We start from the raw sequence: 57,671 nt of genomic DNA, 5'->3' as shown, positions 1-57,671 counted from the left end.
CTACCTTAGACTCTTCACCTGCAGCCTTTGCATCAGCGTTGTACGTATTAAGAATTTCAACAATCTTCTCTTTGCTTGCAAAGTCTTTAGGATAAATATTGATTGACGTGGGCTTATTAAGATCCGCATATCCCATCTTAGTAAGATTTGATTCATACGTTGCTGGCGTTGCCCTTAGCATTGACGCGGCAATAGCTGCGAGCTGCGATGGGTCAGCATTGAGCTTAAAGGCACTTGCGAGCGTTGCTTGATCTATGTGCATAGCATTGGACATATTTGCCGCAACGCCCTGCATAGCTGTATTGAGAGCGCCTGCAATCTGATTTTGCATCCTGGAAGCAACCTGCGTCATCACGCTGGTTAACGCAGACTGCACGTAAGCACTCATAGCGCGCGTAATAGCTGCAGAAAGAGCACTTGCAATCTGTGATTGATAAGCACTCATAAGCCTCTGAGAAACCTCAGCCTGGACACTTGGAAGATCTGGATTGGTTCCCAGCTTATTTGCCAGAGCAGTAACCAGCTGTTGCTGCAGGTCATCAGTATCAACCGCAGAAGAAACCGTAGTCACAATCTGCGTGCGCACTTGATCTGTTGCAAGGTAGTCTGCCATGGTTTTGCCGGGATTAGCAGCACTCCAAGAGTTCCATCCCAGAGCAATATTGCCCATAAGCGAAGAAATAGCAGCTTGTCCTCCCGGTTTGAAATTAACGGTAATGCCAGAAAGAATCTGCTGAATGTCTGCTGCAGAGAGTTCTGGGAAAGCCGCCGCCAGCGCAGCTGGATCAAGCGAAGACGTAACAGAAGACAGTACATTGCTGTCAGACAGATTAAGCTGTGAGGGATCAAAAGCTGGTAGCTGCACGTCAGAAAGGTCAAGCGAGGACATATCCAAGCCAGACAGATTAATTGACGAGAAGTTCAGCGCCTGTGAATTAAAGTTAAACGCCGAAGACAGCACGTTAGAATCAACGGAAATGAGAGAGCCGATAGAAAGTCCCTCAGAAGTCTGACCGTTCTTCTCGTCCTCAAAGGTTTTACCAGTGAAAACGTCAACATCTGGACGATTCATCTGATCCTGGACAATAGGAGATGTCTCTGCATCAGAAATCATCTTCTGAGTCAGTTGTGGTGTGTAGTAAATGCCCTCAGAAAGCGCTCCCGTAGTAGTTGGGTCTTTTGCCTGAACAACACCAACAATATGCAGGTCAGGGGCATTGGCAATGAGGTTATTCATGTATGACTGATCATCGGATTTGTCTGTCCAGACACCAAGATTACTATCCCAAACATAACGTTGATTAGGCATAACCAGCTTAAACGTTGGAGACATCAACTGCTCGTAGGTGTATGTACTATGAGACTCTTCGATAGTGCTGGATTCTCCACTTGCAATTTTATCAACGGTAGAGCGCAGGCCAGCGTAATCACGCAGGCCAAGCGTATACTCCAAAAAATCATCCATGGTGCCGTTTGGACGCAACACCAAAACAGCCTCGTTCCAAGCAGTAGGCCATCTACCAGCTCGAACAGTATAGCGATCCTCGTAAATAGAAGGATTGCCAGGAAGCTCACCAAAAAGCGATGTACTTGCAAAAGAAGCCAGTGGACTATATGACGGAATCTTAGGCGATACCTTAGAGAAAGTAACGTCTGGCTGCACCTGAACAGGATTAGAAGAGCCAGAGTCCGCGCCTGCCGGCAGGTAGATGAAGGGGCTTACAGAATAGCCATACGTAATAGCGCTGGCATACGTGTTAATGCCGCCGCCATTATTGTCGAGAAAAGCCTTCAAGCTGGTCAGGTCATTAGAGCCAATACTTTCAGCCTGCATACCTAGCCTATTGTTAGTAGGAATAGCACCTTCAGCAGGTTGATTTTCTAGCTTTGCAGCTTCTGCATTTTTCTGATTTTGCGTCATCTCGCTTTGTGCATCTTGCGTTTGAGAATCAGCCGAGTCAGAGCTGCTTCCACTTCCAGAAATAAAGGAAGAAATATTAACGGACTGTTCAGAGATGGTGAGTGGATACATTGAAAGCGTATCCTCCTCAACCTTTTTGATGTAACCGTTTGCACCATTTGCCAGCGCCAGAATTGCTGCAATACCAATAATGCCAATTGAGCCCGCAAATGCGGTCATAAGCGTGCGACCCTTTTTGGTCATGAGGTTATTAAACGAGAGACCCAGTGCAGTCAAAAGCGACATAGAGGTCTTGCGAGAAGGCTTGGCTTCTCGACGAGTAACGCTTGCAACATCAAATGGATCTGAATCAGCAGTTACCTGACCATCTGCCAGCTCAACAATACGTGTTGCATATTGGTGTGCAAGCTCTGGGTTATGCGTAACCATAATGACCAAACGGTCCTTGGCCACCTCTTTGAGCAAATCCATAACTTGTACGGATGTTGAAGAGTCAAGTGCACCTGTTGGCTCATCTGCCAGTAGAATCTCTGGATCGTTTACCAGCGCACGAGCAATAGCCACGCGCTGCATCTGTCCGCCAGAAAGCTGATTTGGGCGCTTATTTGCGTGTGCTTTAAGGCCAACCTTATCAAGGGCTTCAAGCGCACGTTCATGACGTTCTGTCTTGGAGACACCAGAAAGCGTCAGCGCAAGCTCAACGTTACTCACCACGCTTTGATGAGGAATAAGGTTATAGGCCTGGAATACAAAACCAATACGATTGTTTCTGTACGTATCCCAATCTCGCTCTTTGAACTTCTTAGTAGAAATACCATCTACCAGCAAGTCTCCAGAATCAAAGCGATCAAGACCACCAATGACATTGAGCATAGTAGTCTTACCCGAGCCCGAAGGACCAAGGATTGCTACAAACTCGTTATCTCTAAACGCAACGGAAATGTGGTCCATTGCAGTCTGTTCAAATCCACCAGTGTTGTAACGCTTTGAAATACCTTTAAGCTCAAGCACAGGTTACTTCTTTCTTGTTGGGCTATCTGGAACGCGGAGTTATACCGTTAGTTGATTGCATCTCCGTCAGCTGCATCTGTATCAACTGCATCGGTCTTCTCGACAGCAGCTTTCTGAGCAGCTGCATCTTCTGCAAATGGGTCAGTAGTAATGTCTTCAATAACCTTCTGCTGAGCCCAGCTCAAGCCGTAAAGCAAGCCAAAGAGCGCCCAGAACCAAGGTGCATAGAGCATGACAACCATAAGGATTGCAAAAAGTCCTCGGAGAAGAACCCAAGGAAGCACCACAATCAGAAAGAAAAAGAATGGCAGTACAAAAAGGATTGCAGCAAGCGTACGCAGCACAACTGCCAATGTCTTAGTTACCGAGAAGCCGGTATTGCGTGCAATAAGCAGGCCTACCAGGCCAGCAATGCCAAAATACAGCATGATTGGCGCAACAATGTAGGAATAGAACAGTGGCGTGGAAGTGTCTTGAGGCAGCGTTTGCCTCAGAACCATCAAAACAATTCCCAAAACCGTTAAAACGCCAAGAAATGATGCGTTTCCAATAAAAGTCTTTTTCGTCATAGTTAACTCCTTTGATAAGGGGTATTAAGTATAGTGTAACTAGTACCTTGTTCCCGACCTTGTCTATTTCATACGCGGGATGTGGCTAAAACCGCTGCTCTCCATATGTTTCAAGGTCAAACGTTTGAATTAGAGGAGTTTTCATGACTGATGCAGAACTCAAAGCAAGCGCCGAGGCGTTTGTTAACGAGCACTGGGAAGAGATTATTGAGGATATCCGCTACCTTGTGCAGGTAGAGTCCGTTGAGGATCTGTCTCTAGCAGAGCCTGGCAAGCCTTGGGGTCCAAAGTCTTATGAGGCACTTCGCCGCGGCCTTGAGATTGCAGAGCGCCTGGGTCTTGAGACTACAGATGTAGACGGCTACCTGGGCTTTGGCGACCTTCCTGGTGAGTCCGAGAAGTACCTTGCCACCATCGCTCACTCCGATATTGTCCCTCTGGGCAAGGGTTGGACGGTAGACCCACTTGATGTTACCCGTCGTGAGGGCTTCATCCTGGGCCGTGGCGTTCTTGACGATAAGGGCCCTCTTGCGCTCTCGCTCTGGGCAGCACACTACTTTGTTGAGCAGGTAAAAAAGACTGGCAAGAAGCTTCCTTACACCCTGCGTGCCATCGTTGGTAACAACGAGGAGACTGGCATGGGTGATGTTCCTTACTACCTCTCCAAGTATCCAGAGCCAGCATTCTGCTTTACTCCTGATGCTGAGTTCCCTCTTATTTGCGGCGAGAAGGGCGTGTACCACGCTCAGTTCACTTCTCCAAAGATTGCTGGAGCAAACAGCGAGAAGATTGTTGAGCTTGACGGTGGCACCGTACCTAACGCAATTCCAGGACTTGCAAGCGCACTTGTTCGCGCTGACGCTTCTACCTTGGCTGATACTGATTCCATCAAGGTTGAGGACGCAGGTGTTGAAGATGATGGCACCAAGCTTGCCCGCATTAACGCAACAGGTAAGGGTGGACACGCTTCCATGCCTGAGGGAACTGTCAACGCAATTGGCCTGCTTGTAACCTATCTGCTTGACAACAACCTCTGCGGTGAAGCTGAGCGCGACTTCCTGACCTTCTCGCAGCAGCTTTGCTCAACTACTGACGGTACTGGTACTGGTATCCAGAGTTCTGATGACAAGTTTGGTCCTCTGACCTGCATCTCTGGTACTATCCGTACCAAGGGTGACGTGTACGTACAGACTGTTGACTCTCGCTATCCTACTTCAACCACTGGCGAGGCAATCACTAAGCGCATGACTGAGCTTGGTGAGGCTCATGGCTGCACCTTTGAGGTTCTCTCCGATGCTGTGCCTTTCTACATTGACCCAAGCTCCCCTGAGAATACTACCCTGCTTGATACCTTCCATGAGTACACTGGCAGCGATGAGCAGGCGTTTGTTATTGGTGGCGGCACCTATGCACGTCACTTTAAGCGCGCCGTTGCCTTTGGTCCTTATGACAGTAAGGCCGCAAAAGACCTGCCAGAGTGGGTTGGTATGGAGCATGGTCCTGACGAGGGAGTCTCTGAGGAATGGCTCAAGCGTGCTCTTAAGATCTACATTGTCAGCATTGCTCGCCTGATGCAGCTTGACCTGTAAATTAATTAAACAGCAGAAACGCTAAAACAAAGCCTCTGTATTCCATTTGATTTGACTGCCTCCCATTTCTTGGACATAAGAAATGGGAGGCAGTTCATATGCGGGGGATTTGATTCTGCAGCGTGTTAGCGTCGGCTTTTAGGCCTGGCGCACAAAATAGCGCAGCTTTGGTAGGTCTCGCTGAAGAATCGACATGTTCCCAATCAAGATAGCCAGGCAGCTAGGCGGCCGCACTACCCGATATGCATCTCTATGCATAAACTTAATCTAATATGCTGGAAAATGAATAGACTTATATAAGAAATTTAACTATCGATAAATTCTGTATCTACGGAACACACCTAAGTCGGATAATCTGCTCAGATGAGGGCATTTTACACATCTAATGACGATAATCTGCATGATTGAGGTATTTTCTGCGTCATGTATACGTCTTTTTAACAGATTATCCGACTTAGGTGTGTTTTGAATTGCCTCCTATTTTTTGTGTCTAAGAAATGGGAGGCAGTTCAGATACAGAGGCTTTTTGCAAGCAATTGCTTTTTACATGCTACGCATTGGAACAAATCTTCTTCCACAAGCGTAGACCATAGCTATTAGGAAGTCCTGCTTCAATACGAATAGCCAAGTACCATCCCGTGGCGTTATAAACCAACTCAAAGATATCTTGGCTGTTTACGGCAGGGATGCCCTGTGTTAATGCTGTAAAGACAATTCTTACTATGTCAAACAGAACGATAACGGTAACCGCAAGAATATACGGTCTAATAAATCGGGCATCATTTGAACCCTTTAGAGCTAAAAGACCTGCAATAAGAGAAAATACTGCACCAACTGTTACTAAGAAAATGGTAAGGATTCCCTGTTGTTCAAGGAATTGATTAACCGTATCTAAAACTGGTTGATTTACAACTCTAGAAAAATCATGCAGTCCAAGCAGAATCAGAACTAGAAAAAGTGCAATTCCGCTCAATGCAATAGAGACCAGCGAAAAGAAATGAAGAACTCGCTGATGACGAGAGCGCCAATATGTAGTTCCCACAATATCCTGGTCATGCTCCTTCTTTACTTTATCCGCAAGATTTGAACAAATTACCACGTAAACTATAGTATTAAGTTGAACAAAGGGATCAAGAATAATCAACTCTCCTCTACCCCAGGCCCATAAAATTCCTACCAGAATAATCAAGCCAATCAGATAGCAAAGAAATCTGTATGGTTCAACTTTTGATGAGTCTTTGGCGGCACGTAATCCAAATATTGAGGTAATAACTTGCAACATACCAATAAGAAGTACAAATACATAACCCAGAAGTACGTTATTGCTAAACGTAAAATACACGCCACTAAACTCAAGCCTCTCCAAAGGAATAGCAGGCTGTAAGCCCATAACAGTTGCAAAAAGAGATCCAGTTGTAGTTAAAACATCTGCTACGCCTAAGATAATCAATACAATTGAAACGATACGTAAGATATGTTGTGCTGGCGTTCTAGGAACAGTAGCCTTAACTCGGTCAGATGTAGGACGGTTCAGCGGTTCCTCCTCGTCAACTACAAGGATTTTCTCGGCACGCTCTGCTACTTCAGAAACGTTTTCTGCCAGCTCAGAGGATGCCGCAGTGATCTTTTTAGAGAACTCTCCTACCTTTGAATTTTCAGCCAGCTTGGCAATCTCGGCACCGATTTCTTTTTTCTGTTCCACTGACACAAAAATCCTCACACTTGTCCTAAATGTTCAAATAAATCATAGCATTAGCTACTTTGCTGTGTTAGTATTTGCAACTGTCCGTGTACCTGCAAGTATGTAAGGAGGCTTGTTCGATGCTTTTTTAATCTTCTCGTGAGCGTGTCACATGTCCACACCACGAGTTTGTCTGACATGTTCCACCATTAATCGAGGAGAAATATGGAATCGAATAAGCTTTTTGCGGAAACACCACCATTTAAATTATTTTTACGAGCAGCCCTCCCGGGTGCTATTGCCATGCTTGCGTCGATGCTCTACGACACTGCAGATGGAATCCTTGTTGGACGATATCTGGGTCAGGAGTCCTTTGGCGCGGTTACCATTGCCATTCCACTAGTTATTCTCTGCTTTGCGGTTGCCGACCTTATTGGCGTTGGAGCCTCTGCAGTTATTGCCGTTGAGCACGGCAAGAAGAACCACCAGACTGCTAATAACATCTTTACCATTGCATTTATCATGCTTATTACCACAGGCGTTATCAGCGGCATTTTCTTCTTCTTTTGTGCGCCAAACGTTTTAGCACTGATGGGTGCTCAAGGAAAGATTGCCGAACAAGGAACTATCTACCTGCGCGTATGGACCCTTTTCTTGCCAGTTATGTGCATCTCATACGCCGTTGATAACTTCCTTAAAATTTGTGGAAAAATTAGGCGCTCTACCAGCATTGCCTTTATTTCTGCAATTCTAGGAACCGTACTTGAATACTACTTCCTGGGAGTTTTGGGATTATCCGTTGAGTATGCGGCACTGGGTTACTGCATCTCAATTACCTTCTCGTCCCTTTATGGCATCTGGCCCTTTATTGGCAACAAGCAAATCCTTAAGTTTGTAAAGCCACACTTTAATTGGACGCATATCAAAGAAATCTTTGTAAACGGCTTCCCTATCTTTATGCAGAACATCTCGAGCAGGATTTATTCGCTACTAATGAACGCTGCCCTACTGAGCCTTGGCGGAGATATTGCCATTGCTTCTTATGGCGTGCTTCTCTACTCTGGTGGCCTCATCCAGCCGCTCATTTATGGACAGGCCGATGCCATGCAGCCGGCCATTGGCTACAACTGGGGCGCAAAGAAAAAAGATCGAGTGCTTGCTATCGAGAAGTACATCTTCTCCACAGGCATCATTATTGGCATCTTTGCCTTCTGCGTCTCGTTCTTCTTCTCGGAGTTCTTGGTTAAGCTCTACCTGCCTGAAGGAACGCAAGAGCTGCTCAATATGGCCATCCCAGCTATGCGCATTCACGCTTTTATCTTCATTTTTAGCTGGATTACCATGTGCACAGAAAGTCTTGCCATTGCCCTGAAGCAGACAAAGATTTCCAATCTCTTGAGCATCTTTATGGCACTTATCTTCCCTATCAGCTCACTGCTGATACTGAAGCCATTTGGTCTGGACGCACTTTGGTACGTGTCAGTTGTGTCCAATATACTCTCAGCACTGCTCTCTATTGGCTGCCTCGTCCACATCTATCGCAAGCACTTCAAAGGTGTGAATTCAGACGGTGTTGATGGTGCTGATGCTGTATCCGATGGTACACAGGAAGAGAACTTTGAACTCACCGAGGCAGAGCTTTCCGCTCCCGAGCTCTCCAGCCCAGAAGAGCATGTGGACCCAGAGTCTATCTCCCGAGCTCAATAGCCCGCGCTCTCACAGCTCCGCGCAACAACGTACTCCTCACAAAAACATGGCGAGAAGATCTTCTGATTCCAAGATCTTCTCGCCATAAACATGAGCGGTTATAGAGCGTCTACCTACAGCGCAGCAAGTGCCTGCTCGACGTCGTTGATAAGGTCTTCGGTGCCCTCAATACCGCAGCTCAAGCGTACAGTACCTGGGGTAATACCTGCTGCTACAAGCTCCTCGTCAGTAAGCTGACGGTGCGTTGAAGAAGCTGGATGCAAGCAGCAAGAACGAGCATCTGCAACGTGTGTTGCAATGGAGAAGACCTTGAGATTGCCCAGGAACTTCTCGGCAGCCTCGCGACCGCCAGCAACGTCAACGGCGATAACACCGCAAGAACCGTTTGGCAGGTACTTCTGAGCCAGCTCGTAGTACTTGTCTCCTGGAAGACCAGGGTAGCTTACGTGCGCAACCTTAGGATTGTTTACAAGTGCCTCGGCAACTGCCTGACCATTCTTGCAATGCTGAGCCATACGAACGTGCAGGGACTCAAGGCCAAGGTTAAGATAGAAAGCGTTCTGTGGCGACTGAATAGAACCAAAATCACGCATAAGCTGAACGGTTGCCTTGGTAATAAAAGCGCCACCGTTACCAAAGGTATCTGCATAGACAAGGTTGTGATACGAAGGATCAGGCTGGGTCATGCCTGGGAACTTGTCTGCGTGAGCAGCCCAGTCGAATTTGCCACCGTCAACAATTGCGCCGCCAACAGCAGAGCCGTGACCGTCCATATACTTAGTCGTGGAATGGGTCACAATGTCTGCTCCCCACTCAAGAGGACGGCAGTTCACAGGCGTGGCAAACGTATTGTCAACAATCAGTGGCACGCCATGGTCATGAGCAGCCTTTGCCCAGCGCTCAATATCAAGGACAACCAGTGCGGGATTTGCAACAGTCTCACCAAAGACGCACTTGGTATTTGGCCTGAATGCTGCATTAATCTCCTCGTCAGTTGCATCTGGCGAGATAAACGTGCACTCCACGCCCATCTTCTTAAGGGTGATAGCAAACAGGTTAAAAGTGCCGCCATAAATGGTGGAAAGCGCAATAAAGTGATCTCCGGCCTCAGTAATGTTAAAGACGGCAAAGAAGTTTGCTGCCTGACCAGAAGAAGTCAGCATTGCAGCAGTACCGCCTTCAAGAGCGCAAATCTTTGAAGCTACATTATCCAGCGTTGGGTTCTGAACGCGAGAATAGAAATAGCCCGCAGCTTTGAGGTCGAACAACTCTCCAAGCTGCATCGACTCGTCATATTTGAACGTGGTTGATTGAATGATAGGCACTTGCCTAGGCTCACCGCAACCAGGCTGATAACCGCCCTGCACGCAGCGAGTCTCGATGCTCTCAGACATAGCATCCTCCCTCATAATCATCATCCACGCCGCGCAAACGTCAATGCGCTCCAAACGTGGACTATGTGATTATCTAAGGATACTAGTCTCCCTACCCTCAATAACACGCTCAATCAAAACTTTTTCATGTTCTGAAACAATTGCGAGGTCTGAGGTAACATCTCTGAAGTCCATGGAGTCTTTCCACTCTTTGACCAGAGAAATGTTGCGCTGAGCTGTGCAAACAGTGCTGAGCTCAGAGTCAATATCCTGCATAATCTGGGTGTAATTTGCGCGTTTCTCGCCCAACATGTCACTGAGGTGGAAAAGAATGTGCTCAACTTCACGAACTTCTCGCCTTGCATGGTGTACCTCAGAGAAGCTAGTCATATCCAGACCAAACAGGCGTGCATCAATAGTCTCAAGCATGTAATCAAAGCGGCTGCTGACATCCTCAAACGAGATGCCATCTTTTAGTACCGCGTCTGACCAAGCGGGCTCAAAGAGCTCATCCAACGCGCAGCGCAGACTACGACGAACTGCCTTCTTGCGCAGAGCCTCACAGACGCGATCACGCTCATTCTCGCGAGCTGCCTCGACAGCGCTGACCAGCTTGGAGCCCTGAGAAAGCTCTCCGGACTCCATCAGATCTGCAACGGTATCAGAGAAGCCATCAATCTCACGAAGGCGCGTAGTTGCACCAAGCATCAGTCTATAAACAGGCTCAGCAATCTCAACTGCTTCCTCATTAAGAAGTGGCGAGAAGAACTTGGTAAGCAGCTGAGTTCCCCTAAGAGCAAACCTAAATGCTGCGATAACTGCAGGGTCTTCTGGATGAGCGCGGAACTCTACATATGCGTCTTCCAGATTGGTTGCTGCGTGAGCGCATGCCTCATCAAGGGCGTCAAGTGTCTCCCAGGGCTGAGTGGAAGGGCCACTGACCAGCCAAAGAAGCTTTCCGTGAGGCTCGCGAACATCTCCAAGCTGCTTCCAGACGCACTCATGCTGATGACCAAGTGAACCGCGTACGTCAATTGCACATACGGCACCCTTTGTCAGCGGAAGTTCAAATCCCAGCAAAGTCTCTGCAACATAGCCCAAAAATGGAGCATGACCAACAAGAATCAGCGTTTCTGCATCAGCGTGCTCAAGCTCTGCCTGAAGTGCAGGAAGATCTTGATCGTAAAGGGAGTCATGAATCTCTAGGCCCTCAGAATCCAGCGCCTCTGCCACAATCTCTGCAGTTTCAAGTGCACGAAGGGCAGGACTTGTCCAAATCTCAGCCTCTTCACCCTCTGGTCCCAACAAGCCAAAGATATGAGGATAATTGGCAGATAAAGCCCTCTGACCAGCACGTGTGAGCTCTCGACTCATGTCTTCAGAGCCACGTTCAGATACACCATGTCGTACAAGAACCAAAGTCTTTACCATGTTTACCTCCGCTGGTCATCTGCAGAAAGCTGCTCCTTATAGCGTAATAGGACGCCCGCGCAATTTTGCACGAACGTCCTATTTTTACTGCCAACGGGCAAATATATCGGTATATGGCGAGAAAAACTTTTATCTCGCATCTCTGCTATGCAGTTCTTGCATAACGGCTATGCATAATCTGCACGCAAAAATCCAACTTGAAAGACTTGGCAACTGTGGCGGTAAAGCTAGTGCTCTATCCACGCGTCCCTATACCGCCTGTGACCGGCAATCTTAGAAGTCAGCGTTGCCAACGGTACGAGGGTGAGGAATAACGTCGCGGATGTTATCCACACCGGTGAGGTACATAACAAGGCGCTCAAAGCCAAGACCAAAGCCAGAGTGTGTGCAAGAGCCGTAACGACGAAGATCCAAGTAATACTTATAATCGTCGGGGTTCATGCCAAGCTCAACAATGCGCTTCTCCAGAAGCTCAAGACGATCTTCTCGCTGTGAGCCACCAATAATCTCACCAATACCTGGGACAAGGCAGTCAGCTGCGGCAACAGTCTTGCCGTCATCGTTAAGGCGCATGTAGAAGGCCTTAATTTCTGCTGGATAATCAGTGACAAAGATTGGCTTTCCAAAGTGCTGCTCGGTGAGGTAGCGCTCGTGCTCAGTCTGAAGGTCAATACCCCACTCAACAGGGTACTCAAACTTCTGACCAGCCTTTACTGCCTCCTGCAGAATCTCAATGGCCTCCGTATAAGAAACACGAGAGAACTGAGAAGTTGCAACATGGTTCAGACGCTCAAGCAGACCCTTATCCACAAACTTGTTAAGCATCTCAAGCTCATCTGGGCAGTGCTCAAGAACATACGCAATAACGTAGCGGAGCATCTCTTCTGCAACATCCATGTCCTGTGCAAGATCACAGAAAGCCATCTCTGGCTCAATCATCCAGAACTCTGCAGCGTGGCGGCGTGTGTTGGAATTCTCTGCGCGAAACGTTGGACCAAAGGTGTACACATCACCAAAGGCCATAGCAAAGTTCTCTGCCTGAAGCTGTCCAGAAACGGTAAGGTGAGAAGACTGACCAAAGAAGTCCTTTGAGTAGTCAACATCGCCCTTCTCGGTACGTGGAACGTTGTTTAGATCAAGCGTGGTAACGCGGAACATCTCGCCTGCACCCTCAGCATCGGATGCAGTGATGATTGGAGTGTTCACATAGACAAAGCCACGATCCTGGAAGAACTGGTGGATGGCGAAGGCAGCCACAGAACGGATGCGGAAAACCGCACGGAACATGTTGGTGCGAGGACGAAGATGCTGCTGCGTACGAAGGTACTCGAGAGACTGACGCTTCTTCTGCATTGGATAATCTGGGCTGGATGGTCCCTCAATCACAATGGTCTGCGCCTGTAGCTCAATAGGCTGTGGGCGATCAGGAGTAAGCTCAAGGACACCCTGAATAATCAGAGCAGCGCCAACGCCACAAGAAGCAACCTCCTCGTAATTGCCAAGGTTCTCACGATTCATAACAACCTGTAGGTCTTTGAAGCAGCTACCGTCATTAAGTGTGACGAAGCCAAAATTCTTCATATCCCTTACTGAACGTACCCAGCCGGCCACCGTAACTTTTTGGCCACCAAGTTGCTCTGCATCTGCGTACAATGCAGAAATCGTGATGCGCTCCACGGGCATACCCTCCTTGTAACTCACTCTGCAGGCTTTTCCTGCGCTCTGCAGGACTATCCTGCGAGACGAACAAATATCTATTTAGAATACCGCATAACCACATGGCAAACGTTCACTTTTATATATCTGGCGGTAATTACGCTAATCTCACACAGCGAGGTCGAAGCGCGCCATAAAACACCGCGCCATAAAACACATATCTGCAATTCGGCTAAACTAGTGCAGTGGAATATGCCTGTAAATTACTACCACGTTAAAAGGCCTGCTAAAGGAGAAACCATGGAAGACTACAAGCGCGAGTTTATTGAGTTTATGGTCCAGAGCAACGTACTCAAATTTGGCGATTTTACGCTCAAGAGTGGTCGCAAATCTCCTTTCTTCATGAACGCAGGCGCCTATGTCACTGGCGAGCAGCTCCACAAGCTGGGACTTTATTATGCTCGCGCCATTCATGACAACTTTGGCCTGGATTTTGACGTGGTTTTTGGTCCCGCGTACAAGGGCATTCCTCTTTCCGTTATCACTGCAATGGGAATCAATGAGCTCTATGGCAAACAGGTTCAGTACTGCTCCAACAGAAAAGAAGCAAAAGATCACGGCGCTGATGCGGGCATGCTTTTAGGAGCAGAGCTCAAAGACGGCCAGAGAGTGGTCATGGTTGAAGACGTCACCACTTCTGGTAAGTCAATTGAAGAGACCTATCCGCTGATTACCTCTATTGCAAACATCGAGGTAGTTGGCCTTATTGTCTCACTCAATCGCATGGAAGTTGGCAAGGGCGGAAAAGTTGCAGCTCTCCAGGAAGTCTCCGAGCGCTGGGGCATGCCAACCGCAGCCATTGTCTCCATGGATGAGGTTACCGAGGCCCTCTACAACAAAGAGGTTGACGGCAAAGTTATTATCGACGACACCTTGAAGAGCGCCATTGACGTCTACTACCAGCAGTACGGCGTTAAATAAGGCGAGAAAAACCTTTGCGTAGAAACCTGACTTATGACTCTGACTCAACTTAAATACGTTCTTGCTATTGCTAAGGCAGGCACTATTAACGCCGCAGCTAAACAGCTCTTTATCTCGCAACCTACCCTGAGTAGTGCAGTCAAAGAACTTGAAGCCGAGCTGGGAATCTCCCTTTTTAACAGGACCAGCAAGGGTGTTGAACCTACCGCAGATGGCGAGGAGTTTTTGAGTTACGCCAGGCAAGTTGTCATGCAGACTGACCTTATTGAAGAGCGCTATCTGGGCACCGCCCCTTCTAAGCAGCGCTTCTGCGTTTCTTGCCAGCACTATTCCTTTGCAGTTGAAGCCTTTGTCAACCTGATTAAAGAGCACGGCGGCTCAAAGTATGATTTCCGTATCAGAGAAACGCAAACGTACGAGATTATTGAAGATGTCTCAAAGCTAAGAAGTGAAGTAGGCGTTCTCTACCTCAACTCGTTCAACGAGCGCGTTATTAGAAAAACGCTGCAGGATCAGGGCTTGGTTTTCTCGCCGTTGTTTAAGTGCAAACCAAGCGTCTTTGTGGGAAAAGATAATCCGCTGGCAAAGCGCCCGTCAGTAACGCTCAACGATCTTGCCCCCTACCCTCGCCTTTCTTACGAGCAGGGTGAGCACAACGCGTTTTATTTCTCCGAGGAGCTTCTGGCAACACTTGATCGCGATAAGGACATCATGGTCCGAGACCGCGCCACTATCTTCAACCTGATTATTGGCTTGAACGGTTACACCATCAGCACCGGTCTTATTAACGAAGAGCTCAATGGCCCCAACATTGTTGCAATTCCTCTAGCTGTTGATGATTACATGGAAGTTGGCTACGTTACCCACGACGAGAAGAGCCTCTCGCCCTTTGGTGAGCTCTACATCGATGCGCTTAAGCGCTGCTGCCAGGCAGTTACGTGGGTGTAAGGTTCTACACCTCCTTGTTTGCGCTAAAATAATACCTTACGTTTTTGAAGCGCAATGGGAGGCATCATGGGTCTTAAGTATGAAACCGCACAATATGAGGCATCATACGGGGCAATTTCACAACTTCCTTCTCCAGAGACCCCAGAGGTGGCCTTTGTGGGCCGCTCAAACGTGGGTAAGTCTTCCCTCTTAAATAAACTTATTGGCAGAAAACAGCTTGCACGAGTTTCAAGCGTTCCAGGTAAAACCGCTAATATCAACTTCTTTGACGTTGATGGCGTCAAATTTGTAGACTTGCCCGGCTACGGATTTGCACGAGTTTCTCACCAAGAAAAACAACGCTGGGCAGACCTCATCGGTGGTTACTTTGAGCAAGAACGCAGCTTTAACCTGGTCATTAGCCTTGTTGACATCAGGCATGAAGCTCAAAAGCTTGACCTGCAGATGATCAGCTTTCTCCAAGAGGCTGAGCTGCCCTTTGTAGTTGCGTTTACCAAGGCTGATAAGATTGCACGCGGCAAGCAAAATCAAGCCGCGGCCGCCCTTCGCAAAGCATTCCACATCACCCCTGAACAGGCCATTATTACCTCATCCGAGACCGGCCTGGGCATTGACGAGTTGCGTCGCCGCATCGAAGACGCAACTATCTAGGAGCATCATGGATCCAATCCACCAGCAAGAGCAAGAGCACCTCTCCCACGTATACCAAAAACTTGTTGAGATTCGTGAGGATTTGGACACAACGCTCAATACTACGCAAAAAGATGCAGCTAGAGACCTTCGTCAGATGAGTGAAGAAATCCGCCCAGACTTTGGCGGAGCGGACGAAACCATCGAGACCCTTGCGGCCATTGAGACGCTCAACAGCGTTATTGATACCTACAACCAGTATCACGATTTCACTGTCGAGAAACTCGGTCGAGTCGAAATCCTCTTGAGGCAGCCTTACTTTGCTAAGGTCACGCTCAAGATGCGACCTGGACGTCCTTCTCGCGATGTATACATTGGTGCGGCGGGCATTACGGACAAAGACCGTACGCCGCTTATTGTGGATTGGCGCAGCCCCGTTGCCGAGACGTATTACAACCAAGAGATGGGAACTACGTCGTACCAGGTAGACGGCAAGAAAAGAACGGTTGAGCTGGAACTTCGACGACAGTTTGACATCACACGAGACAAGCTGAACCTCTACTTTGACACAACGGTTGCCATTGAAGACTCTCTGCTGCTTGCCGCTCTGAAACGTCAGCACACCGAGAAGCTGCAGGCCATCACCGCAACTATCCAGCGCGAACAAAACGTTGTTGTCAGGCACGAGGATGTGCCCGTTCTACTGGTCAACGGCATTGCAGGCTCGGGCAAAACATCCGTTTTGCTGCAGCGTATTGCGTACCTTCTCTACCAGCAGCGCACCACACTTACCGCAGATCAGGTGTACCTGTTCACTCCTAACGAGATGTTTGGTCGCTACATCAACACTGTTTTGCCTAGCATGGGCGAGCACAATCCGCAGGTATTTACCTGGGATTCTTTCCTCAAGGCTTTAGGTCTGGCCGACCACGCTTCGGGCGCCCACAACAACCCCGAGTCTCTGAAGAAACTTGAAGAGCAACTTGCCACACTTGAGCTCTATGAAGACGACTTCAAGGCCATTTCTGTTGAAGGAACCACGCTTATTAAGCCAGCTCAGGTGGCTAGTTCTGTGGCAAAGTTCTCACAATTCCCTGTGGGACCGCGCCTCATTGCACTTGCCAAAGACGAGCTCCACACCCGCCTGGAGCGCAGACTTGGCCAGATGGCTCACAACGACGAAATCCAGGAAGAGATGCTCTCCCTTGACGTTGAGCAGCAGCTTGAGGTCTTTGGTCGCACCATCAGCCCTTCCGACGAGGAAGAAGTTCTGGCGCGCACCCGCGAGTTCCTCAACTGGCGTTTTGCCTCTGCGCACGAGGTCATCGAGTCCGCTTCCTGGCTGCGCATCGACCGCATTGGCATGCGTATGCTCAACGCCTCCGCGCTAAGCGGCGCCGAATGTGTTTACCTGCGTCTTCTTATCACAGGCGCTGGCGAGAAAAACATCAAGTTTGTCATGATTGACGAGGTCCAAGACTACACCGAAACGCAGCTTATGGTGCTTGGAAAGTACTTCTCGCGTGCGCACTTTCTGCTTTTGGGCGACTCTAACCAGGCAATTTGGGAAGATACCGCAACGTTTGAGCAGATTGAGAAGATCTTTAGTGCAACACACGGCGAGGGCGCTGTTTCTACCTGTAAGCTTCTGACCAGCTACCGCTCCTCTCCCGAGATTACCGCACTGTTTACCTCGCTTTTGAGCGAAGAAGAGCGTGGCCAGACAAGCTCCGTTCAACGCGGCGGCAAAAAACCTGAGTTCTTTGAGGTGGTCGCTGACAACAAAGATACTGAGCGCGCCGAGTACCTGCAAACTATGAAGTCCCTTATTGAGCAGGCACAAGAGTTTGACGGGCTGACCGCCATTGTGTGTACCGAGAAGTCTCGTGTTCGCTGGCTTGCCAAACAGCTAGAAGGGTCTGCGGTCAAGGTGCTCACCAGCCACGATTCCCTCCCCGCGAAGGGCGTTGTTCTTCTCGACCTTGCACTAGCAAAGGGCCTTGAGTTTGATCAGGTCATTGTTGCCGACGCACAAGAGGAAGTGTATAAAGCAGACGGAATTTCTCGCCGTAGGCTCTACACCGCCCTGTCACGTGCGATGCATCATGTGATGGTGGTCTCTCAGGGAAAGATGACTCCGCTGCTCAGCAAATTGCTTTAAAAAAAGCAATTTCTACCTGCGATTTTTTTGAAATTTACTGATTGAAGACGGCTAGTTCGGGTAAATGCTAGTCATCGATAACATTTACCGTTGGAGGTTAGTATGTCCGAAGAATTGATTCCTGGTGTCATGAAGAACATCGATGCAAAGACTGTGGTAACCCTTAAAGACCAGGTTGCATGCCTTTCTGGCCAGGTCATCAGCAAGACTCTTGCGCAAAACGATGCCGTCAGCGTTACCCTTTTTGGTTTTGGCGCAGGTGAAGAGATCGCAAGCCATCGCGCGGGCGGCGACGCATTTGTCACCATTCTTGAGGGACGCGCAAGCATTACCATCGATGACGATGTCTACACCCTTGAAGCTGGTCAGTCTATTGTGATGCCACTTGGTCACCCACATGCGCTTCAGGCTCCAGAAGAGTTCAAGATGCTGCTGGTTGTTGTGTATCCTCAAAAATAATTTATATATTTACCTAACAATTCCGCAGAATTCTACATAATTCTGCAGGCATTTTCTCTTTGACCAGGTGGACAGCGCGTCTGCCTGGTCAAATACTATCTCTCTAGCCTAATACTCTGTGTAATTACAATACACACCTCATAACAGAATGGGTATAATAGCTATGTCTGTGCAATCAGCAAATTGTTAAACCTAAAGAAAGGTGAGCTATGAGCCAGATTTTTGATGTTCACGCACGTGAGGTCCTCGATTCCCGTGGCAATCCAACCGTTGAGGTTGAGGTTGTTCTTGACGACGGCTCCTTTGGTCGTGCAATCGTTCCTTCCGGCGCTTCCACTGGTGAGTTCGAGGCTGTAGAGCTTCGCGACGGCGACAAGAGCCGTTACCTGGGCAAGGGCGTTCTGAAGGCAGTCGAGCACGTCAACACTGAGATCCGCGACCTCGTCATTGGTTGGGACGCAGAGGATCAGCGCGGCCTTGACCTCGCTATGATCAAGCTTGACGGCACTCCAAACAAGGGTCGCCTCGGCGCAAACGCTATTCTCGGCGTTTCTCTTGCTGTTGCTCATGCTGCAGCTGCTTCTGCTGAGCTTCCACTTTACGCTTACCTCGGTGGCGCAAACGCTCACACTCTTCCTGTTCCTATGATGAACGTCCTCAACGGTGGCGTCCACGCTGACAACAACGTTGACTTCCAGGAGTTCATGATTATGCCTGTTGGTGCTCCTGACTTCACCACCGCTCTTCGCTGGTGCGCACAGGTTTACCACACCCTCAAGGACACCCTGAAGTCCCAGGGCCTCAACACCGGTGTTGGCGACGAGGGCGGCTTTGCTCCAGACCTTAAGTCCAACGAGGAGCCACTTGAGCTTCTTTCCGAGGCTGTTACGGCTGCTGGCTTTGAGCTTGGCAAGGACTTCCGCTTTGCTATGGACCCAGCTTCTTCTGAGTTCTATAACAAGGAGACCGGCAAGTATGACCTCAAGGGCGAGGGTCGCTCCCTTACCTCCGAGGAAATGGTTGCTTACTATGAGGAGATGGTCGAGAAGTTCCCAATCGTCTCCATCGAGGACGGCCTTGCAGAGGAGGACTGGGACGGTTGGAAGATCCTTACCCAGCGTCTGGGCAAGAAGATCCAGCTCGTCGGCGACGACCTCTTTGTTACCAACACTCAGCGCCTGAAGAAGGGCATTGAGGTTCACGCTGGTAACTCCATCCTCATCAAGGTCAACCAGATTGGTACCCTGACCGAGTCCCTCGAGGCTATCGAGATGGCTAAGCGCGCAGGTTACACCGCAGTTGTCTCCCACCGTTCCGGCGAGACCGAGGACACCACCATTGCTGACATTGCTGTTGCAACCAACGCTGGTCAGATCAAGACTGGTGCACCTGCTCGTACCGAGCGTGTTGCTAAGTACAACCAGCTTCTCCGCATCGAGGATGACCTCGCTGAGGGTGCTGAGTACCTGGGCATGGACGCTTTCTACAACCTTCGCTAAACCCGCAGGTTGTACGCTAAGAGCTACGAAGCCGCATCTCATTTGAGGTGCGGCTTTTTTGTGTGCGCGGGTGCTGCGCGGGTGCTGCGCGGGCGGTGCGGGGCGGACGTCGGGTGCGAGTGAGGCGCGGGTCCGAGTGCGGATGTGGATCTGGGTGCGGCGCGGGTCCGGGTGCGAGTGTGGGCCTGGGAACGACTGCGTGACCTGCAGGTTTCTCGCCACGTCCGATGTTTCTAGCAGGTACAAGGATCCCGTAGGCGCACCCGCGTCTAGTTTGAAACGCCCGAACACACCTATGTCAGATAATCTGCTGAAAACTCGTATACATTTCGTGCAAAACGCTTATCTCATGCAGAATATCGTTATTAGATGTGTTTTTTTATCCCTGATTTTGCAGATTATCTGACATAGATGTGTTTGCTTAACTCTGAAATTTAGGGTAATTAAATCTTTGATATATCTTCATTCATAATTATGTATATCAGATAGAAATTATGCATATTAATGAATTGAGCGTACGTGATTAAATTCAAATCCTATAACCAAAGCTGCTCCACGATGTATTTGGGCTATTGAGTCTGGTTTTATCTGCAGTTTTTTAAGGATTTTCCGTCAGTCGATATAACAGCACCGCAGCTGCCTGCCGCGGTTATACTTGATGTGTCAACTCTCAAGAATCCGAGGCGCCATGAACACTACATCAGAGCACGTAATTCGCACAATCCTGGTTGGACAGTCGGGCGGGCCGACTGCAGCCATCAATGCATCGCTTGCGGGTGTTGTTCGCGAAGCTCACGCCCAGGGTCTGCGCGTACTTGGCATGCGCAACGGAGTCCAGGGATTTCTTGACGGCAACGTCGTTGACCTGGTGGAAACACTTGAACTCGAAGAATCTAAACATGAAACATCCGAACAATCCAGCACAAATCCTGGCGAGAAAAACCTTCAACTCCTAAGAAAAACTCCATCGAGCTGGCTGGGTAGCTGCCGCTTTAAACTGCCGGAGCTTGCTGCTAATTCTGCCGCTTGCTCGAACTCCGGATCTACCTCTATCTCCCCTATCTACCAGCAAATTGATACGCAGCTTAAGAAATACCAGGTAGACGCCGTGCTCTATATCGGCGGCAACGATTCCATGGACACCACGGACAAGCTGTCTCGATACTTTGCCCAGGTGAAAAGCCATGTTCGCGTTGTAGGCGTACCAAAAACCATCGACAACGACCTCGAGGGCACCGATCACACCCCTGGCTTTGGCAGCGCGGCGCGATTCGTTGCGTCCGTAACCGCCGAGCTCACCCGCGACGGCGGCGTCTACAACAGCAAAAACGTCACGTTTATCGAGGCCATGGGTCGTGACGCTGGCTGGCTCACGGCAGCCGGAGCGCTGGCGCAAGATATTTGCGGAACCGCCCCAGATTTTGTCCTTCTGCCCGAGATTTCGCTTGATGAACACGCGCTACTTTCCGCCATTGAACAGAGACTTCGCGAGAAAAACAACGTGATTGTAGTTGTCAGCGAGGGCGTCCATCACGCGGATGGTAGTTTCCTTTTTGATTCAAAGTCCGTTGCGATTGACACGTTTGGTCACCTCGCGGCACAGTCCGGAACGGCTCAATACTTGTCGCAGCTAACCAAGGATCAGCTAGGCGTAAAGTCTCGCGGCATTGAGCTCAATACGCTGCAGCGCTGCGCTTCGCATGCTGCTAGCAAGGTTGACTTGGACGAGGCTGAGGCGCTGGGCTCCGCAGGAATTGAAGCTGTTCTCCAAGGTAAAACGGGTATTATGGTTGGCATCTATCGAACTTCAGATACGCCTTATGCTACGAAAATTCGCACGACCCCTGTCGCCGACGTTGCTAACAAGGTAAAGCTTGTACCTCGAGAAATGATTTCCAAGGACGGCTTCAATGTCACCGATGCCGCCCTAACCTACCTGCGTCCTCTTGTCGCGGGCATGGAGGAGCCGATTTCCACCGACGGACTTCCCCGTTTTCTTGCTGAGCTATCGTAGGGATGCAGTCGCACTGTCATAGCGTTTCAGTAGCTGCGCATATCACAAGCACCGCATACGAACTATGCGCAACGCGCATCAAAAATGAAATAATTCGCTAACAAAAATAGCAATTTTCTACCGCTCGTCCGCCCAAAAATTTTGTGAGCGGTATGGCTACGTACTCATAAAAGTCCAGTTAAAACGCCTGTAATTCCTCCTTTGTATAGTTTTTAACGTATGTCTTTTTGCGCAACTTGCAATCTTGGAGACGATTGCGACATATAAACGCAAACGTCCTCTGTCTTATCCATCAAAGAATCACAGGGAGTTACATGCGTAAGATTAGAAAAATACTTATCGGTCAATCGGGCGGTCCAACAGTTGCAATCAATTCTTCTCTTGCAGGAATTATCACGCGTGCGCACGAAGAAGGCATCGAAATTTACGGCATGCAAAACGGAATTGAAGGCTTTCTGAATGGTCGCTCTACCAACCTGACCAACTTGTTCTATCCGCAAGAAAGCCTGCATAAACGCGCTGCAGACGAGAAGTGCGGCGCTGACCAGCAAAAACACACCGTGGAACTTCTCGCCAAAACGCCTTCGAGCTTTCTGGGAAGCTGTCGATACAAACTTCCAGAAGTCGCTGAAGAAACGCCTATCTACCAGGACATTGAATGCCGCCTGACTTCCCTTGGAATCGACGGCGTTCTCTACATTGGCGGCAACGATTCCATGGACACCGTCAACAAGCTTGCGGCTTACTTTGCCCAGCGTAACAGCGACGTTTCCGTTATCGGCATCCCCAAAACCATCGACAACGACCTCGAAGGCACCGACCATGCCCCGGGTTTTGGCAGCTCAGCGCGGTACATCGCCACCATCGTCCGCGAGCTGGCCCGCGACTCCGAGGTGTACGGCAAGCCAAACATCACTATCGTCGAAACCATGGGCCGCGATGCGGGTTGGTTGGGCGCGGCTTCAGCCCTTGCTCGCGAGAAGAACGAGGAAGCTCCAGACTTTATCCTGCTTCCCGAAGTTGCGTACGACGAAGAACGACTCCTGCGCAAGACGGCAGAGCTGTTTGAGCACAAGAATAGCGTGGTGATTGTCATCAGCGAGGGTGTGAGAAGGCCTGATGGATCAACACTTCTGGACAAGAGTCATATGAAGATGGATGCTTTCGGCCACCTGGCGGACCAGTCCGGCAACGCCCTCTATCTGGCGGAACTTTTCCAGAAGCACTTTGACGCCAAAATCAGAGGCATCAACCTCAACTCGCTGCAGCGCTGCGCCATGCACGCGTCCAGCAAAACGGACCTGGACGAGGCGTTTGAGCTGGGAAAGGCCGGAGTTGACGCTCTCCTTGCTCACAAAACGGGCTGCATGATTGGTCTGCAAAGACTCAGCGATGTGCCGTACCAGGCTGAGATTCGTTGCATTCCTATCTCGGAAATTGCCAACCGCGTGAAGTCTGTACCTGCGGAAATGATTTCTGACGACGGTCTTTGGGTTACCGAGAAGGCCCTTGCGTATCTGCGCCCTCTTGTCTCAAATGAGGAACTGGCTTTTGATGCAGCTACCAGGAGATTTGTCAGCAGCAATATCTCGCCCGACAACAACGGTCTGCCACCATTCATTCCAAAGCTGGGGTAACGGTACCGTGCAGCTCACTACTCTCCGAGGAACCTTACCTCGGGGTGAAGCTCAACATCAAACTGGCGCTTAACCTCTGCCTGAACATGCTCGATAACTGCATGAACCTCGGCGGCAGTAGCGTTGTCGTAGTTGACCACAAAACCAGCATGCTTATCGGAAACACCAGCGCCACCAAAGCGATAGCCCTTAAGACCAGCGTCGGTAACAAGCTTGCCTACAAAATGACCCTCGGGACGCTTAAAGGTTGAACCGGCGGAAGGCAAATCAAGTGGCTGCTTCTCCTCGCGAGCGCGCGTAAACTCTTCCATCTTTTCGCGGATCTTCTCGCCATCCGCACGGTGAAGATTGAACGTGGCGGAAAGCACAATCATGCCCTCATCAGCGATTCTGCTGTGTCGATATCCCAGGTCAAGCTCGGATGCGTCCAGCGTAGCAAAGGTACCATCGGCGAGAAGGACGCGGACGGATTTGAGCACGTCAGCGATGCAGCCGTCGTAAGCGCCTGCGTTCATGAAGCATGCGCCGCCCACAGAACCTGGGATGCCACAGGCAAACTCAAGTCCAGAAAGGTCCAGCTCACAGGCCATCTCGGAAGCTTCTTTGAGGCCAACGCCGGCCTGGCAGGTCATCTCGGTGTCGTCGATGCTTACGCCGGTCAGGCCGTCAGCGACGGCAATAATGACGCCGCGATATCCTGCATCAGAAACAAGCAGGTCAGAGCCGTAGCCGAGAATAAAATAAGGAGCTTCTGCGTCTTTAACCGCAAGGAGAATCTCTTTAACCTCATCGGGATCATCAGGGATGACATAGAGATCCGCAGGTCCACCCACTTTAAAGGTGGTGTGCTCGCTCATTGGCTCGTCTACCAGGACGTTCTCTTCTCCAACAATCGAGCAAAGCTTTCCGGCCAGGCTTTGTAAGTCATAGCCACTTTCAGACATGTAACACGCTCCTTAGTAAGTTACTTTTTATAGTTTATCGCAAGCGAGAAAAACGTGGCGTTGGGGCGAGAAAATCACGACATCAGGACGAGAAAATCACGGTTTTGGTGTAAGAAAATCACAGCATTGGGTCGAGAAAACGGTTTCCTTTGCAATTCTGTCAAAGAAATGTCCATCCCGTTTTACGTGTTATCAGCTGTTAACTCTGCTATAGTACGTATCGATATGTTTCAGAAATGGTTGCAATTACCTACTGGTGGTAAGGTGGCCGAGCTTTAGGGTTTGTAACAACCCAGCTCAATAAGCCATCAAGTCCGCGACCCGCAAAAATGCGGTTAACCTGGTTAAAGTCCAGGACCAACGGTACAGTCCGGATGTTAGAAACGGAGACTTTTATGGCTTCATCCCACTCAACCCACGCAACAACCGCATCTTCTAACGGCTGGTCTACCAAGAGAATTGCTATTCTCGCCATGCTTTGTGCAGCTGCTGCAATCAGCACCATGGTGCTTCAGTTCCCCCTGATCCCAGGCGTGACGTTTTTGAAGTACGATCCATCGGGCGTCTTTGCCCTGCTCGCAGGCGTAGCTTTTGGCCCTGCTGCGGGCGCGATCGTCTCGGTGCTTCCCTACCTTCTGCACCTCACCACGGAGTCCGGAATTTACGGCACCATCATGGCAATCCTGGCAACGCTTACCTACGTTTTGCCTGTCTCGCTGATTGTGTACAACCGTTCCGAGAAGATCAAGCAGCTGGTACTTGCCCTGATTGTGGGCAGTATTGTCAGTGTTGTCGCATGCATTCTGGGCAACCTTGTAGTTACCCCAATCTACACCGGCATGAGCGTGGAGGCAGTAAGCGGACTGATTGTCCCTGCTCTTCTCCCCTTCAACGTGGTAAAGGTTGCTGTCAACAGCATCATCTTTGTTGTGATTATGCGCTCGGCTACCTCACTTTTTGAGAGCATCAAAAACGGTGAGTAGTCTGCTCGACAACTCCCCAGATACATACACGTCTGAAAGCGCTGCACAAACTCAGGACCTCCCTGTAGCCGCAACGCTTTTAGACGTGACCTTTGTGCACGCAAAAGGCGTGGTTGCCTTAGACCACGTCTCGTTCTCCATTCCTGCAGGTAAACGTACCTGTATTGTTGGCGCAAACGGTTCGGGCAAGTCTACCGTTGCCTCAATTCTCTCTGGCCTTACCGCCCCTGACGAGGGAACCGTTACCTTTCTGGGAACCACCGTTGTCAATGACGGCCAAGTTGACTTTGAGGCATACAAGACCATTCGTCCGCAGCTCGGCCTGGTTTTCCAAAATCCTGAAGATCAAATTATCTGCAGCGTGGTCGCAGACGATATTGCCTTTGGTCTGGAGAACCTCCAAGTACCTAGCAATCAGATAACACCGCTGGTAGAACAGCAGATTGAACTTGGGACTCTCACCGAGTTTGCGTCCGAAAATCCACAGATGCTCTCGGGCGGCCAGCAGCAGCGCGTGGCCATCTCGGGCGCGCTGGTCATGAAGCCGCAGATTCTGATTCTTGACGAACCTTCCGCAGCTCTTGACGTTGTTCATAGAAATAACGTTATGGGGCTTGTCGAGAAACTCCGTGCAGCTGGAAAGACTATTGTTCACGTAACGCATTTCATGGACGAAGTGGTTTCTGCTGACCACGTTATTGCCTTAGACGACGGCCGCGTTGCGTTTGAGGGAACACCTGAAGCCCTCTTTGAGCAGCACAAGCTAGTTGAATGTCTGCATCTTGAAGAGCCGTTTGCCTATCAGGTGGCGCATGCACTCAACAACCGTGGAGTTGTCGTGTGCAAATCCCCTTCGGCTCAGCGCGTGCTTGACGAGCTGACGGGGCTTCTCGCCACGGGGTCACGAGGTGAGAAGGGCGGCGTGGCTGGAAGCTGCGGCGCGATGGCTGCGGGTTGTGGCAGCGTGGCTACAGCCGACAGCGCATCAGAGCCAGCAGCGGTTTCTGTGCGCGACGTGACGTTCTCGTACCAGAAGCCTGTGCTCAAAAACATCTCGGTTGACGTGCAAAAAGGCTCGCATGTTGCCGTTATCGGGTCAACCGGTTCCGGCAAGTCTACCCTGGCTCGCTTGATTTGCGCACTTGATACGCCTGACGCCGGCAGCCTCTGTGTAACTGGTTTGGATACTCGACAGAAGCAAAATCGCAGAAAACTTCACGGTATTGTTGGTTACGTCATGCAGCGACCGGAGCGCCAACTTTTTGCACAAACGGTTGCAGAAGACGTGGCATTTGGCCCCACTAACCTGGGCCTTTCTGCCTGCGACGTAGCAAGTGCTGTGAATGCTGCTCTGGAGCTTGTGGGACTTTCCCACAAGGCAGATGCATCCCCTTTTGAGCTTTCTGGTGGTCAGCAGAGACTGTGCGCACTTGCAGGCGTTATTGCCATGCAGCCAAAGGTGCTTGTGCTCGATGAGCCTACCAGCGGACTTGATCCCTACTATTGCTCTAAGCTCAGAAAAATTATCAACGCCGTTCTTGAGGACGGCTGTACCGTCATTGAGCTCACACACTCGATGGAGGATGCGGCAGAAACTGACCAGATTATCGTGCTTCATGAGGGTGACCTGGTTTTCTCAGGCTCGTCGCAACAAACATTTACTCATTTCTCAGAGGCAGAATTCCAGGAGCTTGGACTGGGCATTCCTCATGCGCTTGCTTGGGCGCAACGCCTATCCCGCGCCACCGGCATCAACCTTGGAGAACCCTTGACTCTGTCTGATCTGGTAGATGCGCTGGTTGCTGCGTTGCCGACCAACTCTGGCGACGTGCAAGCCAGCGCCACACAGACTGATGGCGTCACGCAGGCCGACAACCTCTCACAAGGAGGTTACTATGGCGCTTAAGATTTCTGTGGGCCAGTACTATCACGGGGACTCGCTCATCCATAGGCTTAATCCCAACGTCAAGTGCCTGGCTGCACTCCTTCTGATGCTTGCAACATTTTTTATCCGCAACGCACCACAGCTTACACTGCTGGTAGTAGGCGTGCTCTGCCTGTTGGCACTCACAAAAATCCCTGTTAAACAAGTACTTGTGTCAATCATCCCACTTGCCTGGTTGCTCATCTTCCTCTCGCTCTTCAATCTGTTGCTTACGCGAGAAGGAACTGTGCTTGTCTCCTGGTCAATCTTTACCATCACCGATATGGGAGCATGGAGCGCTTTTCTCTACCCCGTACGCATTTTAGCTGCAATTTTAATGGGTGCGCTACTCCTGCTTACCACAACTCAAACGGATCTAGGCAGTGCCTTTGAAGCAGCATGCTCGCCGCTTTCTAAAATTGGTCTTCCTGGCAAAGAAATTGCCATGATTTTCTCGCTTATGCTGCGCTTTATTCCAACACTTGCGGGCGACGCCGTATCCATTTCCGAGGCTCAAACTGCTCGCGCAGGAGACGTTGCTTCGGGTTCGCTGCCCAAAAGACTCCGTGCGACCTTCTCCATTGTGGTGGCGCTTCTGGCCAGCTCGCTCAGGCATGCTAACAACCTTTCTAAGGCACTTGATGCTCGCCACTATGTAGCAGGGGCTTCTCGCACTCGTTGGCATCAACCAACCTTTGGCGTTCGCGAGGCAATTGCCTTGGGTGTAACCGTTTGTTTTATCGCCCTTATCTTTGTGCTGGCGTAAAACTTTTAACTAAATAATCTGTATTTTTAACGCTCTGTTACAACCCGTTTTTCTTTTCTCGACAAGGTCCAATTTGGCCACCTAAGTAACGTACAATAAAGCCTGTAAAAGCGTTCAAGGCTTGCATTGAAAGGTGGCCCCATGGTCCTGCGCGTCTACGTCCAAAGAAAATCTGGTTTCGAGGGCGAGGCAAAAGCCCTGCTCAAAGAAGTGAAAGACCTTCTTGGTATTACCGAGTTACAACGCATTGACCTGCTTAACCGCTACGATGTTGAGGGAATTTCAGAGGAACTTTTTGAGTCCTGCATCCCCACCGTTTTCTCCGAGCCACAGTCCGATCTTGCCAGCCGTACCATGCCAGAGTTTTCTTCTGAAGGTGCGGCTGTTCATACGTTTGCTGTTGAGTTTTTGCCTGGCCAGTTTGACCAGCGCGCAGACTCTGCAGCTGAATGCGTGCAGCTCATCAGCCAGGGCGAGCGTCCACTTGTGCGCTCTGCTCGCCTTTACGTGCTAACCGGAAACCTCACAGAGGCAGACGTTGCCGCCATCAAGAACTACCTCATCAACCCCGTTGAGGCTCGCGAGGCTTCCCTTGAGCTGCCCGAGACTCTCAAGATCTCCATTCCAGAGCCTGCAGACGTAGAGATTCTTGAGGGCTTTAACGCTCTTGACCAGGACGGCCTCAAGGAGTTCATTGTTTCTCATGGCCTTGCCATGGACCTGGCTGACCTCACCTTCTGCCAGCAGTACTTCACCGATGAGCAGCGCGATCCTACCATCACCGAGATTCGCGTCATTGATACCTACTGGTCAGACCACTGCCGCCATACTACCTTCAACACCGGAATTACCGGCGTGCAGATTGATGATGACCTGGTAAAGGCCGCGTTTGAGAAGTACCTCTCTATGCGCAAAGAGCTTGGGCGAGAAGATCGTGCCGTCTCTCTTTGGGATATGGCAACTATTGGTGCAAAGTACCTTCGCGAGAAGGGCGTCCTCACCAATCTTGATGAGTCAGAAGAAATTAATGCCTGTACCGTAAAGGTAAAGGTAGACGTTGACGGTAAAGATGAAGACTGGCTCTTCCTTTTCAAGAACGAGACTCACAACCATCCAACCGAGATTGAGCCTTTTGGTGGCGCAGCTACCTGTATCGGTGGCGCAATCCGCGATCCCCTTTCTGGCCGCAGCTACGTCTACCAGGCAATGCGTGTCACCGGCGCCGCAGATCCAACCGTTCCTGTTTCTCAGACACTTCCTGGAAAGCTTCCCCAGCGCACCATTGTTCGCACGGCAGCTGCAGGTTATTCCAGCTACGGTAATCAGATTGGCCTTGCTACCGGCCAGGTTTCTGAGCTCTATCACCCAGGCTATGTTGCAAAACGTATGGAGATTGGTGCTGTTGTAGGCGCAACTCCTCAGAGCCACGTTCGTCGTGAGCGCCCAGAAGATGGCGATATCATCGTTCTTCTCGGCGGTCGCACTGGTCGCGACGGCATTGGCGGCGCAACCGGTTCTTCCAAAGCACACGATGCTGGCTCCATTGAGCGCGACGGTGCCGAGGTCCAAAAGGGTAACGCTCCTGTTGAGCGCAAGCTTCAGCGACTCTTCCGCCGTGAAGACGCTTGCAAGCTCATCAAGCGCTGCAACGACTTTGGTGCAGGCGGTGTCTCTGTTGCTATTGGCGAGCTCGCCGACGGTCTTGACGTCAACCTGGATGCTGTTCCTAAGAAGTACGACGGCCTTGATGGCACTGAGCTGGCAATCTCCGAGTCTCAGGAGCGCATGGCCGTTGCGCTTGAGGCAAAAGACGTCGAGCAGTTCTGCGCATACGCCCGCGAAGAAAACCTCGAGGCAACCATTGTGGCAACGGTCACAGAGGACCCTCGCCTGGTCATGCGTTGGCGCGGTCAGAAGATTGTCAACATTAGCCGCGCATTTCTCGCCTCAAACGGCGCACCTAAATCAATCACCGTGCGCCTGGCCAAACCTCTTGCCTACCAGCGCACCTGGGCAGGCACAACTCTTGGCGAGAAACTCCACTCGCTGGTACGCGATCTAAACGTTGCATCCAACAAGGGTCTCTCCGAGCGCTTTGACTCTACCATTGGCGCAGGTACCGTCCTTATGCCATTCGGTGGCGCTCGTCAGCTGACCCCTGCCCTTTCTATGGTGGCTAAGCTTCCTGTTATGGGTCAGACCAACACCGTCTCGGGCATGGCTTGGGGCTTTAACCCCTACCTCATGGAAGCCGACCAGTTCCGCGGCGCCTACCTTTCTGTTGTTGAGTCCGTTTCCAAGCTGGTTGCTACCGGCTTTAAGTACCAGGACCTCTACCTCACCTTCCAGGAGTACTTCGAGAAGCTCGGCCAGAATCCAAACCGTTGGGGCAAACCAGCCGCAGCCCTTCTTGGCGCACTGATGGCACAGGTCAACCTTGGTCTTGCAGCTGTCGGAGGCAAGGACTCCATGTCCGGTACCTTTGAGGATCTGGACGTTCCACCAACGCTGGTTTCGTTTGCTACCGGCCTTACCAAGGTGGACAAGATTGTCTCCAACGAGTTCAAGGGTGCAGGCCACAGGCTTATCTCTATTGTCCCATCCTACGACGAGTCCGGCCTTCTCCCCGATAACGACTCCCTGCTCGCCGCATACAAGCTGGTCAACACCCTGGTCCAGTCCAAGAGCGCGCTCGCCATTACCACGCCAGGTTACGGCGGCGTGGCCGAGGCTCTCTTCAAGAGCTGCCTGGGCAACAAGCTGGGCGTTGAGCTGGTCCCAGAGATTTCTGCCGACGCGCTTTTCTCGCCAACCTACGGTGCCTTCATCGTTGAGCTGGCAGACGGCGTATCCGTTGACGACGTCGACGGCGTGTGCGTTGCTCCTCTGGGCGTCACCACGTCCGAGTACGTCTTTAGCGCGTGTGGCGAGAAGATCGACCTCTCCGAGCTTCAGGAAGCATGGGAGCGCCCACTTGAGGAGGTCTTCCCGTACCGCGGAGGATCCGACGAGGCTGTAGAGAAAATCAGCTTCGACGGCGCATCCACACGACACTCTTATGCTGGTCCAGCCCTTATCGCACCTGCTCGCCCACGCGTCATCATCCCCGTATTCCCAGGTAACAACTGCGAGTACGACGTTGCGCGTGCTTTTGAGCGTGCAGGCGCTGACCCAACCACGCTGGTCATTAACAACCTAACCCCTCAGGACATTGTTGAATCCGCAAATGCGCTGGCAGAATCCATCAAGAAGAGCCAGATTGTCATGATTCCAGGCGGCTTCTCAGGCGGAGACGAGCCAGACGGATCAGCTAAGTTTATCTGCGCCCTCTTCCGCGCACCTCAGGTTACCGAGGCTGTCCGCGAGCTTCTGCAGCAGCGCGATGGCCTTATGCTAGGCATCTGCAACGGCTTCCAGGCACTCATCAAGCTGGGCCTTGTTCCTTACGGCGACATCCGACCCATGGACGACACCTGCCCAACACTGACGTTCAACACCATCGGCCGCCACCAAAGCCAGCTTGTTCGTACCAGCGTTGCATCCACGATGTCGCCATGGCTCTCCAAGTGCACGCTTGGCGACATCCACACCATCGCAATCAGCCACGGAGAAGGTCGCTTTGTTGCTTCCGACGAGTTGCTTGAGACGCTCAAGGCTAACGGCCAGATCGCAACGCAGTACGTTGACGCAACGGGTACCCCAAGCATGGACTTCTCCGTTAACCCTAACGGCTCCATCCTGGCTATCGAGGGCATCACCAGCCCAGATGGTCGTGTTCTGGGCAAGATGGGCCACACGGAGCGCTCCGGTGCGGGCCTCTACAAGAACATCCCCGAGCTCACCGCCGGCGACCAGTTCCAGCCTCTCATCGAGGGCGGCGTCGAGTACTTCAAGTAAGGTGCGAGTGCGGCGACGGCAACGCTGCAGGTCAGCGCCGCGTGCGCACACAGGTTGCAAGTGATTTCTACCCGGTATCCATTTCGTGTGGATACCGGGTTTGTTGTACGAAAGCGCTGCTAGTGGACGGGGTTTCTCGCCAGGCGGGTGGTGCGAGCTGGCACGCAATCAGCGCGCGCCCGCCGCGCGCCAGGTGTACGCTTGGGTATGCCCGCCGCGCGCCTGATTTCTTCAAAGAATCTGTAACTTCTGCCTAAATAAGTAAAAGAATCGGTGGATTTGCCTGATTTTGTCAAAGAATCGGTGCCTCAAATACAGATTCTTTGCACTTTTCAGGCGGACTTTTCTAGACGTAACTCTGGTTTCAAGGTTGGTTTTATGGACGCTCTCATGGAGCCTGATTTTCTCGCCAAGTCTGAACGATTTGCCTGAAAAACACGCCTAGTCTGAGCTATTTGCCGGTTTTTCTCGCCAAGTCTGAGCTGTTTTACTCAGACATGGTGGGGGTTTCAGGCTCGCAAAATTTGGAGACAGCACCCCAGTTAGAACGTGCCTGATTTCTTCAAAGAATCTGTAACTTTTGCCTAAATACGTAAAAGAAACTGTGGATTTGCCTGATTTTGTCAAAAAATCGGTGTCGCAAATACAGATTCTTTGCACTTTTCAGGCGAGCATAGTGAAAGTTAGGCTCGCAATAGCAGAAAGACCCGCTTGCCGAGAAACCCGTGCGCCGGCACGCGCACCTGGCAAGAAACCCGCGTGCTCGTACCGCACAACGCTGCGCAGAAAAGCCGTATACTTATGACGATATAAGTCCACGAAAGGATTGATATGTCTGACACTCTGATTCCACAAAATTCCTGCGTACTTGTCACCGGTGGCGCGGGCTTTATTGGCAGCCACACCGTTGTTGAACTGCTCAATTCCGGCTACGAGGCCGTAATTGTTGATGACCTTTCCAATGCTTCGGCAAAGGTTATCGATCGAATCAAAACTATTGTGGGAGAAGAAAACGCTAAGCGCCTTTCGTTCTACGAGGCAGACGTCAACGATGCAGATGCACTCAACCACATCTTTGACGAGCACGCCATTAACTTTGTCATTCACTTCGCTGGCTTCAAGGCCGTTGGCGAGTCTGTTACCAAGCCTATCGAGTACTACACAAACAACCTGGGCAATACCCTCACCCTTCTTGATGTCATGAGAAACCACGGTTGTAAGTCAATTATTTTCTCGAGTTCAGCAACGGTTTATGGAGATCCAGATAGCCTTCCTCTAACCGAGCAAAGCCCCAAGAAGAACGCAACCAACCCTTATGGCTGGACTAAGTGGATGATTGAGCAGATCCTCACCGATGTTCACACCGCAGATCCAGAGTGGAACGTTGTCCTGCTTAGATACTTCAATCCTATTGGCGCTCACCAGTCGGGCCTTATCGGAGAAGATCCTGCAGGTATTCCAAACAATCTAGTACCTTATGTGGCTCAAGTTGCTGTGGGTAAGCGCGAAGCTGTTCACGTCTTTGGCGACGACTACAACACCCCAGATGGCACGGGTGTTCGCGACTACATCCACGTCTGCGATCTTGGCTCCGGCCACGTAGCTGCACTTAAATGGATGGCTGGTCGCACGGGAGTTGAGATCTTCAACCTAGGAACCGGTACCGGTAGCTCTGTACTTGACGTTATTAAGGCATTCTCAAAGGCTTGTGGCAAAGAGATTCCTTACGTTATTGAGCCTCGTCGCGCTGGAGACGTTGCTACTAACTACGCCGATTGCCAGAAAGCTGCTGACATGCTTGGCTGGAAGGCTCAGTACAACCTTGCTGACATGTGCCGCGATTCCTGGAAGTGGCAGTCGATGAACCCAGACGGCTATCGCGGCTAGGACTTCCGTGAACTTCGCCGACTACCTCACACAAAAACTCCCCGCCGTCGAGGCAGAGATCATGCGCGGTCTCCCCGCGGCACCAGCGGCGGCACCCGCAGCACCCGCAGCGCCCGCAGCAGTGGCGGCCTCGCCCGCAGCCACGTCCGCGCCCTCGGAGCGCACTCGTGCGGACCTGAATACCTACCTCTACCAGCCACTCGCTCACTTCAGTGCAGGCGGCGGCAAGCGCGTGCGTCCGGTCCTCTGCTGCCTGGGCGCCGAGGCTGTTGGAGGCTCGGCAGAAGCCGCTCTGCCCGTAGCCTGCGCCATCGAGGACTTCCAGTCGGCGGCCCTGATCCACGATGACATCGCAGATAAATCAGAGCTACGCCGTGGCGAGAAGTGCCTCTACAAGACACTCGGTACCGGACTTGCCATCAACGTTGGTGATTCTGCGCTGGTCAATGTTGTCAGACGCGTTACCGTGGCCGATCACCTCTCTGACCAGCTTAAAGTTCGCGTTATCGACGCCCTTCTCGCCATGGAAGAGCACACCCTTGAGGGTCAGGCGCTCGACCTTGGTTGGGCACAAAACGAGCGCTGGGATGTTACTTCTGACCAGTACCTTTTTATGGCGCTCTCCAAAACCGCCTATTACTCTGCTGCATATCCCCTGGTACTGGGCGCACTTATTGGTGGCGCTAACCAGAAGACGCTTAACGCACTCAAAGATTTTGGTCTTAAAGTAGGCCTTGCCTTCCAGTTGCAAGACGATCTTCTCAACCTGGTAGGAAACGCCGAGGTACAAGGCAAGGACTTTAGGTCTGACATCACTGAGGGTAAGCGCACGCTCGCCGTGGTCTACGCACTTGAGCATCTTGGCCCAGCAGAAAAGACAGAGCTTGTCTCCATACTTTCTGCGCATACAAGCGATACTTTGAAGCTTCAGCGCGCTGTGGAGCTTATGGAAAGCGCTAATGCGATAAAATTTGTCCGCACGCACGCTCTTGCCTTAGTTGATGAGGCAAAACACGTGCTTGAAAACGTGATACTTACTGAAGACGCTCGCGACACACTTTTGTCTATGGCAGACTTCTTTGTGAACCGAGAAAGGTAATTATGGATCCAATTACTCCTGGTAGCACTGGCGCTGCCGTTGAAGACATTCAGGAACGCCTCGTAAAGCTTGGCTACACCATCGAAGACGATGAGCGCCAGAGCCACACGTTTGGCAAGTCAACTGCTCGCGCGGTTGCGCGCTTTAGGCTTGACCATGACCTTTCTCTTGGAGAAGAAGTAGATGCCTCCACCTGGGCAATCATGGTCGATGAGGGCTATGAGCTAGGAGACAGAACCCTCTACCTTCGTCTTCCTAACTTCCACGGCAATGACGTGCGTCAGCTGCAGGAGCGCCTCAACATCTTGGGCTTCTCGTGCGGAAAAGTTGATGGCCATTACGGTGTTCATACCGAGGCTGCCGTTAAGCTCTTCCAGGAGAGTGTCGGCGAGCTTGCTGATGGTATGGCGTTCCAGGACACCCTCGACGCTATTGAGCGTCTACGTCACGTTTGGTCAGGTAAGCAGGCAAAAGGCCCCCATCCACAGGGTCCTATGGGCTTTGCTCGCGCAGCCAACGTTCTTGAGACCACCTGCATTGCTATTACGGGAGAAGATCCTATCTCTAGAAACGTGGCTGCTCGCGTCTATAACCTTTCTAAGGCAACTACCGAGGCAAGCGGCATGACCATGATTGATCGCGCTGACTCTCCTACTGATGCAGCTACCGTTTTAGTTCTGACTACGGCTTATGCCCCAAGCATGCCCGCTCGCGGACAGGTAGGTATTGGCTCTGTTTCTATGGAAGAAAACGAGACGCTGCCAGCAAGACTGCGCACTGCTATCGAATCTGCTGATGCAACGGGCTCACCTATCAAGATTGTGCTGCCAGAAGGTACAAACGTTGACGGTTCATTTACTACCGCAGATGCGCAGACTTTAGCAGTTCTTGTTCTTGATGCAATTTGTGGAGCATTTGCTTCGCTAAGCTGATACACTTAGTAGAGTTGCGGACAAAACCAACGTAGTGATTACATTGGGGTATCGTCCAACGGTTAGGACACGGGTTTTTGGTGCCTGGAATGTGGGTTCGAATCCTACTACCCCAGCCATTTTTTACGCAACTTTTGTGTAGGGACGCACTCGTATCGAGTAATACGAAGTACTTTGGAGGCTTACGTATGCCACTTACTGCGATTGTCCTCGCTGCAGGCGAGGGAACGCGCATGAAGTCCCACCACCCTAAGATTGTGCACAAATTACTTGATAAACCCATCGTTTGGTGGAGTGTCAACGCCGCAATTACTGCTGGCGCTGACCGCGTCATTGTGGTTGTTGGTAACCATGCTGACGAGGTTAAATCTGCACTTTCTTGCTTCCCTAACCTTGAGTATGTTGCCCAGACCGAGCGTCTTGGCACCGGCCACGCCGTCAAGGTTGTTAAGGATGCTCTTGGTGGCTTCAAGGGACCTGTTGTTGTTATCAACGGTGACGCATCTCTGTTGCGCGCACAGTCTATTCTCGACCTTGTTGCAGAAACTAAAGCTCATCACAACGCATGTACGGTACTCACAATGACGCCCCCAGATCCAACCGGATATGGTCGCGTCATTTCTTCTAACGGCCAGGTAACTGCCATTGTTGAGCACAAGGATGCTACGCCAGAGCAGCGCGAGCAAGAGCGTGAATGCAACGTTGGCGTGTACTGCTTCTGTGGCGGAAGACTGACCGCAAACATCGATCTTCTCGGCAATGACAACGTGCAAGGCGAGTACTACATCACCGACATGGTGGGTCTTTACGTCAGCCAGGGCGAGCCTGTTGCTGCCGTCCACGTTGACGACTACAAAGAGGCGCTGGGCGTCAATTCCCGCTCCGAGCTTGCTGTTGCCACCCGCATCATGCAGGAGCGCATCAACGAGCACTGGATGAGCCAGGGCGTCACCATGTTGGACCCAACCTCCGTCTGGATTGGCCCCGAGGTCACGCTTGGTATGGACACCGAGGTTCTCCCACAGACCATGCTCTACGGCAAGACCTCAATTGGCGAGAATTGCGTGGTAGGCCCTAACACTCGTCTGACTGATACGGTTGTTGGTAACGACGCTGTTATTGACGAGACTGTTGCTATCAACGCACAGGTAGACGACTTTGCTACCTGCGGTCCTCGCGCGTACCTGCGCCCAGGCACACACCTCATGCCTCACGCCAAGGCTGGCACCCACGTTGAGATCAAAAATTCAACTATCGGCGAGGGCTCCAAGGTTCCTCACCTCTCCTACATTGGTGACACAACTATGGGATCCGGCGTCAATATTGGCGCAGGTTCAATTACGTGCAATTACGACGGTTACCACAAGTTTAAGACCAACATTGGCAACAACGTCTTTGTTGGATCCGATACCATGATGGTGGCACCCGTCTCAATTGGTGATGGCGCACTTGTGGGGGCAAGTTCGTGTATCACAAAGGATGTACCAGCAGATGCGCTTGCACTCGAGCGCTCTGAGCAGAAAATTGTTGAGGGATACGCCGCCCAGAGGCGTCACAAGCTTGAGAAAGAGGACTAGATGTTCGAGAACCTGAGTGAACCACTGTTAGTTGCTAGAAATATCAAGCTCTACACCGGTACAGGTAACCCTGAACTGGCTCGTAAGGTTGCAGACATTCTTCACCTAGAGCTACAAGGTCTTCTCCTCGAGAAGTTTGCTAACGGAGAAATCTACGCTCGCTTTGATGAGTCTGTCCGCGGCGACGAGGTCTTCTTCATTCAGTCTTTGGCAGGTGTCAACGTCAACGATCTGGTTATGGAAACGCTGATTGTTGCTGACGCTGCAAAGCGCGCATCTGCTAACAGCTTTACCGTAGTTATCCCTCACTACGCATATGCTCGTCAGGACCGCAAAGCTGCTGCTCGCGAGCCTATTACTGCTCGCCTGATGGCAAACCTGCTTGAGAACGCTGGCGTTGACCGCGTTATCACCCTTGACCTGCACCAAGGTCAGATCCAGGGCTTCTTTGACATTCCTGTTTCTCACCTGACTGCTCTTTACCTTCTGGGTGATTACTTTAAGAGCAAGCCATTCGACTGGGAGAACACCGTTGTTGTCTCTCCTGATATGGGTCGCGCAAAGGCTGCTAAGAAGCTCTCCGACTACCTGGACTGCGGCCTTGCTATTGCTCACAAGAGCCGTCCTCGTCACAACGAGAGTGCTGTTATGGGCATCATCGGCGACATCAAGGGCAAGACCTGCATCGTTAACGACGACATGATTGATACCGCAGGTACTCTCTGCGCATCCGTTGTTAAGCTGAAGGAAATGGGTGCGGGCGACATCTACGTCTGCGCTACCCACGGCGTCTTCTCTGGTCCTGCAATCGAGCGCCTCAACAACGCTCCTATCGAGGAGTGCGTGGTTACCGACGCAATTCCTTGCCCAGCAGCAAACCAGGAAGGCTCCAAGATCAAGACGATTACCATCGCAAACGAGATTGCCGAGGCAATCTACGCCGTCTACACCGACCGTCCTGTCTCCGACATCTTCGGCGGTGACTTCAACCTATAACCCCGCAGGCAGGTCAGCCGCACGTACGCGAGCGCGAGCGCAGGTCGCAAGTGATTTCAACCCGGTATCCATTTCGTGTGGATACCGGGTTTCTTGTGCGGAAACGCTGGGAGTGGACCGGGCTTCTCGCCAGGTGGGCGGTGTGAACTGGCGTGCAATCAGCGCACGCCTGGAGCGAGCCTGATGCGCGCCTGGAGCGAGCCTGATGCGGCCCGGTTCGCGCGCGGGGCGAGCCTGCTGCGGACAGGAGTGCGCCTGATTTTCTCGCCATGTCTGAGTAAATTCACTCAGACATGGTGCAGCTTTCAGGCTCAAAATTCAGGGCCACGTAGCCTATCTTTCACGCGCCTGATTTCATCAAAGAATCTGTAAATTTTGCCTAAAAGTGTAAAAGAATCTGTGGATTTGCCTGATTTTGTTAAAGAATCTGTACCTCAAATACAGAATCTTTGCACTTTTCAGGCGCACTTGGCGAGAAAATCGCGCTATCACAACTCATCTTGCGAGAAGGGCGCGTGTGGCGAGAAACCCGTGCACTTGCAGGCGCACTGTAAGCGGCGCGCAATCTAGCAGGTTGTTCCGCTTTCATAATCCGCGAGGTCAACGTCGTTTGCAAGCGCCGCTTCCAGCGCAACCTGCAGTCCGCGAGTCATCATCTCCAGCGACATGCTTGGAACCTGGCGGGTCTTCTCGCCAGTGCCAGCCTTTTCGCCTGCAGCGAAGCCCTTCTCGCCAGTGTCAGCCTTCTCGGCGGCTACAGCGTTTTTCTCGACAACCTGCTCCGTTGCGAACGGCACGTGCAGAAACGTGCCGCGAGTCTCCGGGAATCTCGTGGCCAGCGCGTGAAGGACCTGATACATGACGTCGTTGCAGACGTACGTTCCCGCAGTGTACGAGACCGCCGCGGGGATCTCCGTCTGGTTCATGGCGGCCACCATGGCGTTTACCGGCAGCGACGCAAAATACGCGTCGGGAGCGCCGTCGATGATGCGCTGCGAGAGCGGCTGCTTGCCCGCGTTGTCGGGAATGCGCGCGTGAGCCCAGTTGATGCCCACAAACTCGGGCGTAATCTTGCTTCTTCCACCCGCTTGGCCCACGCAAAGCACAATCTCGGGACGCTCCGCTTCAAGCGCGTCGATAACCTTCTGAGCACCAGCGCCAAACTCAACAGGTACGTGCAGTTTTATCACCTGAGCACCGCCAATAGTCTCGGGCAGCGCCTTCACGGCCTCCCAAGCTGGATTGATTTTCTCGCCACCAAAAGGCTCAAATCCGGTAACCAGAATCTTCTTCATTTTGCCTCCGCACCTCAGTTGAACGCCGCGTGTCCCGCACGCTGCTCGCCGAACGCCGCATGTCCCGCACGCTGCTCACTGCTCGCCGATCGCTGCACGCCGCGCACATCGCCACTAGGCTACCAACCGCGAGCTCAGTTCACGCTGGTGGAACCTGTCGTTTTCCCTTACCATCATAAACGTACACATCTCAAACGGAAGGAAATTCGATGCACGGTAACAAAATTGTGCTTGTAGCGGGCCTGGGAAATCCTGGCGAGAAATACGCGCGCACCAGGCACAATGCGGGTTTTGCCGTCGTCGATGCCCTTGCCGAGCGCCACGGCGTTTCGTACTGGAAAAGCGAGGCAGGCTGCCAGGTCGCGGAGATCACCCTTCCCGCAGCTCAGACCGCAGCTCCCGGAGCCGCATCTGGCGAGAAACGCCATGTACTCCTAGCCAAACCCCAGGACTTCATGAACACCAGTGGCGGTCCCCTCTCCAAACTTGCTCGTGCACACCACCTTCAACCTGCACAAATCCTGGTTATTCACGATGAGGTTGACCTCGCAGAAGGCCAACTCAACTTCAAGGAAGGCGGCGGACTCAACTCGCATAACGGCCTGCGCTCCATCGCCGACAAGCTCCAGACCAGGGATTTTATGCGCCTGCAGTTTGGCATCGGTCGCCCTCCTGGAAAGATGCCGGTGGCAGACTATGTTCTGCGCGAGCTCAAGGGAAACAACCTGGAAGACTTTCTGGTCACTGCTCAGGCGGCCGCCGATCAGGTGGAGCAGCTCCTCCGCAGCTAGCGGTCACCGCGCTCCTCCGCGTGACGTCACGTCGCGAGCCCACCGGGTTTCTCGCCCTCCGCAGCTAGCAGGCAAAACATTCTACGAAATATTTATGCTCATTCATGAATTACTCATGTCTTGAATCATGCGCAAATAGTACAATAGATATGTTGTTTGCGAATACGGGGTTACCCAGACCTCGTATGCGTGAGATACATGCGTCACCTACTACTGTCTTCTCGCCAGAAGGCACGCTGTAGTGCGGCGCGTCAACTCACTCGCAGTTTTGTTGTGTTAGGAGAGGAGTACCGCTGAATGTATAAGATCCTCGAAAAGACTCAGTTCTCCGAGAAGGTCTTCAAGTTCCGCATCGAGGCACCACAGATGGCCAAGCATGCACATGCTGGTCAGTTCCTTATGGTCCGTGCAAATGAGTGTGGCGAGCGCGTGCCATTTACCTTTGCGGATTGGAATCCTGAGGAGGGTTGGGTCGAGTTTATCTTCATGGTAATCGGCAAGACCACCAGGATGCTTTCTACCTACGAGGTTGGTGATTTCCTGCAGGACGTCACTGGTCCTCTGGGTGAGCCTACCGAGATGGGCGAGGGCAAATGGGCAGTTATCGGCGGCGGCGTTGGCCTGGCTATCGCTTTCCCTGTTGCTCGTCAGCTCGTAGCAGCTGGCCGCGAGGTCCACGCAATCATGGGCGCTCGTACCAAAGAGCTGCTGCTGCTTGAGGATCAGTTCCGTTCCATTCTGGACGACGATCACATCCACATCACCACAGATGACGGTTCTCTTGGCGAGAAGGGCGTTGTAACTGCACCTCTCGAGCGTCTTCTGCAGGACAAGCAGGTCGACCGCGTATTCTGCGTTGGCCCAGTTCCTATGATGAAGTTCTCCACTCTCACTGCCGAGAAGTACGACACACCTATCATCGCTTCCCTGAACCCAATCATGGTCGACGGCACTGGTATGTGCGGTTGCTGCCGTGTTGAGGTTGGCGGCGAGACCAAGTTTGCTTGTGTTGACGGTCCTGACTTTGACGCAACCAAGGTTGACTGGAATGACCTTCGCGCACGTCAGGCAGCCTACCTCACCGAGGAAGGCCAGTCCATCAAGGCTTACGAGGAGACGAGGTGCGCATGCCACAAGTAAACGGTCGCTACATTCCAAACGTCAAGGCACCTCGTACAGCTGACAACGAAGAGCCAGCTGCAGAGCGCGCACAAGACTTCCGCCCTGTCGACAAGGGTTTCACTAAAGAGATGGCAATTGCAGAGGCAAACCGCTGCCTGGATTGTAAGAATCCACTGTGCGTTCAGGGCTGCCCTGTAAACATCAACATTCCTCGCTTCATCGAGGCAATCCGTGCAGAGGAGTTTGGTCGCGGTCTTGACATCATCCGCGAGTCCTCCATGCTTCCTGCAGTTTGTGGTCGTGTTTGCCCACAGGAGAACCAGTGCGAGGGCGTCTGCATCATGGGTAAGCGCAGCGAACCAGTTGCTATTGGTCAGCTCGAGCGCTTCCTTGGTGACCAGCCTGAGCTTGCTTCCAAGCCAGCTATCGCTCCAAAGAACGGCAAGAAGGTTGCAGTTGTAGGCTCCGGTCCTTCCGGCATTGCTTGCGCTGGCGAGCTTGCTCGTAACGGCTTTGACGTTACCGTCTTTGAGGCATTCTTCACCGGCGGCGGCGTTCTGGTTTACGGTATTCCTGAGTTCCGTCTTCCAAAGGCTGTTGTTAAGCGCGAGATTGACGGCCTCCAGGAGCTGGGTGTTAAGTTTGAGTACAACTCTGTTGTCGGTCGTATCACCGATGCAGATGAGCTTTTTGAGCAGGGCTTTGACGCAATCTACATTGCAACCGGCGCTGGTCTTCCAAAGCTTCTCAACATCCCTGGTGAGAACCTGCCAAACGTCTTCTTTGCAAATGAGTACCTCACCCGCGTTAACCTCATGAAGGCTAACAACTTCCCTGAGTATGACACTCCAACCAAGCACGGCAAGAACGTCGTTGTCTTTGGTGGCGGCAACGTTGCTATGGACGCTGTCCGTACTGCTAAGCGTCTTGGCGCAGAGCGTGCAATCATCGCTTACCGTCGTACCGAGGACGAGATGCCTGCTCGTCGTGCAGAGCTGCACCACGCAAAGGCAGAGGGCGTTGAGGTTCTTCCTCTCGTCTCCCCTCTCGAGTTTGTCGCTGGCGAGGACGGCGCAGTTTGCGCAGTTCGCGTCCAGAAGATGGAGCTCGGCGAGCCTGACGCTGACGGACGTCGTCGTCCAGTTGCTATCGAGGGTGCTATCGAGGACATTCCTTGCGACGTTGCAATTTCTGCAATCGGCACTAACGCTAACCCATTCGCAAAGATGATCGGCGACATCAAGCTCAACAAGTGGGGCTACATTGAGGCCGACGAAGAGGGCCGTACTTCCGATCCTCGCATCTGGGCTGGTGGCGACATCGTAACCGGTGCTGCAACCGTCATTCTTGCAATGGGCGCTGGTAAGGTAGCAGCTGCTTCCATCACCAAGCACCTCGGCTAGTCCGCCGGTTTAGGCTGGCGTAGCTTTGGCTCGTAGTTCAGTTACAGCTGACACAGCAAGCTAACATGCAATCACAAAAGACCTGGTACCATACGGTGCCAGGTCTTTTTCATGGCCAGAAACTCCGCGGCCCAACACCCGAGCGCACGGGTTTCTCGCCAAGCGCTCTTCTCGCCATCGCGCGCCTGAAAAGTGCAAAGAATCTGTAATTGCAGCACCGATTCTTTGCAGAAATCAGGCAAATCCACCGATTCTTTTACATTTTTAGGCAAAATTTACAGATTCTTTGCAGAAATCAGGCGCGTAAAAGATAGACTACGTGGCCCTGAATTTTTGAGCCTGAAAGCTGCATCATGTCTGAGTAAATTTACTCAGACATGGCGAGAAAATCAGGCGCGCAGCAGGCGCGCAGCAGCTCGCACCGCCCACCTAGCGAGAACCCCGTCCACTAGCAGCGTTTCCGCACAAGAAACCCGGCATCCACACGAAATGGATACCGGGTAGAAATCACTTGCAACCTGCGCCCGCACACAGCGCTGACCTGCGGCGTTGCCGTCGTTACGCCCACACGCGCCACTGACCTGCGGCGTTGCCGTTGTATCTCTCGCACGTGGCTACGAGAGCAGAAACTCCCTGACGCGAGCGGCAATACCCTCAGCGTTCAAGCCAAAGTGCGAAAGCAGTACGTCGCCAGGAGCGGAGGTACCAAAGGTACGGATGCCAGCAAAGCGCATGGGCGTGGGCAGCTGCTCGGCCAGAAGCTCGGCAACTGCAGCTCCACGGCCTGTTGCCACGTTGTACTCCTCAACGTATTGAGCTCCTACTATTGTTTTATCTCTACAAGCCCGCTTGGAGTCATTTCAAATACGGCATCGTACTTTGATTGTTGTGCAACATTGAGATGATGAGTTACCTCAATCATGGTAACTCCGCTTAGACCAAGCAGGTTATTCTCGACCTCAGTAGCCATGCGTGTGTCCAATGCAGACGTAGCTTCATCAACAAGCAGTAACTTCTTTCCATACAGCAAGGCTCGCGCAATAGCAATCCTCTGTCTTTCACCTCCGGAGAAGCGCTTTCCGTTCTCTTCCACTGGAGTGTCAAGTCCTTTTGGAAGAGCCGCAACTACCTCTGAGAGACCAGACTTTTTAATAACTTCACCGATTTGCTCACTCGAATACAAACTTCCCAGCGTAATGTTATTTTTTAGCGTATCGTCAAACAAATACACATTTTGGTGAATCATTGCCGGATCACATGAAATGTCTCTTGAACTGTCAATCAGAATATCTCCACTCTGAGGTTTTATCTGGCCTGAAATCAGTTTTAAAAGCGTGCTCTTTCCACTACCGCTTTTTCCGATAATCGCATACTTCCTCCCAGCCTTAAAGCACGCAGATATTTTAGACACTCCGGAAATTGAATCAGGATACTTATAGGTAACATTTTTTAACTCAATTTCATGCTCTACATCATAGTGCCGTTCCTTATTGTCAAACGAAGTTTCTTCATCGTCGCATATAACTGCCTTCAAAACCGGATAGGCCGCTTTAACTTTTCCAAGCAATGAAGCAAATGTTGAAGCGGGCGCAATTACCTGACCGGACAGCTGGGTCACAGCCACAACGCTACCAAGAGAAACAAATCCTTGCACTGCGAAAATACCCGTTATACCCATAATAATGAATTGAGATGAAACCGAGATTGCTGTAATAAGCCCAGATATAAGAGACGTAACTTCAGATAAATGTGCCTTCTTACCTTCTAACTGCTGCGCAACCATTAAGTGACGGTTTGTAAAATTGCTTTCTTTATGAAATGACCTAATAACATCAAATCCAAGCGATATATCACGAATCTGTCCGTTATACGAAACCGTATTTTTTACGATCTCTTCTTGGCAATGAGTAAGTTGTTTTGTAAATACTCCGGGAATGATTGTTGGAATTGCCATCACAAGTATCGAAATCACTGCCACTACTGGATTAATATACAAAAGCAAGAGGCTCGCAATAGTAATTTCGCAGCATGAAGCAAATGCGTCAAGCAGCCCGCCAAGCAAATCTTTTTCAATGGTATCCATATTCTGACTTAAAAGAGAAAGAAACTCAGCGCTGTTCTCATTTATATCTACAGTATCTTTTCTCCGCAAATAAGCCTTTACGGCAGAATCTCTCATCTTAATTACGGTGTCGCGAACCAAATGGGCACGCACATATCCCTGTAGCATAAGAAGGATGCCGGTTGCTATAGCATATATACAGCACAAGCCTATAAATTTAAGTAACCGAGCAATGTCTCCTGAAATAATGACTTCGGAAACCGTATTGAGAAGTGAGCTCAGTAAAAGAGCCACACCGGCAACGACGCAAGAACTCACAATTTGTATTAGTACAAAAATGATCGCGTTTCGTTTACCGACATTCTTTAAAAAATACTTTATATTTTTCATTCCATTCCAATCGCAGAAAATCATCTAAATGACCATCACAAAATGATAGATACCTCTTTTAATAAATCTAAAAGAGGTATCTATCTCGCACTTTTAGTGCTTAACTACAATAACAATGATGGTCATATGTATCGCCTCCCCCTCTCTTTGATGAATACATCATCTCGAAAGAAGAGGAGGCTATCCATAACATCTCGTGACAATTCTTGTATTACCTCAAATGTTAAGTATCCATGCAAAGTATCAAAATAATAAGCATGGCACGTAAAAAATTTAACTTTTGGTAATGAAAAATGTAGGCGGCTTTGCTCACTGTCTCTGAGCGCTTAGACTTGGTTTTAAGCCCTAGGTTTAATTTTGAGTGCTTAGATTCTCTTCAACAAAAGCGCGCACCATTTCCGCATTATCATGTTGGCCAATAAGTTCCATATACGGAATAATCGTCTGCATTATTGAGCGTGCCTTCTCAATATTTCCGTTCCGAAATTCAGACCGACCAATCAAATAAAAAATTACCGGTAAAAGTATCTGCTCATGGCTCTCAATACTTAAATCTCTTGCAAGATACGCATGCTGAGCAGCTTCTTCAAACCTTCCCTCAAGATCCAAGCAGGAAGATATATTAACTTCAAGGTTGATGCGGACAATCGTAAAGTCATTGCTGCTTGATTGCTGATCGGAAAGGTTTCTTGCAAGTTCTTCTCCCACTCGAATAGCCTCAATACGAGCTTCCTTTTGCTGAAGTGCCACAACCATCAAACCGATTATTTCAGCTTCAATAGGAGATAAAAGTTCATGTCGAAAATCAGATAGGTCAATATGAGGCTTTGTAAACTCCAAAGCCTCACGTAACTTGACGTATGAATCTTCAGGGTCCTTGTTCTGCTTGAGTTGTGCGGCTGCCTGTATAAGTAAAACTGACTGCCGCTCCAATGCATGAGATGTATCATTTTCACTCAAGCCCTCCAACAAGGATAGGCCTTGTTGGATTTTACCTGCTTCTATAAGCAGACTTGCTCGTCTTGTAATCTCATTAAAGCTACGTTGGCAATCACTTTGAAAAAAAACGTCACAAAGTTGATAGGTACTCGCCCCAAGTCTACTCAACAATGCGTCGAGAATTACCTTGGAGGGCATCTGGCGGCCATTTTCAATTCTTGAAAGAGAAACCGGGGAGCAAATACCCTCTGCAAGCTGCTCCTGCGTCAATCCCTTACTATGACGAAGAGAATAAATAGTCTCTCCTAAAGAGTTCCCTTTCAAATTTCATCCCGTCTTTAATCGCTTGCACCATCAAAATATGACAAAGGCTACGAGAGCAAGAACTCCCTGACGCGAGCGGCAATACCCTCAGCGTCCAGGCCAAAGTGCGAAAGCAGCACGTCGCCAGGAGCGGACGTACCAAAGGTACGCATACCAGCAAAGCGCATGGGCGTGGGTAGCTGCTCGGCCAGAAGCTCGGCAACTGCAGCTCCAAGGCCTGTTGCCACGTTGTGCTCCTCAACGGTTACCACATGACGGGTCTTCTCGGCAGATGCCAAAATAACTTCCTCGTCCAAAGGCTTGATGGAGAACACATCAATGACCTCGGCAGAAATCTTCTCCTCTGCAAGCAAGTCTGCAGCTGCGAGTGCCTGGGCAACCTCAACGCCGCAGGCAGCAATCGTCACGTCTGTACCCTCACGCAGGACGTTTGCAAAAGGCAGGCCGCCCTTGAAGGACTCGTCGTAGATGTCGGCAACCTTGTGGCGACCCATGCGCACGTAGAAGGGGCCATCTGCCTCGGCAGCAAGTCTGAGCGCTGCCTTGGTAGCGTTGTAATCTGCAGGAACAAGCACGCGCATCTGAGGCAGAGCGCGCATCATGCCAATGTCCTCAAGGGACTGGTGGGTAGCGCCGTCCTCTCCTACCGTAATACCTGCGTGCGTAGGACAAATCTTCACGTTAAGGCCGGAATCGCAGACGGTGTTTCTAATCTGATCGTAAGCGCGGCCGGTTGCAAACACGGCAAACGAGCCGGTAAACACAGTACGTCCTGTAAGCGCCAGTCCTGACGCAACGCCCACCATGTTTTGCTCAGCAATTCCCACGTCGACCATGCGCTGTGGGAAAGCCTTCTGGAGGTCGGCAAGTTTAGTGGAGCCAGCAAGGTCTGCGTCAACAGCAACAATGTCGTGACCCTCGTTTACCAGCTCAACAAGAGTCTGACCATATGCCTCACGAGTTGCTCTAGACATTGGCAACCTCCTTACCTTCACCCTGAAGATCAATCAAAAGAAGCTCTCTTGCTGCATCAAGTTCTTCTCGCGCAAGGTCGGCCTGCTCGGCTGAAGGGGCGTTTCCGTGCCAGGAAGCCTTATCCTCCATAAATGAGACGCCCTTGCCCTTGACGGTCTGGCAAATGATCGCGGTAGGTGCAGTGTTTCCTGCCTCGCGACCATCTCGTGCGGCGAGAAGGGCCTGACGCACCTCAGTGACCTCGTGACCGTTAACACGCAGTACGTTCCAGCCAAAGGAACGGAACTTCTCGTCAATATCGCCAAGAGAGCACACGTCAGTTACGTGGCCGTCAATCTGCAGATTGTTGAGGTCCACAATGGCAATGAGGTTATCCAGCTTCTGGTGAGCAGCAAACATGCATGCCTCCCAGTTAGAGCCCTCCTGCAGCTCGCCGTCGCCCAGAAGGACAAATACCTTCTTGGTGCGCTCGCCGCTTGCCAGAGCGTCCATAGAAAGTCCCAGAGCGCATCCTGCAGCTACCGAGAGACCCTGGCCAAGAGAGCCAGAGCAAACCTCAATACCAGGACATGCGTGGCAATCTGGGTGACCCTGCAGTCGGCTACCAAGCTGACGGAGGGTAACCATATCCTCGTCATGGAGCCAATCAAGCAGGTGGTACGCAGCATACAGCACAGGAGCCACGTGACCCTTGGACAGGAAGAACCTATCCTCGGTGTGGTCCTCTGGGTTGTTGTGGTTGTACTTCATAACTCCCGAGAAGAACAGTGTAGCCACAATATCTGCCGCACTGAGAGAGCCGCCGGGATGACCTGACTTGCTTTTCTCGAGCATGTCAATGACATCGCGCCTCAGCGTATTAGCTGCAAGCTTGAGCTCATCATCGGTGAGGTTGCGCTCGGGTAATGCAGATGTTCCCATTCTCATCCTCTCAAAACAAGTACGCCCAACCTAAGCTGGGCGTACCACAATCACTATTTATTGCTGAGCCTTAACCTTTTCCCAGTCTGCCTCAAAAGACTTAAGACCGGCGTCGGTCAGAGGGTGCTTCAGACATTTCTTCAAAGCTCCAAATGGAACGGTTGCAATGTCAGCACCAAGCAGAGCTGCCTGAGTCACGTGGTTAGGCGTACGGACAGAAGCCGTAATAATCTCTACGGTGTGATCAACATTTTTATCCCATGCATAGTTCTCAATGCACGAAACAACGGTTCCCAGCTGCTCAATGCCGTCCTCACCGATGTCATCAAAACGACCAACAAATGGAGAAATATAACGGGCGCCAGCATTTGCCGCAAGAAGAGCCTGAGGTGCCGAGAAAATCAGCGTCATGTTGACGCGAATTCCCTCAGAAGCAAGCTGATGGGTAGCAGCAAGGCTCTCAGCGCAGATAGGAAGCTTAACAACAATGTTTGGAGCAAGAGAAGCCAGGTGACGGCCTTCTTCAATCATGCCCTCAGTTGTTGTTGCCGTTGACTCAGCAGAAACAGGAAGTCCCTCGCAAAGCTGAGCAATCTTAACCATATGAGACTCAAAGTCGGCTAGCTTGCCGCCAATCTTTGCATACAACGATGGATTGGTAGTAACACCTGCTAAACAGCCCCAGCTAAGAGCCTCAGAAATCTCATCGATATCTGCCGTGTCAATAAAGAACTTCATGTGTAATCCTTCCCTGTACAAACCTAAACGAGTTTGGAAACGTACGTCGTACTAAGAAAGAGCTCATCCACATTGTACAGATTCTTATGTACCGTCTGTGGCGAGAAACCCAAAACAAGTGCAAAAAGGCCGTTTACCCCTCAAACGCCTTATCAATTTTGCTGCGAACGTAGGTGGAAGCAAAGACAAGATCTTCTTTCCAGTTTTCGTTGCCGGTGTACCACATCTCTGCAACAAAGCGCCTGACACCCTGAGGAACAAGCTGCGACAGAGCTCCCTCGTAGTCAGTGGTGCCAGTAGAGAATGGAATCTCGCGATACGCACCAGCAACAGTCTCTTTAAGGTGGGCAGCAAAAATGTGACCAGCACCAAGAGCAACGTCATCAGCAACGGTGTTGCCGTAAATAAATGACGCATTGGTGAGATTACCAGCGTCGGGATACACACCAAGATACGGGCTGTTAATAAGGTTGACATAGTGCATGGCCTTCTCGACCGTATCCATAAAAGGAGTCTCCATGGTCTCAAAGCCCATAACAATGCCTGCCTTAGCAGCCATTTCTACAGCCTTTGCTAGGTTCTCCTCAAAGTACTTACGCGTATCCTCTGCGCCGTTCTCATAGTACACGTCATAGCCAGCAAGCTGGATAGTATGAAGTCCCAGGTCACCCGCAAGATCAAGTGCCTTCTGCATAATCTCAAGGCCACGCTCACGAGTAGCCTGATCGCGAGAACCAAAAGGATATTTACGATGACCAGAGAGACACATAGAGCCCAGGCGAACGCCAGAGTTTACCATTGCCTGACGAACTGCTACACGCTCCTCACCAGTCCACTCAAGGCGAGAAAGACGAGCGTCAGACTCATCAACGGAGATCTCAACATAATCAAAGCCAGACTCTCCTGCTACGCTGAGGCGCTCTTCCCAAGAAAGATCAGTTGGAGTGGCCTTCTCGTAAAGTCCTAGCTGATACTTGGACATATCTTCTCCTTTTAAAAACAGGCGGCCTTATACAAGACCGCCTGACTGAAACAGATTCTACTCACTGAACAGGCTTTAGTGATTACCCTGTCCGTAGTAGGCATTTGGACCATGCTTGCGCATGTAGTGCTTGTCCTGAAGGTACTGAGGTGCCTCCTGAACCTTAGGGTTATTGAGCTCGGTGAGTGTTGCCATCTTAGCAACCTCCTCAATAACTACTGCATGATACACAGCAGCCATTGCGTCTTTACCCCAAGAGAAAGGACCGTGGTTGTGAAGGAGCGTTCCTGGAACCGCAATGGGGTCCAAGTTAGCAAAGCCCTCAACAATAACGTTTCCGGTCTCAAGCTCATAGGCACTTTCTACCTCGTCCTTGGTAAGGCTGCGCACGCAAGGAATATCTCCGTAGAAATAATCTGCGTGTGTAGTGCCATAGCAAGGAATAGAGCGTCCTGCCTGTGCCCAAGAAACAGCGTGGGTTGAGTGAGTGTGAACAATTCCGCCGATCTTATCGCCCCATGCACGATACAAGCATGCATGAGTTGGAGTATCGGAAGATGGGTTCATCTCACCCTCAACAACGTTGCCGTCAAGGTCGCAGACAACCAAGTTCTCTGGGCTCAGTTCCTCATATGAGACGCCCGATGGTTTGATAACAAACAGGCCGCGCTCACGGTCAAGTCCAGAAGCATTGCCCCAGGTAAAGACTACCAGGCCATGCTTTGGCAGGTCCATGTTTGCTTCATACACTTCATCGCGAAGCTCTTTAAGCATCATAAAGACTGCTCCTTAGAGAACGCTACGGAATGGAACGTTTGGCTCGTGATCGAAGCAATCATGGAAGCCACGGTCGTGATGGTAAGCAAAGCGATCCTTATCCTGTGGATAGGTGTAGTGGCCGCCAACCTCCCAGAAAAATGGGTGGAACTTGTAGTCAAGACGGTCCTTACGCATCTCCCAAAGAACCTTGATCTCCTGGACGTCTGCCTGGAAGTTAGTCCAAACATCGTGATGAATTGGGATAACAACCTTGGACTGAAGAGCCTCAGCCATGCGGAGCATATCGGTTGCTTCCATCTTGTCCTGGATACCAATTGGATTGCAGCCAAAAGCGCCAAAGCAGACATCTACGCCGCCAAACTCCTGAGCGATGTCTTTGCCGTGCTTAGCAAAGTAAATGGAGTAGTGAGAGTCACCGGAGTGATAGATGTTTCCACCAGGGGTGACAAAGAGGTAGTTAACGGCCTTCTCATCCATGTCCATTGGGCACTTACCCCAGAGGTCAGGACGGTTCTCAGAAGTATCAGTAGTGGTAACAATGATGGTACGGTCAAAGGAATCGTATGCAACGATCTCCATGTCCTTGACCTTGATGCGGTCGCCAGGCTTAACAACGATGCACTGCTCGCGTGGAACGCCCCAGCCAACCCAAATGTCAACTGCATCCTTAGGACCAATAAAGGGAACAGGAATCTCTTTGCCATTCTCGTCAGTAGTGGTCATGTTGTTGTTAACAACGTGAGCTGCAAGCTCCTTGGACATATGGTCCTGGTGAATGTGAGTTACCACAACAGCGTCAAGGTTCTTGATAGCAAAGGGATCAATAACAAAGGGGACGTTACGCAGATTTGGCTGCATCTTACGAACGCCAGCCATGTTTGCCATCTGGTGACCAGGCTTCATGAGGCCGTCACCGTGGGTACGCTTGCCGTTGCCCGCCCAGAAGTCGACAGCAACGTTTGCTCCACCAGGAGTCTTAAACCAAATACCAACGCAGCCGAGCCACCACATCTCAACCTGGCCTGGTTCTACTACGGCATTGTCAATCTCTTCGTTGAGCCAAGTTCCCCACTCAGGGAAGGTGCTCATAATCCAACTGTCGCGTGTGACGTTTTTCAGATCTGCCATAACGCGCTCCTTTCTAAAACATAGGACTAGTACTTTGATGCATATGCAGGTAATTTGAGCGGCGCTCAGGACTTTGCCTGCATGCTCAGAAGCTCATCCTGAGCGCTCGCTACAAAACGCAGCCCTACTCCACTACTTTGTAGAGAGCCAGCTGGTCTGTCTCACGATATGCAGCAACAATGTAATCGCTGCAGTCATGCCTATACATCATGCAGTTTGCTGGTCCGAGGTCGTGGTCGATAACGTCTACGGTGTACTCACCGTCAACGTATCTAACAAGCAACAAATCGCGACCATCTTTACGGTTGCCAATGACTGCGCACTTCTCGCCATTAAGGTCTGCTGCCCAAAGCGCGTGAAGGAAGCTGCGCTTCTGTGGGTCGCACCAAACCTGCTCATAGCGATCGCGAGTCTGGCCCTCATGCCAAATTGCCAGCGTGTCACCGTGGAACTTGGAGAAGGTAAGAATCTCCAGCTTGCCATCGCCGTCAAAGTCTGTAGCAACAATATCGCTTGTTGGCTGGACCAGAAGGCAGGTGACATCCCAAGCACCCTCAGGAGTGGTTGGTGGCACATATCTAAACACGCCTGCGGCGGTTGAGATCAAAGCATACGATTTATCAGGTGCAGTCCAGAAACCGTGGTTCTGAACCTGATAATTAGCAACACAAGTCAGCTTAAGCTGGTTGTCTGCCGTGTACTGCTCAAGGTTATCGCTCAAAGGAGCGGCCCAAACAGCACCTGGGGTGCGCCAATCATCCTTGACGCCCGTCTCAGCTCCACCCTTGATAGAGCAAGCAAGAACCCAAAGCTGACCGTCAGCAGCCTTCAAGATGCCAAAACGGTGAACATACGGGAGGTCGCAGAGAATCTGCTCAGACCAAGAACCGTCTGCCTGTTTGGTATAGGATGCAATTGCCGCGTCGTCTCCACCAAAGTTTGGCGAGAAGAACTTGCGGGTTGCAAGGAACTGATCTTTCCTGCCAGGGACCTGAGTAATGGTCATGACGCCGCCAGGGCCTGGAGCAACAGTCTCCAGAGGCTCACCATCAAGCGTAAAACGACGGATTGGACCGTCCTTCTCGACAGCAGCTAAAAAGCTTGGTGTGTCTTCTCCCTCAAACATGCCAAGTGCATAGCACTTAGGCATCTCGGCAAGAATTTTCTTTTCAAAAGTCATTAAAGTGCTCGATTCTTTAGAAACCTAAACTATGCGGAAAACTTCTCTGCAGCGCCGGTTTCCTTGAGCTTCTCTTCCATCTCTGCGTCAGAAAGAACGTTACGCAGACCAATGACGGTGACGCCAGCCTTAGCAGCATCGTCGTACATGTTCAGGAAGTTAAGAGGTGCAAAAACAATGTCGTACTGGCGAGCAGAGCTTACGCCCTCAGACAGTGCGCAGTGGTGAATCTTATCGACGCCCATGTTGAGCTTCTGAGTGACACGCTCAGCGGTCATCTTCATCATCAGGGAGGTACCTGCGCCGTTAGCACATGCGACCAAAATCTTTGCGTTCATGTTGACTCCTTCGATCAAACAAACTGATTACGGACACATTGTGTATGTACCCATTTGGGCGTTATGTGCATCGCTTTTAGAGCGAATAGTGCATCAATCAATGTGCCGAGTATTACTAATAACCCTGAGCAGATGGGGGTCTGCTCAGGGTAGGAAGAAAGAGGGCTACTTGCTTTCCGCACTAGCTGCGGCGGCCTTCTGTGCACGGATTTCCTTGCACTTCTGGTAATCCTCAACCTCCATGAAGTACGTGTCTTTGTTTGCACGGTACTGGAGCTGTGGGATTGCGATAAGAGCAATAACAACAATTGCGAGACCTGCGTAGGACAGGAACTTCATGACGCCGGTCATGATTGGCCAGACAACTGCCCAGTCCCACATGCCAAGGTATCCACCGTATGCAGCCATGCCAACCCAGCCAGCGATAAGAGCTGAACCAAAGACCTGGAGAAGACCAGAGATGAAAGGCATGATAAGAACTGCGCGGAGGCCGCCCTTGTTGTTTGCGTAAACGCCGATGGTAGCGTTATCGAAGAACAGTGGAACAAAGCCTGCGATAACAACAACTGGAGACTTCAGAAGCAGCAGAGCTGCGATTGCCAGGAACTGGCCAGCTGCACCCATGAGGAAGCCGAGGGTAACTGCGTTTGGAGAACCAAAGCCGTAGGTAACTGCGCAGTCAACGCCTGGGACGGAACCCTTGAGGAGCTTGTTAGAAATGCCCTGGAAGGAGTTGGTGAGCTCAGTAACGAAGGTACGAACACCAAGCTGCAGGATGGAGAGGTAAACAGCAAACTGGAAAGAAGTGGTCATGATGTAGAAGAAGAAATCCTGACCTGGCTTCATGAACTTGTTCTCAAGCAGGAAGTCCTGGCCAAGAACAGCAAGGATGACACCAAAGAATGCTGTCATGAGAATTGCAGTTGCAACGAGGTTCTCGTTGAAGATCTTAAGGAAGCCTGGAAGCTCGATGTCCTCAATACGCTTGGACTCCTTCTTGGAGTGCTTGGCGAGCCACTCAGAAGCCTTGGATGCGCAGTAAACACCAAACATCTGCTGGTGAGCAATGGTAAGACCAGCGCCATCAGTGAGGTCCTGGGTAGGTCCAATACAAAGGTTGGAGCCAACTGCCCAGTAAAGGCCGAGAAGAACAGTCATAACTGCAAGGATGGTAACGTCGTTAAGCTGTGGGAAGCAGAAGAGGATAAGCCAAAATGCAGTTGCTGCCTGCTGAACCTGGACGTGACCAGTAGTAAAGATTGCGCGAAGCTTAGTCTGCTTCTTAAAAGCAACCAGAACAATGTTCAGAATGAAAGCGAAGAGCAGAAGAAGCATAACGGAGGAGAAGGAACGACCTGCGATAAATGCAGGAGCGTCAGCTGCCTCCATGCCTGCCTGTACTGCGTTCTGGCCAAAGTATGGGTCAATGACCATTGCAGAAAGGTTGAAGCGAGCCTCAAGTCCAACAAGAACTGGACGGAATGCAGTTACCAGGCCGCCGGAACCAACCAGGAGGATCTGATAACCAATGACTGCCTTAAGGAAGCCAGCGAGTACGTCGTACCACTTCTTCTTAAGAAGAATGTAGCCGATAGCAACAATCAAACCGATGAAATAGGCTGGCTGAGTCAAGAAGTTGCTCGCAAACCATTTCCAAATACCAAGAACAATATCCATTGATACCCCTTTCAAAGGGTCCTACATACGTACCTTCTGCAGCCCACACTACAAAAGGAAATCCTCAATAACCTGCCCAGATGGGCACAAAAGCGCGAACGGGCGCGAACGGGCGTCGTGAACAACGCGCGAACAACGCGCGAACAACGCGCGAGAAAACGTGTTTACTCGGAGATAAGCTTGTCAATCTCCAAAAGCTCCTCAGGAGACTGAATGTTCTTAAGACGCTCAAGAACCTCCTCGTTCATAAGAACCTGAACGAGCATCTGCATATTCTTAAGGTGTGCTTCCTGATCGGTTGCGCTCAGAGTGAAGAAAGTCTTAACCTGCTTCTCATCATCGCCATCCTCGAAGTTAACAGGAACATCGGAGTGCATAAATCCAATGGCAGTCTTGCCATTAGAGCCAATGCGAGCAGTGGAATGTGGCATTGCAACGTTTGGAACGATAACAATGTAGGGACCAAACTTGTTTACGCACTCGATAATGTCGTCTGCATACTCTGGATTGACAGTTCCATCAGCCTCCAGTGGTTTGCAGCACTCTCTAATAGACTCTTCCCATGTCATGGGGGTCTTCACGAAAGCATAGTGATTCTGCTCGTAGATATCGCGAAGCAGCATGCGATTCACTCCTCTCCAGTAGCCTACTGTGAATCTTTTCCTTGTGTTGGACTATAGCAAGAGCACACAAGAACACATCGCTTAATGACAAAAACTTGAATTTTCTGAACACTTCAACAATTAGATAAATAATTTATATGACATTTGACTTGCCGTATGACAAATTTCCCTATTTGTTGAACGTTTAGAACGTTTTACCAATCGAATCGATAGTGTTAGTATAGCTAAAGTTGGAAGTTAAGCAATACTTATCTATGCTCACTTTAGATATTTACGTCATAAAAACCGTTGACCGTTAAAAAATATCCGTTTAAGTATTCAAAACGTTCATAGGATAAGGTAAGATACACTGAGATTCGTTGAAATGCATCTACACAATTGTTCATGGACCGTTCAAAAGATGCTATCAATTTGTACGATGTTTTTCACGGAATCGAGTTAGTTAAATGTCTTATATAGTGTTCAGAAATATAAGGCTTTTAACTGTGGATATAGAGTTGTAACGTCACAGCAAACTGTTCTTTTGCACGTACTTCTCGAGAGCTTTTTTCGATCTTCTCGCGAACTATTTGCAAGTAGTCGGGTTTCTCGCCAGGCGTGTTACTTGAAAAGTTTTCAACTATTTTCGTAGGTTTATCAGCAGTTTGAGTTCTATTGGGGGATTCATGGCCACAAGTCGTTCATTTGTAGCATCGCGTAGAAGCTCTATCATGAGCCTTCTTGAACAATATCGCCAGGTTTCCGTCAGCGATCTTGCCGATAGATTTGAAGTTTCTTCGCTTACCATCCGCCGCGATCTTGACGAACTCGAAGCTCAAGGCCTCATTTCCCGAAGCTATGGCATGGCCACGCTGCTTGACCCGCTCTCGACAGGACTCAGTTCTAACCAGGTAACCGCGAAGTTCAAGCTTGCCCAGGCCGCCGCCAAGCTGATTAAAGATGGCGACACGGTCTTCATTAACACCAGCTCAACCGCTATAAAAGTCCTGGAATTCATTACCGCCGAAAACATCACGGTTGTTACCAATAACGGTAGCGTGCTTGCGGCTGACTATCCCCCGTCAATGACCGTTTTGGTTACGGGCGGAGAAGTTCGCCCAGCTAAGAAGTCTATGACCGGCGATTTTGCGCTTGCTTCAATCAACCAGATTCGCGCCGCGAAGTGCATTTTGGGTTGCTCGGGAATTTCTGCTGAGCGCGGCCTTACTACGCTGGTTTCAAACGAGATGCGCGTGAACTCGCTGATGCTTAAGCACTCTGAGCAGCACATTGTCCTGGCCGACTCGAGCAAGCTGGGAGTTAACTCCAGCTTCCAGTACGGATCCCCGTCCGATATCGACGTGCTGATGACGGACGAATCCGCTTCGATTTCGCAGGTAGCAGCCCTGGAGGCCGCTGGTGTTCGCAAGGTTGTACGCGTAAGCCTGTAGGATTGTTGCGGTAGTTAGCTTTCAGCTGTTGGGGCTGTCGGAGCTGTCAGTTCTCTTGTTTCGCAAATCGCATATCAAAACTTTAACTATCAAGATCCGAAAATATTCATCCTCATGGATATTCATGAGGATGAATTCATTTGTATGCATAAATTTTTTAGGGTCCTATTTTTGGCATTTTGAAAACACAGCAAAGTCACTTAATCTGCAAAATCACCCCTCAAAAGTCTCATTTTGCGCAGATTATCGGTCGTGTCCCGAAAAGTGGTGTAAGCAAGCATTTCAGGTGTTTAAAAGAAGT

Annotated in this window: 45 protein-coding genes, 1 tRNA gene and 1 riboswitch (1 of these 47 running past the window's edge); of the genes, 25 read left to right on the top strand and 21 right to left on the bottom strand. The window is 50.8% G+C overall.

The window, feature by feature from the left end; all coding sequences use genetic code 11:
• Together ACO5GU_RS05155 and ACO5GU_RS05150 are read right to left on the bottom strand one after the other, a co-directional pair.
• A protein-coding gene (locus tag ACO5GU_RS05155; RefSeq protein ID WP_484930354.1) for an ABC transporter ATP-binding protein/permease crosses the window boundary here: on the bottom strand, nt 1–2,932 show its 5' portion. 461 nt of this gene lie to the left of the window's left edge; only the first 2,932 of its 3,393 coding nucleotides appear in the window; its start codon is at nt 2,930–2,932; the stop codon falls past the left edge of the window.
• 47 nt (nt 2,933–2,979) lie between these two features.
• Nucleotides 2,980–3,501 carry a hypothetical protein gene (locus ACO5GU_RS05150; RefSeq protein WP_484854311.1) on the bottom strand — a complete coding sequence of 174 codons (522 nt, stop codon included), beginning with the start codon at nt 3,499–3,501 and terminating at the stop codon, nt 2,980–2,982.
• Between the two features lie 143 nt (nt 3,502–3,644).
• Here ACO5GU_RS05150 and ACO5GU_RS05145 point away from each other — a divergent pair, with 143 nt between their 5' ends.
• Nucleotides 3,645–5,090, top strand: coding sequence for a Sapep family Mn(2+)-dependent dipeptidase (locus ACO5GU_RS05145; RefSeq protein ID WP_484854309.1), 1,446 nt, complete (start codon nt 3,645–3,647; stop codon nt 5,088–5,090).
• Nucleotides 5,091–5,640: 550 nt separating this feature from the next.
• Here the strand turns inward: ACO5GU_RS05145 and ACO5GU_RS05140 are convergent.
• A complete protein-coding gene (locus tag ACO5GU_RS05140; protein ID WP_484930353.1) occupies nt 5,641–6,792 on the bottom strand; it encodes a hypothetical protein in 1,152 nt (383 codons plus the stop codon).
• Between the two features lie 204 nt (nt 6,793–6,996).
• Here ACO5GU_RS05140 and ACO5GU_RS05135 point away from each other — a divergent pair, with 204 nt between their 5' ends.
• Nucleotides 6,997–8,478, top strand: a complete 1,482-nt coding sequence (locus ACO5GU_RS05135; protein WP_484930352.1) for an MATE family efflux transporter — start codon at nt 6,997–6,999, stop codon at nt 8,476–8,478.
• Nucleotides 8,479–8,591: 113 nt separating this feature from the next.
• On the opposite strand, the gene ACO5GU_RS05130 is transcribed toward ACO5GU_RS05135, so the two are convergent.
• From ACO5GU_RS05130 to asnS, 3 genes are all read right to left on the bottom strand, one after another.
• A complete protein-coding gene (locus ACO5GU_RS05130; protein WP_484930351.1) occupies nt 8,592–9,872 on the bottom strand; it encodes an O-acetylhomoserine aminocarboxypropyltransferase/cysteine synthase family protein in 1,281 nt (426 codons plus the stop codon).
• Between the two features lie 69 nt (nt 9,873–9,941).
• Nucleotides 9,942–11,282 (bottom strand): SixA phosphatase family protein, encoded by a 1,341-nt coding sequence (locus ACO5GU_RS05125; RefSeq protein ID WP_484810776.1) that lies wholly within the window; start codon nt 11,280–11,282, stop codon nt 9,942–9,944.
• A gap of 273 nt (nt 11,283–11,555) precedes the next feature.
• The gene (gene asnS, locus ACO5GU_RS05120; protein ID WP_484819405.1) at nt 11,556–12,959 is read right to left on the bottom strand and encodes an asparagine--tRNA ligase; all 1,404 of its coding nucleotides are present in this window, start codon (nt 12,957–12,959) and stop codon (nt 11,556–11,558) included.
• Between the two features lie 279 nt (nt 12,960–13,238).
• Here asnS and pyrE point away from each other — a divergent pair, with 279 nt between their 5' ends.
• From pyrE to ACO5GU_RS05080, 8 genes are all read left to right on the top strand, one after another.
• Nucleotides 13,239–13,919 carry an orotate phosphoribosyltransferase gene (gene pyrE, locus ACO5GU_RS05115; protein ID WP_484845641.1) on the top strand — a complete coding sequence of 227 codons (681 nt, stop codon included), beginning with the start codon at nt 13,239–13,241 and terminating at the stop codon, nt 13,917–13,919.
• Nucleotides 13,920–13,952: 33 nt separating this feature from the next.
• Nucleotides 13,953–14,867, top strand: coding sequence for a LysR family transcriptional regulator (locus tag ACO5GU_RS05110; RefSeq protein ID WP_484813820.1), 915 nt, complete (start codon nt 13,953–13,955; stop codon nt 14,865–14,867).
• A gap of 66 nt (nt 14,868–14,933) precedes the next feature.
• The gene (yihA, locus tag ACO5GU_RS05105) at nt 14,934–15,518 is read left to right on the top strand and encodes a ribosome biogenesis GTP-binding protein YihA/YsxC (RefSeq protein WP_484879365.1); all 585 of its coding nucleotides are present in this window, start codon (nt 14,934–14,936) and stop codon (nt 15,516–15,518) included.
• 7 nt (nt 15,519–15,525) lie between these two features.
• On the top strand, nt 15,526–17,658 hold the full coding sequence (locus ACO5GU_RS05100) for a HelD family protein (protein WP_484930350.1): 2,133 nt from the start codon (nt 15,526–15,528) through the stop codon (nt 17,656–17,658).
• A gap of 102 nt (nt 17,659–17,760) precedes the next feature.
• On the top strand, nt 17,761–18,117 hold the full coding sequence (locus ACO5GU_RS05095; protein WP_035432807.1) for a cupin domain-containing protein: 357 nt from the start codon (nt 17,761–17,763) through the stop codon (nt 18,115–18,117).
• A gap of 209 nt (nt 18,118–18,326) precedes the next feature.
• Nucleotides 18,327–19,616 (top strand): phosphopyruvate hydratase, encoded by a 1,290-nt coding sequence (gene eno, locus ACO5GU_RS05090; protein WP_484930349.1) that lies wholly within the window; start codon nt 18,327–18,329, stop codon nt 19,614–19,616.
• 688 nt (nt 19,617–20,304) lie between these two features.
• Nucleotides 20,305–21,630 carry a 6-phosphofructokinase gene (locus ACO5GU_RS05085; protein WP_484930348.1) on the top strand — a complete coding sequence of 442 codons (1,326 nt, stop codon included), beginning with the start codon at nt 20,305–20,307 and terminating at the stop codon, nt 21,628–21,630.
• A 314-nt stretch (nt 21,631–21,944) separates the two neighbouring features.
• The gene (locus ACO5GU_RS05080) at nt 21,945–23,267 is read left to right on the top strand and encodes a diphosphate--fructose-6-phosphate 1-phosphotransferase (protein WP_484930347.1); all 1,323 of its coding nucleotides are present in this window, start codon (nt 21,945–21,947) and stop codon (nt 23,265–23,267) included.
• 17 nt (nt 23,268–23,284) lie between these two features.
• Here the strand turns inward: ACO5GU_RS05080 and murB are convergent, their stop codons facing one another.
• The gene (gene murB, locus ACO5GU_RS05075) at nt 23,285–24,211 is read right to left on the bottom strand and encodes a UDP-N-acetylmuramate dehydrogenase (protein WP_484930346.1); all 927 of its coding nucleotides are present in this window, start codon (nt 24,209–24,211) and stop codon (nt 23,285–23,287) included.
• Nucleotides 24,212–24,433: 222 nt separating this feature from the next.
• Nucleotides 24,434–24,601: riboswitch (FMN riboswitch) on the top strand.
• A gap of 5 nt (nt 24,602–24,606) precedes the next feature.
• Here murB and ACO5GU_RS05070 point away from each other — a divergent pair.
• The 10 genes from ACO5GU_RS05070 to ACO5GU_RS05025 all read left to right on the top strand — a co-directional run bounded on the left by ACO5GU_RS05070 (nt 24,607) and on the right by ACO5GU_RS05025 (nt 38,272).
• A complete protein-coding gene (locus ACO5GU_RS05070) occupies nt 24,607–25,194 on the top strand; it encodes an ECF transporter S component (RefSeq protein ID WP_484912708.1) in 588 nt (195 codons plus the stop codon).
• Complete coding sequence (locus ACO5GU_RS05065; protein WP_484930345.1) at nt 25,187–27,100, top strand: ABC transporter ATP-binding protein; 1,914 nt, start codon at nt 25,187–25,189, stop codon at nt 27,098–27,100. The genes ACO5GU_RS05070 and ACO5GU_RS05065 overlap by 8 nt, the downstream gene beginning before the upstream one ends.
• Nucleotides 27,090–27,884: an energy-coupling factor transporter transmembrane component T family protein gene (locus ACO5GU_RS05060; RefSeq protein ID WP_484930344.1), complete on the top strand. Its 795-nt coding sequence runs from the start codon at nt 27,090–27,092 to the stop codon at nt 27,882–27,884. Before ACO5GU_RS05065 ends, ACO5GU_RS05060 begins: the two co-directional genes overlap by 11 nt.
• A 141-nt stretch (nt 27,885–28,025) precedes the next feature.
• The gene (locus ACO5GU_RS05055) at nt 28,026–31,781 is read left to right on the top strand and encodes a phosphoribosylformylglycinamidine synthase (protein WP_484930343.1); all 3,756 of its coding nucleotides are present in this window, start codon (nt 28,026–28,028) and stop codon (nt 31,779–31,781) included.
• An 831-nt stretch (nt 31,782–32,612) separates the two neighbouring features.
• Complete coding sequence (gene galE / locus ACO5GU_RS05050) at nt 32,613–33,668, top strand: UDP-glucose 4-epimerase GalE (protein WP_484930342.1); 1,056 nt, start codon at nt 32,613–32,615, stop codon at nt 33,666–33,668.
• A 7-nt stretch (nt 33,669–33,675) separates the two neighbouring features.
• A complete protein-coding gene (locus ACO5GU_RS05045) occupies nt 33,676–34,767 on the top strand; it encodes a polyprenyl synthetase family protein (RefSeq protein ID WP_484930341.1) in 1,092 nt (363 codons plus the stop codon).
• A gap of 2 nt (nt 34,768–34,769) precedes the next feature.
• On the top strand, nt 34,770–35,699 hold the full coding sequence (locus ACO5GU_RS05040; protein WP_484812420.1) for a peptidoglycan-binding domain-containing protein: 930 nt from the start codon (nt 34,770–34,772) through the stop codon (nt 35,697–35,699).
• Between the two features lie 44 nt (nt 35,700–35,743).
• Nucleotides 35,744–35,818 (top strand) — tRNA-Gln (locus ACO5GU_RS05035).
• Between the two features lie 69 nt (nt 35,819–35,887).
• The gene (gene glmU, locus ACO5GU_RS05030) at nt 35,888–37,276 is read left to right on the top strand and encodes a bifunctional UDP-N-acetylglucosamine diphosphorylase/glucosamine-1-phosphate N-acetyltransferase GlmU (RefSeq protein WP_484930340.1); all 1,389 of its coding nucleotides are present in this window, start codon (nt 35,888–35,890) and stop codon (nt 37,274–37,276) included.
• Entirely contained in the window at nt 37,277–38,272 is a 996-nt protein-coding gene (locus tag ACO5GU_RS05025) for a ribose-phosphate diphosphokinase (RefSeq protein WP_484901741.1), read from the top strand.
• Nucleotides 38,273–38,838: 566 nt separating this feature from the next.
• On the opposite strand, the gene pcp is transcribed toward ACO5GU_RS05025, so the two are convergent.
• The gene (gene pcp, locus ACO5GU_RS05020; protein ID WP_484930339.1) at nt 38,839–39,567 is read right to left on the bottom strand and encodes a pyroglutamyl-peptidase I; all 729 of its coding nucleotides are present in this window, start codon (nt 39,565–39,567) and stop codon (nt 38,839–38,841) included.
• Between the two features lie 209 nt (nt 39,568–39,776).
• On the opposite strand from pcp, the gene pth reads away from it, so the two are divergent.
• The 4 genes from pth (at nt 39,777) to ACO5GU_RS05000 (ending at nt 43,092) form a co-directional block, all read left to right on the top strand.
• Nucleotides 39,777–40,358 (top strand): aminoacyl-tRNA hydrolase, encoded by a 582-nt coding sequence (pth, locus tag ACO5GU_RS05015; RefSeq protein WP_035435625.1) that lies wholly within the window; start codon nt 39,777–39,779, stop codon nt 40,356–40,358.
• Nucleotides 40,359–40,655: 297 nt separating this feature from the next.
• A complete protein-coding gene (locus tag ACO5GU_RS05010) occupies nt 40,656–41,498 on the top strand; it encodes a sulfide/dihydroorotate dehydrogenase-like FAD/NAD-binding protein (protein WP_035427960.1) in 843 nt (280 codons plus the stop codon).
• Entirely contained in the window at nt 41,486–42,883 is a 1,398-nt protein-coding gene (gltA, locus tag ACO5GU_RS05005; protein WP_484901758.1) for an NADPH-dependent glutamate synthase, read from the top strand. Before ACO5GU_RS05010 ends, gltA begins: the two co-directional genes overlap by 13 nt.
• Nucleotides 42,884–42,948: 65 nt before the next feature.
• Nucleotides 42,949–43,092 (top strand): hypothetical protein, encoded by a 144-nt coding sequence (locus ACO5GU_RS05000; protein WP_484824474.1) that lies wholly within the window; start codon nt 42,949–42,951, stop codon nt 43,090–43,092.
• Nucleotides 43,093–43,497: 405 nt separating this feature from the next.
• Here ACO5GU_RS05000 and ACO5GU_RS04995 read toward each other — a convergent pair whose 3' ends face one another.
• From ACO5GU_RS04995 to ACO5GU_RS04935, 13 genes are all read right to left on the bottom strand, one after another.
• On the bottom strand, nt 43,498–43,677 hold the full coding sequence (locus ACO5GU_RS04995; protein WP_484824473.1) for a hypothetical protein: 180 nt from the start codon (nt 43,675–43,677) through the stop codon (nt 43,498–43,500).
• A 29-nt stretch (nt 43,678–43,706) separates the two neighbouring features.
• Nucleotides 43,707–45,335, bottom strand: coding sequence for an ABC transporter ATP-binding protein (locus ACO5GU_RS04990; protein WP_484930338.1), 1,629 nt, complete (start codon nt 45,333–45,335; stop codon nt 43,707–43,709).
• A gap of 351 nt (nt 45,336–45,686) precedes the next feature.
• Nucleotides 45,687–46,598, bottom strand: coding sequence for a helix-turn-helix domain-containing protein (locus ACO5GU_RS04985; RefSeq protein WP_484824471.1), 912 nt, complete (start codon nt 46,596–46,598; stop codon nt 45,687–45,689).
• A gap of 47 nt (nt 46,599–46,645) precedes the next feature.
• Nucleotides 46,646–47,572 carry a transketolase family protein gene (locus tag ACO5GU_RS04980; protein WP_484809260.1) on the bottom strand — a complete coding sequence of 309 codons (927 nt, stop codon included), beginning with the start codon at nt 47,570–47,572 and terminating at the stop codon, nt 46,646–46,648.
• Nucleotides 47,565–48,494 carry a transketolase gene (locus tag ACO5GU_RS04975; protein ID WP_484913804.1) on the bottom strand — a complete coding sequence of 310 codons (930 nt, stop codon included), beginning with the start codon at nt 48,492–48,494 and terminating at the stop codon, nt 47,565–47,567. Before ACO5GU_RS04975 ends, ACO5GU_RS04980 begins: the two co-directional genes overlap by 8 nt.
• A 57-nt stretch (nt 48,495–48,551) precedes the next feature.
• Nucleotides 48,552–49,232 carry a transaldolase family protein gene (locus tag ACO5GU_RS04970; protein ID WP_035428365.1) on the bottom strand — a complete coding sequence of 227 codons (681 nt, stop codon included), beginning with the start codon at nt 49,230–49,232 and terminating at the stop codon, nt 48,552–48,554.
• A gap of 133 nt (nt 49,233–49,365) precedes the next feature.
• Entirely contained in the window at nt 49,366–50,214 is an 849-nt protein-coding gene (locus ACO5GU_RS04965; protein ID WP_484930337.1) for an L-ribulose-5-phosphate 3-epimerase, read from the bottom strand.
• A 75-nt stretch (nt 50,215–50,289) separates the two neighbouring features.
• Nucleotides 50,290–50,991, bottom strand: a complete 702-nt coding sequence (locus ACO5GU_RS04960) for an L-ribulose-5-phosphate 4-epimerase (protein ID WP_484803552.1) — start codon at nt 50,989–50,991, stop codon at nt 50,290–50,292.
• 12 nt (nt 50,992–51,003) lie between these two features.
• Nucleotides 51,004–52,122, bottom strand: coding sequence for an L-ascorbate 6-phosphate lactonase (gene ulaG, locus ACO5GU_RS04955; protein WP_484930336.1), 1,119 nt, complete (start codon nt 52,120–52,122; stop codon nt 51,004–51,006).
• Between the two features lie 124 nt (nt 52,123–52,246).
• Nucleotides 52,247–53,302, bottom strand: coding sequence for a hypothetical protein (locus tag ACO5GU_RS04950; RefSeq protein ID WP_484930335.1), 1,056 nt, complete (start codon nt 53,300–53,302; stop codon nt 52,247–52,249).
• A 29-nt stretch (nt 53,303–53,331) separates the two neighbouring features.
• Nucleotides 53,332–53,640, bottom strand: coding sequence for a PTS sugar transporter subunit IIB (locus ACO5GU_RS04945; protein ID WP_012808416.1), 309 nt, complete (start codon nt 53,638–53,640; stop codon nt 53,332–53,334).
• A gap of 165 nt (nt 53,641–53,805) precedes the next feature.
• Entirely contained in the window at nt 53,806–55,317 is a 1,512-nt protein-coding gene (ulaA, locus tag ACO5GU_RS04940) for a PTS ascorbate transporter subunit IIC (RefSeq protein ID WP_484930334.1), read from the bottom strand.
• Between the two features lie 164 nt (nt 55,318–55,481).
• Nucleotides 55,482–55,940: a PTS sugar transporter subunit IIA gene (locus tag ACO5GU_RS04935; protein ID WP_035432745.1), complete on the bottom strand. Its 459-nt coding sequence runs from the start codon at nt 55,938–55,940 to the stop codon at nt 55,482–55,484.
• A gap of 665 nt (nt 55,941–56,605) precedes the next feature.
• Between ACO5GU_RS04935 and ACO5GU_RS04930 the strand changes: the two genes are divergently transcribed.
• Nucleotides 56,606–57,370 (top strand): DeoR/GlpR family DNA-binding transcription regulator, encoded by a 765-nt coding sequence (locus tag ACO5GU_RS04930; RefSeq protein WP_314019586.1) that lies wholly within the window; start codon nt 56,606–56,608, stop codon nt 57,368–57,370.
• Nucleotides 57,371–57,671: the final 301 nt, after the last annotated feature.

The organism is Lancefieldella sp. (assembly GCF_057237245.1).
Note: the sequence above shows the minus strand (reverse complement) of the source record. Positions and strands in the feature narration are given on the sequence as shown.

Coding starts and splice junctions, on each gene's coding strand:
- ACO5GU_RS05150 (WP_484854311.1), bottom strand. CDS start 3,501: ATGACGAAAAAGACTTTTATTGGAAACGCATCATTTCTTGGCGTTTTA.
- ACO5GU_RS05145 (WP_484854309.1), top strand. CDS start 3,645: ATGACTGATGCAGAACTCAAAGCAAGCGCCGAGGCGTTTGTTAACGAG.
- ACO5GU_RS05135 (WP_484930352.1), top strand. CDS start 6,997: ATGGAATCGAATAAGCTTTTTGCGGAAACACCACCATTTAAATTATTT.
- ACO5GU_RS05130 (WP_484930351.1), bottom strand. CDS start 9,872: ATGTCTGAGAGCATCGAGACTCGCTGCGTGCAGGGCGGTTATCAGCCT.
- ACO5GU_RS05125 (WP_484810776.1), bottom strand. CDS start 11,282: ATGGTAAAGACTTTGGTTCTTGTACGACATGGTGTATCTGAACGTGGC.
- pyrE (WP_484845641.1), top strand. CDS start 13,239: ATGGAAGACTACAAGCGCGAGTTTATTGAGTTTATGGTCCAGAGCAAC.
- ACO5GU_RS05110 (WP_484813820.1), top strand. CDS start 13,953: ATGACTCTGACTCAACTTAAATACGTTCTTGCTATTGCTAAGGCAGGC.
- yihA (WP_484879365.1), top strand. CDS start 14,934: ATGGGTCTTAAGTATGAAACCGCACAATATGAGGCATCATACGGGGCA.
- ACO5GU_RS05100 (WP_484930350.1), top strand. CDS start 15,526: ATGGATCCAATCCACCAGCAAGAGCAAGAGCACCTCTCCCACGTATAC.
- ACO5GU_RS05095 (WP_035432807.1), top strand. CDS start 17,761: ATGTCCGAAGAATTGATTCCTGGTGTCATGAAGAACATCGATGCAAAG.
- eno (WP_484930349.1), top strand. CDS start 18,327: ATGAGCCAGATTTTTGATGTTCACGCACGTGAGGTCCTCGATTCCCGT.
- ACO5GU_RS05085 (WP_484930348.1), top strand. CDS start 20,305: ATGAACACTACATCAGAGCACGTAATTCGCACAATCCTGGTTGGACAG.
- ACO5GU_RS05080 (WP_484930347.1), top strand. CDS start 21,945: ATGCGTAAGATTAGAAAAATACTTATCGGTCAATCGGGCGGTCCAACA.
- murB (WP_484930346.1), bottom strand. CDS start 24,211: ATGTCTGAAAGTGGCTATGACTTACAAAGCCTGGCCGGAAAGCTTTGC.
- ACO5GU_RS05070 (WP_484912708.1), top strand. CDS start 24,607: ATGGCTTCATCCCACTCAACCCACGCAACAACCGCATCTTCTAACGGC.
- ACO5GU_RS05060 (WP_484930344.1), top strand. CDS start 27,090: ATGGCGCTTAAGATTTCTGTGGGCCAGTACTATCACGGGGACTCGCTC.
- ACO5GU_RS05055 (WP_484930343.1), top strand. CDS start 28,026: ATGGTCCTGCGCGTCTACGTCCAAAGAAAATCTGGTTTCGAGGGCGAG.
- galE (WP_484930342.1), top strand. CDS start 32,613: ATGTCTGACACTCTGATTCCACAAAATTCCTGCGTACTTGTCACCGGT.
- ACO5GU_RS05040 (WP_484812420.1), top strand. CDS start 34,770: ATGGATCCAATTACTCCTGGTAGCACTGGCGCTGCCGTTGAAGACATT.
- glmU (WP_484930340.1), top strand. CDS start 35,888: ATGCCACTTACTGCGATTGTCCTCGCTGCAGGCGAGGGAACGCGCATG.
- ACO5GU_RS05025 (WP_484901741.1), top strand. CDS start 37,277: ATGTTCGAGAACCTGAGTGAACCACTGTTAGTTGCTAGAAATATCAAG.
- pcp (WP_484930339.1), bottom strand. CDS start 39,567: ATGAAGAAGATTCTGGTTACCGGATTTGAGCCTTTTGGTGGCGAGAAA.
- pth (WP_035435625.1), top strand. CDS start 39,777: ATGCACGGTAACAAAATTGTGCTTGTAGCGGGCCTGGGAAATCCTGGC.
- ACO5GU_RS05010 (WP_035427960.1), top strand. CDS start 40,656: ATGTATAAGATCCTCGAAAAGACTCAGTTCTCCGAGAAGGTCTTCAAG.
- gltA (WP_484901758.1), top strand. CDS start 41,486: ATGCCACAAGTAAACGGTCGCTACATTCCAAACGTCAAGGCACCTCGT.
- ACO5GU_RS05000 (WP_484824474.1), top strand. CDS start 42,949: ATGCAATCACAAAAGACCTGGTACCATACGGTGCCAGGTCTTTTTCAT.
- ACO5GU_RS04990 (WP_484930338.1), bottom strand. CDS start 45,335: ATGAAAAATATAAAGTATTTTTTAAAGAATGTCGGTAAACGAAACGCG.
- ACO5GU_RS04980 (WP_484809260.1), bottom strand. CDS start 47,572: ATGTCTAGAGCAACTCGTGAGGCATATGGTCAGACTCTTGTTGAGCTG.
- ACO5GU_RS04975 (WP_484913804.1), bottom strand. CDS start 48,494: ATGGGAACATCTGCATTACCCGAGCGCAACCTCACCGATGATGAGCTC.
- ACO5GU_RS04970 (WP_035428365.1), bottom strand. CDS start 49,232: ATGAAGTTCTTTATTGACACGGCAGATATCGATGAGATTTCTGAGGCT.
- ACO5GU_RS04965 (WP_484930337.1), bottom strand. CDS start 50,214: ATGTCCAAGTATCAGCTAGGACTTTACGAGAAGGCCACTCCAACTGAT.
- ACO5GU_RS04960 (WP_484803552.1), bottom strand. CDS start 50,991: ATGATGCTTAAAGAGCTTCGCGATGAAGTGTATGAAGCAAACATGGAC.
- ulaG (WP_484930336.1), bottom strand. CDS start 52,122: ATGGCAGATCTGAAAAACGTCACACGCGACAGTTGGATTATGAGCACC.
- ACO5GU_RS04950 (WP_484930335.1), bottom strand. CDS start 53,302: ATGACTTTTGAAAAGAAAATTCTTGCCGAGATGCCTAAGTGCTATGCA.
- ACO5GU_RS04945 (WP_012808416.1), bottom strand. CDS start 53,640: ATGAACGCAAAGATTTTGGTCGCATGTGCTAACGGCGCAGGTACCTCC.
- ulaA (WP_484930334.1), bottom strand. CDS start 55,317: ATGGATATTGTTCTTGGTATTTGGAAATGGTTTGCGAGCAACTTCTTG.
- ACO5GU_RS04935 (WP_035432745.1), bottom strand. CDS start 55,940: ATGCTGCTTCGCGATATCTACGAGCAGAATCACTATGCTTTCGTGAAG.
- ACO5GU_RS04930 (WP_314019586.1), top strand. CDS start 56,606: ATGGCCACAAGTCGTTCATTTGTAGCATCGCGTAGAAGCTCTATCATG.